This window comes from Halorubrum sp. AD140 (assembly GCF_034497445.1).
In the GTDB taxonomy this organism is placed as follows: domain Archaea; phylum Halobacteriota; class Halobacteria; order Halobacteriales; family Haloferacaceae; genus Halorubrum.
In genome coordinates, this window is sequence record NZ_JAXRUU010000021.1 from 1 (window position 1) to 45,646 (window position 45,646).

The following is a 45,646-nucleotide window of genomic DNA, read 5'->3' on the forward strand; positions in this document are numbered from 1 at the left end:
GCCTGCTGGGCGCGGCGGTTCGCGAAGAAGGCGTTGTCGCCGTACTCCCCGGGGAGGAGGTAGTTGGCGACGACCAGCGAGGTCTCGATCCCGACCTGGTCTTTCAGGTCGGCGGCGGCACGGTACGCCTCCATCATGGGCGTGTACTCGGGGTACATCACGAACGCGAAGGTGCTCCGTTCGGGGTCTTTCATCGTCTCGATGACCGCGTCGTACTGGTCGCCCTTCGAGGGCGCGGCGCCCTTCGTCAGCGAGCCGAGGTCCATGAACCCCTTCCAGTCGGAGGGGAGTTCGAGCAGGCGCAGCGTGTGTCCGGTGGGGGCCGTGTCGAAGACGACGACATCGTAGCCGTCCTCGTCGAAGTAGCTCACGAACTTCTCCAAGGCGGCCATCTCCTCGGCGCAGGGCGACTCCAGCTCCTCCTCGACGTTCGCGATCGCGGCGTCGACGTCGATCTGGGTGTCCTCCTTGTCCTCGTACATCGCCGTGACGTGATCGAGGACCTGCTCGCGGTACTCCGCGAGCGCCTTCTCCTGGTCGATCCGCGCCGCGTCGAGGTTCTCTTGGCCGACCGACGTGGGCTCGTGGCCCACGGGCTCGCCGAAGATGTCCTCCAGGTGCGCGGCCGGGTCGGTCGTGACGACGAGCGTCTCGTGGCCCGCCTCGGCGAGCTTCGTCGCCGCCGTCGAGGCGACCGTACTCTTGCCGACGCCGCCTTTCCCGGTGAAGAATAGGTACTGGGTCTCCTCGCCCGGCGTGAGCTGCTCGACTACCGCGTCGGGGTCGGCCATGGCGTCGAACTCGACCGCGCCGTCAGCATCAACGTCAGTCGCGGTCCCGACGTCGACGGTCGCCTCTCTGCCGTCGTAGAGGACACCACCCACGTCCGCGAGCAGGTCGAGGCCGGCGATCTCGCCGGGCTGGAGCGGGTACGTCGCCGTCGCGTCCGCGTCGAACTCCTCGCGGGCGCGCTCGATGACGGCCTGCTCGTCCGCTCGCTTCCCCTCGAAGAAGGGATCGTCACACACCGACTCGGGGAGGTAGCCGTTGAGGATCAACAGCTGGGACTCGATCCCGAGCTCGCCGAGGTCGCTCGCGCTGCGTTCGATCTCGTCGATCGAGGAGTCCTCCGGCTTACCGACAAAGGCGAACGAGGTGCGCTCGTCGTCCTGGAGCGTGTCGATGGCGCGCTCGTAGTCCTGTTTTTTGTCCTCCATCGATGCCGCCGGCCCGATACAGGTCGAGCCGCCCTTCTCCAGTTCGGCGTTCCAGTCCGAGGGGAGCTCCATCAGCCGGATCGTGTGGCCCGTCGGCGCCGTGTCGAAGACGACGGCGTCGTACTCCGGGCTGTCCATGAAGTCGACGAAGTTGTCGAAGGCGGCGATCTCCTCGACGCAGGGGCTGTTGAGCTGCTCTTCGACCGTCTGGATCTCCTCGTCGCCGAGGAGTTCGCGCATCGGCTCGATCGTCTCCTGTCGGTACTCCTCGGCGGCGGTGTCCGGATCGATCTCGATCGCCGAGAGGTTCTCGAACCCGTCGATCGCGGTGACCTCGTGACCGATGTCTTGGCCGAAGATGTCCGAGAGGTTCGGCGCGGGGTCGGTCGTCACCAGAAGGGTCTCGTAGCCGTTGTCGGCGAGCCACGTCGCAGTCGCACAGCTCACCGTGCTCTTGCCGACCCCGCCCTTCCCGCTGAAGAAGACGAACTCCGTGTCGTCGCCGCTCGGTTCGACTATCTCGCGCGCGCTCGTCGCCGGCGACTGCCGTGTCTGTGCCATCCCTCAGGCCTCCTCGGGCGTGACGGTCCCGTCGATGGCGGCCGCCAGTTCGTCGTACGAGAGGTACTCCCCCTCGGCGACGACCTCGTCGTCGACGACCGTGATCGGGAGGACCGACGGCCCGTTCGCCTGCACGCGGTCGTAGATGCGCTTCGTTTCGAGGAACTGGTCGACGTTGTGTTGCATGTTCGCCCGGTTCACGTCGAGGTCGTCGAACGTGTCCTCGAGCTGGTCGAGCGCCGCGCTGACCGCGACGAGTTCGTCGTCGGGGTCGGGGCCGCAGACGCCGGTGGAGCAACACATCGCTTCTTCGTACAGGGTGAGTTCGGTCATGGTGGAGTCGTATCGTCGTCGATCGTCTGAGCTATCGTTCGCAGCGTGGTGGTGTTAGTGACACACCATCTACGAGCGACTCAATTAAACAAACTCTCAAATAATTATAAGCCCTTCGATCGAATGCGTCTCTGGTGGTGCATCACTTATTGCCGTCAGAGGCGCCTTGAACAGCACCGGAGCATTTTACTGTATCTAGAGGGCGGAGAGGTATGAGAGCATGAATATAATACCTGAGTCAATACTGAACTGTCCTCGTCGATCCTGAACGCTATCTATTCGGTAGTCCACAACGCTTAATCTCGAATCAGTTCAATTGTGGGTATGTCATCGACCGATCGATTACAACGGTACGTCGCCGACGAGTGCGGCTCCTGTACGGACGAGGATCTCTCCGAGCGACTGGCAGAGCTGGAGGAGCTGAACGAAAGCATCGGCGGGTCTGACCTCGACACCGATGTCGAACTGCTGTCGGCGCTGGGGAACGAGACGCGGTACAAGATCGTCCGAATGTTACACGCGGCCGACGACGACGAGCTGTGCGTCTGCGAGCTCTCGCCGCTGTTGGACGTGAGCGACAGCGCGATCAGCCACGCGCTTTCGAAGCTCACCAACGCCGGTCTCGTCACGCGCCGGAAGGAAGGGAAGTGGCGGATGTACCGCGCCACGCCGCGCGCGAACGCCGTCCTGGTCGCGCTCGACGGCTCGCGGTCGCTATAAAAGGGGCGACGCGCTACGCGTCACCGAGTTCGACCGCCACGCAGGGCGACCATCACGTGCAGGCGCTCGTCACGCGCGGTTAAGCGACGGCACGTCGATGGCTGAGGCCGACGGGACGAGGGAGTGACACGCGTTCGGGACGCGCTGGTGCGACACGGCCGAACGGCGGTCCGGCGCGTCGCGTCCGGTCGATCCCTCGGAGGCGGTCCGTCGATCCCGATCAATTAAAGCCCGCTTGTGCTAACCAGCCGCTAGTGGGGATCATCGATGCGGCGGCCGACGGGCGGGCTCGATCGGCGCGGAGAGCGGGGTGTGTCGCGTGACCGACGCGACTCTCGCGGTCGTCGCGGGCGCGACCGTGACGGCGGCGATAGACGGGATCAGCGCCGCGGGCGCCGACCCCGAACTGCGGAGACACACGCCGAGCGCCGACCTGGAGATCGTCGCTGACGGACGACCCCGGGGCGGCTCGCCCGTCCCGGTCAGCCCCTCGGGCTGTCCCACGCCGGCGGTCGTCACCCGGGCGGTCCGGGAGCTCGTCGACGTCGGGTTCGTCGGCGTCGACGCCGGACTCGCCGTGTCGACGGCGCCGGCGGGCGCGGCCGTCTACGACGCGGGCGCCGCGCCCGGCGGCGATATCCGCGCCGCGGAGCCGGTGCCCGACGCGGCGGCCGTCTTCGAGCGGGGTCGCGGACTGGCGGGAACGATCGCGGGAACCGACGACGCGGGCGGCGACGGCAGCGACCCAGACGAGATCCTCGTCGCCGAGACGATCCCCGGCGGGACGACGACCGCGCTCGGCGTCCTGACCGCGCTCGGCGAGCGCCCGGCCGTCTCCTCGTCGCTGGCGACGAACCCGCTGGCGAGGAAGCGGGCGGTCGTCGAGGAGGGGCTGGCCGCGAGCGGGCTCGACCCCGGCGACGCCGCGGGCGACCCCCTCGACGCGGTCCGGCTGATGGGCGATCCGGTGCTGGCCGCGGCCGCCGGCCTCGCGGTCGGCGCCGTCGATCGCGGGATCGACGTGACGCTCGCCGGCGGCACCCAGCTCGCGACGGTCGCCGCGCTGGCGCGGCACGCGGGGGTCGAGGGGCGACTGCCGCTGGCGACGACCGCGTTCGTCGCGAACGACCCGAGCGCGGACGTGGCCGGGCTCGCGGACGACCTCGACCTCGCGCTGACCGCGACCGACCCCGGGTTCGGCGCGAGCGACCACCCGGCGATGCGCGCATACGCCCGTGGCGAGGCGAAGGAGGGCGTCGGGATGGGGGGCGCCCTGGCGCTCGCCGACCGGGGCGAGCCGACGACCGCGGCCGTCCGCGAGCGCGTCGCCGCGCTCACCGACCGACTGCTCGCCGAGCGCGACACCGAGCCGACCGCGGGTGGTGCGCCGTGAAGGGCGTCGTCCTCGGCGGGGTGAGCTCCGGCGTCGGCAAGACCGTCGCGACGCTCGCGGCGGTCCGGGCGCTCGAAGCGGCCGGGAAGACGGTCCAGCCAGCGAAGGCCGGTCCCGACTTCATCGATCCGAGCCACCACGAGCGCGTGGCGGGGCGCCCCTCGCGGACGCTCGACCTGTGGCTGCAGGGCGAGGACGGACTCCGTCGGAACTACGCCCGCGGCGAGGGCGACGTCTGCGTGATCGAGGGCGTGATGGGGCTGTACGACGGCGACGGGTCGAGCACGGCCGCGGTCGCGGAGGCGCTCGACCTCCCGGTCGTGCTCGTCGTCGACGCGAGCGCGGGGATGGAGAGCGTCGCCGCGACCGCGCTCGGCTTCCGCGCGTACGCAGAGCGCGCGGGCCGCGACGTCGACGTCGCCGGCGTGATCGCCCAGCGCGCGCACGGCGGCCGCCACGCCGACGGGATTCGAGAGGCGCTCCCGGAGGAGCTGACTTACGTCGGCCGGGTCCCGCCGGACGACGACCTGACCGTCCCCGAGCGTCACCTCGGGCTCCACATGGGCGACGAGTCGCCCGTGCCGGCGGACGCGCTGGACGCCGCCGCGGAACAGATCCGGACCGAGCGGCTACTGGACATCGCGCGGGAGCCGACGGGGGCGGCGGAGTCGGACCGCGCCGCGGGGCTCGCGTCGAGTGCCGACGCCGACCGCCCCCGCGTCGCGGTCGCGCGCGACGACGCCTTCCGGTTCGCGTATCCGGCGACGATCGAGCGCCTGCGCGAGCGGGCGACCGTCGAGCCGTTCGCGCCGACCGCGGGCGACTCCCTGCCGCCCTGCGACGGCGTCTACCTCCCCGGCGGCTACCCGGAGCTCCACGCCGGAGCGCTCGCGGAGGGCCCGGCGCTCGCCGACGTCGCCGACGCGGCCGCCGAGGGGGTCCCCGTGTTCGGCGAGTGCGGCGGGCTGATGGCGCTCGCGGAGTCGCTGACGACCGTCGAGGGCGAGACGCACGCGATGGCGGGCGTCCTCCCGGCCGACGTGCGCATGCGCGACCGGTACCAGGCGCTCGACCACGTCGAGCTACGGGCGCGGCGGGACGCGCCGACGGCCGCGGCGGGCGAGACCCTGCGGGGCCACGAGTTCCACTACTCGGACACCGAGGTCGCGAGCGACGCCCGGTTCGCCTTCGACGTGGAGCGCGGGACCGGGATCGACGGCGACCGCGACGGCCTAACCGAACACCGAACGCTCGGAACGTACTGTCACGTCCACCCCGAGAGCGGGGCGTTCGACGCGTTCTGCGACCGGCTGTAGCCGTGATCGCTCACCTCCCCGGGTCCGTGCTCGCCGCCGCGTTCCCCCCGCTCGCCGCCCCCGCACTCGACGCGCTCGCCGCGCTGGCGATCGCGGTCGCGCTCGACCTCGCGGTCGCTGAGCCCCCGAGGCGGGTCCACCCGGTCGCGCTGTTCGGCTCGGTCGTCGCGGGGGTCGACCGCGCGTGGTCGCGTCCGCGGCTCGTCGGCGTCGCGGCCGCGGTCCTCCTCCCCCTCGCCGCCGCGGCGGTCGCCGGCGGGACCGTGGCGACCGCGGGCGCCCTCTCCGTCCCCGTCGCCGGCGCGCTCCTCTTCTCGCTCGTCAGCCTCCGAATGTTACGCGAGGTCACCGCGGAGGTCGTCGCGCTGACCGAGACCGACCCCGACGCGGCCCGCGAGTCGATCCGGGCGCTCGTGGGGCGGGACGCCGCCGACCTCTCGCCGGCGGCTCTCCGGAGCGCGGCCGTCGAGAGCGCGGCCGAGAACCTCGCCGACGGCTTCGTCGCGCCGCTGGCCGGGTTCGCCGGCGGCGCGACGGTCGGGATGGCGCTCGGCGGGCCCGGGGCCGCCCTCCCGCTCGGCGTCGCCGGCGCGGCGTGGGTGAAGGCCGTGAACACGCTCGACTCGATGCTCGGCTACCGGTCGAAGCCGGCCGGCTGGGCGAGCGCCCGCCTCGACGACGCCGTCATGTACCTCCCGGCCCGCGCGACCGCGGGCTGTCTCGCGCTCGCGGCCGGGTCGGGCGGAGCGCTCTCGCGAGCGCGGTCGTGGGCGCGGGAGCCGGCGTCGCCCAACTCCGGGTGGCCGATGGCGACCGCGGCGGCCGCGCTCGACGTGCGGCTGGCGAAGCCGGGTCGCTACGCGCTCAACCCGGACGCCGAGGCGCCGAGCGTCGCCGACGCGGAGCGGGCGGTCCGGCTCGTGGGTGTCGCCGGCGGCGTCGCCGTCGCGGGGACGGCGGGGTGGCTGCTCGCGGTGGGAGCCCTGCTGTCGGGCGACTGGTCCCTCCCCTCGGCGGGGGTGGTCGGATGACCGCGGCCGCGCCCGCGCTCCGGGGCGCAGTCGGTTTCCTCACCCGAATCCCGGTCGGTCGGAGCGAGGCCGAGTGGGCGGCGTTCGCGCGGGCGCCGTGGGCGTTCCCGGTCGTCGGGTACCTCGTCGGCGGGCTCGTCGCCCTCCCGCTGCTCGTCCCCGCGCCCGCGCCGACCCTCGCGCTGGCGTTCCCGCTCGCCCTCTACGCCGTGACCGGGATCACCCACCTCGACGGCGTCGCCGACCTCGGCGACGCGGCGGTCGTCCACGGGGACCCCGAGGAGCGTCGAGCGGTCCTGAAGGACTCCGCGCTCGGCGTCGGCGGGACGGTCGCGCTCGTCGCCGTGGTCCTCGGGCTGGCGACCGCCGCGCTCGGACTCGTCGAGGCCGCGACCGCGCGGAACGGGCTCCTCACGGCGGCCGGGATCGTCGTCGCGAGCGAGGTCGGCGCGAAGGCCGCGACCGCGGCGCTCGTCTGCGTCGACGACGCGGCCCACGAGGGGCTCGGCTCGGCGCTGACGGAGGGGGCGGCGTCCCGCGACGCGCTCCCGGTCCTCGCGCTCGCGTCGCCCGCCGCGGTCTTCGCGTGGCCGCGGGTCCTTCCGGGAGTCGCCGCGCTCCTCGCCGCGCTGGCGACGGCGGGACTGCTCCGACGGTGGGCTTGCCGGCGGCTCGGCGGCGTCTCCGGCGACGTGCTCGGCGCGACGAACGAGCTCGCGCGCGTCGCCGCGCTGCACGCGGGGGTGATCGCGTGGACGCGTTTCTGATGTGCGGCGGCCGCGGGACCCGGCTCGGCGGAGCGGTCGAAAAGCCGCTGACCCCGGTCGCGGGGCGGCCGATGGTCGACCGCGTGTGCGACGCGCTCGCCGCGAGCCGGGTGGAGGCGACGCACGCGGTCGTCTCGCCGCACGCGCCGGAGACGCGCGAGCGCCTCGTCGGGATCTGCGAGGACCGCAGTCCCCCGAGCCTCCGGGTCGTCGACGCGCCGGGCGACGGCTACGTCGCCGACTTGCGGTACGCGATGGGGGCGGACGGTGGCGGGACGGCCGGGGCGGAACCCCTCCTGACCGTCGCCGCCGACCTTCCGCTCCTGGACGCCGAGGCCGTGAACGGCGTGATCGACGCCGCCCGGGCCGCCGGCGACGACGACGCCCCGACGTCGCTCACCGTCGTGATCCCCGCGGCGCGCAAGCGCAACCTCGGCGTCAGCGCCGACGCGGCGACCGAGGTCGACGGCCGCGAGGTCGTCCCCGCGGGGATCAACGTCGTCGGCGGGGGCAGTGGAACCGAGGGCGACGTCGGTGCCACCGACGAGAGCGAGACGGCCGACGACGAGGGCGACGCCGCCGTCCACCGCACCGAGGACGTCCGGCTCGCCGTCAACGTCAACTACCCGTCGGACGTGCGAGTAGCCGAGCGGCTCCTCGCCGGGTCGGGGGCCGACGAATGAGACCACACGCATGAACGTCGACGACGCCGCCGACCTCGACCGCGCGCCCCACGGGAGCAGCGACGACCCCGACCTGCTGGACTTCTCGGCGAACACCAATCCCGAGGTCCCCGAGGGCGTCGAAGCGGTCTACCGCGGGGCGTTCGCCGACGCGCGGTCGTACCCCCCGGAGCCGCCGGCGGCGTTCCGCGAGGCCGCGGCCGACTACGTCGGCTGCGACCCGGACGCGGTCGTGCCGGCGCCGGGGGGACTCGCCGCGATCCGGGCGGCGGTCGCGCTCGCGGTCGACCCGGGCGACACCGCCCTCGTCCCGGCGCCGAGCTTCGGCGAGTACGCGCGGGAGGTGCGGCTGCAGGGGGGCGAGCCCGCGTTCGTCCCGGCGAGCGAGGTCCTCGACGCCGACCCGAGCGACCACGCGCTCGCGGTCGTGTGCGACCCGAACAACCCGACCGGGACCGCCTACGACCGCGGGGCGCTGGAGCGGTTCGCCGCGCGGTGTCGAGAGGGCGACACGCGCCTGCTCGTCGACGAGGCGTTCCTGGGCTTCACCGACCGCCCGTCGCTCGCGGGGACCGAGGGTCTCGTCGTCGCCCGGTCGCTCACGAAGCTGTTCGGCCTGCCCGGGATCCGGACCGGCTTCGCGGTCGCGACCGGCGAGTTCGGCGCGGCGCTGGCGAGCGCCCGACGCCCGTGGAACCTGAGCGGACCGGCGCTCGCGACCGGCGCGTACTGCATGCGGCAGGACGGGTTCATCGAGGAAACCCACGAGCGCGTCCGATCGGAGCGCGCCCGGATGCGGGATGCCCTCGGCGAGCGCTACGCCGTCGCCCCCTCGGACGCCCCGTTTCTCCTGTTAGACGTCGGGGGAGCCGGCCGGTCGGTCGAGCGAGTCGTCCGGGAGGCCCGCGAGCGCGGCGTGGCGGTCCGGGACGCGACCACCTTCCGCGGGCTCGACTCGCACGTCCGTGTCGCGGTGCGGCGGCCCGCCGAGAACGACCGGCTGCTCTCGGCGCTCGGCGTGCGAGAGGAGAGGACGGGCGACGGCGAGACGACCGCCACGGAGGGGGACGATGTTTGAGGCGACCGTGCGCGACGGCGTCCTCCGCCTGCGGCGGCCCGAGACGCGCTGGCTCTCGACCGGGTGGGACGGCGGTCGCTCGCGCGGGCCCGCCGCCTACAACGTCACCGTCCCCGAGGGGTTCGAGCGCACCGACCTCGGCGCGTACCGCGACGAACGGCTGGCGCGGGCGGAGTTTGGAAGTGAGGGCGACGCGGGACGCGCCGACGAGCGCGACGCCCCTCCGACCCTGTTCACCGGCGTCGCGATGGAGCACGCGCGGGGCGCGCGCTGCGGGCCCGCCGTCGCGTACGCGACCGTCGGCCTGTCGAACCCGGCGATGCTCCCGGTGGACCCGGCGGCGGACGGCGCGGTGGCGGACGCCGCCCCCGAGACGGGGCGCAGGGAGACGACGGCCGAAGCGCCGCCTCGGCGACCCGGTACGGTCAACCTGATCGTCGGGACGACCCGACGGCTGGAGGACGGCGCCGCCGAGAACCTCGTCGCCGTGGCGGCCGAGGCGAAGGCGGCGACGCTGCTCGCGACGGCCGGCGTGCCGGGGACGACGAGCGACGCGGTCGCGGTCGCCGACGACCCGGACGGGGAGCCGGCGGCGTTCTCGGGCAGCGCCACCCCGGTCGGCGCGGCGGCCCGCGTCTGCGTCCGGGACGCGGTGCGCGCGAGCCTGCGGTCGCGGTACCCGGACGGCGACCTGCCCGGTCCGGCCGGCGACGCCGAGCACGGCGTCGTCGCCGACGAGCGGGCGGAGGTCTTCGAACCATGACACACGACGACACAACCACCGACGGCGACGAAGCGACGGGCGGAGAACCGACCGACGAGGAACCGACCGACGAGGACCTCGCGGCCCGAACGCCGGGCGGCGGCGCGGCACCCGAGCCGAAGCCCATCGAGCCGGCCGCGCCCGAGGAGTTCGGGCTCGTGCAGGCCTGGTGGGGCGACGGGAAGGGGAAGACCACGGCCGCGATGGGGATGGGCTTCCGGGCCGCCGGGCACGGCTACCGCGTCCACATGCTCCAGTTCATGAAGGGGGGCGCAGACAGCGTCGAGGGCGTTCGCGGCGAGTACAACGCGATCGCCGCCATGCCGGGGTTCACCTACGAGAACGCCGGACACTACGGCTGGCACGGCCTCCTCGACGGCTCCGCGGACGACGAGCACGGGGCGAAGGCGGCGGCCGCCTTCGAGCGCGCCGAGACGCTCGTCGCGGGCGCCGCCGAGGCGGACCTCTCCTCCCCGCTCCCGCTCGACGGCGACCCCGACGACGGGGTTCACATGCTAATCTTCGACGAGCTGCTGTACGCGGCCGACCGCGGGCTCGTCGACCCGGACGACGTCGTCGCGCTCGCGGAGTCGAAGCCGGACGGCCTCGAACTCGTCCTCACCGGGAGCCACGCCGAGCCGGCGTACCTGGAGGGCGTCGCCGACCTGATCTCGAACGTCCGGAAGGTGGCCCACCCCTTCGACGCCGGCCACCGCGCCCGTCGGGGGGCGGAGTACTGAGACCGATGGCCCGGCCGCGACGCGCGCCCCGCCGGAGGCGTCGGTGACGGACCCCGGACTCGACGCCGAGACGCTCCTGATCGCCGGCACCGCGAGCCACGCCGGCAAGAGCACGCTGGCGGCCGGACTCTGCAGACACCTCTCCCGGAACGGGGTCGCAGTCGTCCCGTTCAAGGCCCAGAACATGAGCAACAACGCCCGGGTCGCGCTCGCGCCGGACGGCGAGTGGGGCGAGATCGGCGTCTCCCAGTACGTGCAGGCCCGGGCGGCCGGGGTCCCGGCGACGACGGACATGAACCCGGTCCTGCTCAAGCCGCGCGGCGACGGCGAGAGCCAGCTGGTGATCGACGGCGAGGCCGTGGGTCACTACGCGGCCGGCGAGTACTACGAGTCGCACTGGGAGGCGGCGCGGAACGCGGCGGTCGCGGCCCACCGCCGCCTCGCGGCCGACCACGACGTGATCGTCGCCGAGGGCGCGGGCAGCATCGCCGAGATCAACCTCCACGACCGCGACCTCGCGAACGTCGAGTGCGTCCGCTTCGCCGACGCGCGGATCCTGATCGCGGTCGACATCGAGCGCGGCGGCGCGTTCGCGAGCCTCTACGGCACCCTCGAACTCCTCCCCGACGACCTCCGCGAGCGCGTCGCCGGCGCGGTCGTCACGAAGTTCCGGGGCGACCCCGCCCTCCTAGAGCCCGGCATCGCCGAGATCGAGGAGCGCACGGGCGTCCCGATCGTCGGCGTCGTCCCCCACGACGACCCGGGCCTCCCCGCGGAGGACAGCCTCTCGCTGCCGGAGGCGGGCGAGGGAGGCGAGACCGGAGGCGGTCGGGAGGCGGGCGCCGGCGTCCTGGGCGCGGGCGACGGCGTCGCGGACGCCGACGCGGTCCGGATCGCCGTCCCCCGGCTCCCGCGGATCTCGAACTTCACCGACCTGGAGCCGCTGGCGCGCGAGCCGGGCGTTCGGGTGGTCTACGTCCCGATCGACGCGTCCCGCGGCGAGGCCGACGACGCCGCCGACGCCCTCCTCGACGACGCCGACGCGGTCGTGCTCCCCGGCTCGAAGAACACCGTCGACGACCTGCTCGCGCTCCGCGACGCCGGCTTCGACGAGGCGCTCCGCGGCTTTTCGGGCCCGATCGTCGGCCTCTGCGGCGGCTACCAGATCCTCGGCGAGCGGCTGACGAACGCCGACGTCGAGGGGACCGGGTCGGCGACCGAGGTCGAGGGCGTCGGCGCGCTCCCGGTCGAGACGCGCTTCGAGACGGAGAAGCGCGTGGAGCGCGTGACGCGGTCGGTCGAGGGAGTCGGCCCGCTCGCCGGGGCGTCGGGGACCGCGTCCGGCTACGAGATCCACATGGGCCGGTCGTCGCCGACCGCGGCCGTCGCCCGGCCGCTGGGCCCGGAGAGCGCGGCGACCGACCGGGCGCTCGGGACGTACCTCCACGGCCTCTTCGAGAACGAGAACGTCCGGGAGGCGTTCGTCGAGCGCGTCTTCGCGGCGGCGGGGAGGCCGCGACCGGCGGTCGGGTCGGACGACGGCAACGGGAACGGCGAGAGCGGGGGCGGCGCGACCGCGAGGGCGGGCGACCGATCCCCGTACGACCGCGCCGCCGACCTCGTCTCCGAGAACGTCGATCTCGTCGCGGTCGGGCCCGGGGCGCTCGGACTCGACTGACGCCGCCGAACCCCGGCGAGGACGGCCGGTCGCGCAACCCCTAAGACGCGAGCGACCCGACTGACCGCATGAAGATCGCGATACTCGGCGGCACCGGGGACATCGGCGAGGGGCTCGCGCTCCGGCTGGCGGCCGACACGCCACACCGCGTCTCGATCGGCTCGCGGGAGGCGGAGAAGGCGGAGAACAAGGCCGAGGAGTACACCACGGAGCTCGAGAGCCGCGGGCTCGACGCGACCGTCGAGGGCGCCGAGAACGCGGTCGTCGCGGCCGAGGCGAAGGTCGTCGTCCTCGCCGTCCCGCCGTACCACGTCGGCGACACCGTCGAGGCCGTCGCGGGAGCGCTCGACGACGGCGACGTCCTCGTCTCGCCGGCGACGGGGATGAAACGCGACGACGACGGCTTTCACTACCATCGGCCCGGCGCGGGCTCGGTGACGCGGATCGTCGCGGACGCCGCGCCCGACGGCGTCGACGTCGTCGGCGCGTTCCACAACCTCGCGGCCGCTCGGCTCGCGAACCTCGACGCCGACCTCGGGATCGACACGCTCGTGATCGGCGACGACGAGGACGCCAAGCGGACGGTGACGGACGTCGCCGAGGGCATCGAGGGGCTGCGCGCGCTCGACGCCGGCGGGATCGCCAACGCGCCCGAGATCGAAGGCCTCACCCCCCTCCTGATCAACGTCGCCGGCAACAACGACGGCCTCCACGACCTCGGCGTCCGGTTCACGTAGCGGGACCGGACCGCCGTTCCGTTAGGCCTTTGCGCGGGCGGTCCCTCCGTGCGATAGATGGAGTACCTGGAGCGCCGGGTCGCGCTGGTCGAAGAGCGGCTGGAGGCCGTCATCGACGAGCTCGAGCCCGACGAGCTGTCCGACGAGGTCGCTCACGTCGTCCTCGCCGGCGGCAAGCGGGTCCGCCCCGCGGTGACGATCCTCGCCTGCGAGGCGTTCGACGGGGACCCCGATGACGCCGTCGACTTCGCGGCCGGAATCGAGTTCGTCCATAACGCGTCGCTCGTGATCGACGACATCATCGACCGCTCGGAGGTCCGGCGCGGCACCCCCTCCGCGTGGGCGGAGTTCGGGTACGGCCCCGCGATCGTCGCCAGCGACGGGCTGTTGGGCGAGGCGTTCGGGCTGTTCTCCGGGGAGCCCCGCGCGATGCGGACCGTCGCCGAGGCGATGGTCGAGCTCGGGGAGGGCGAGGCGACCGAGCTCGCCGACCGCCCGACGACGGAGGCGGAGTACATGGAGCTCGCCCGCCGGAAGACCGGCGCGCTGTTCCGGGCGGCCGCCGAGCTGGGCGCGGTCGCCGGCGGCGCCGACCCCGACGCGATCGACTCGTTCGGCGAGTACGCCGAGCGCGTCGGCGTCGCCTTCCAGATGCGCGACGACGTGCTCGACGCGACCGCCGACGCCGACGACCTCGGCAAGCCCACGGGCCAGGACGCGGAGATGGACCGTCCCTCGGTGCTGCAGGTCACCTCGCTCACCCCCGCGGAGATAGACGAGCGGGCGCGCGAGCAGTCCGAGCTCGCGCTGGCCGCGCTCGACGACGCCGACCCACCGGAGACGGAGGCGATCGAGTACCTCCGCGACCTGGCGGAGTTCGTCGTCGTGCGGGAGCGGTGAGCGGACGGCTCCGAGACCGGCGAGACCGCCCGACTCACTCGTTCTGGACGAGTTCGCCCGAGCAGTCGTACTCGATCAGCTCGATATCTCCTTCGGCCTCGACCGTCCCGTTGTAGGGGTCGGTTCGCTCGTACATCTGATAGACGGTGACGTTCTCGACGCCCGTTTCGTGGGTGCGGTTCCAGTCGTCACAGAGGTGGTTCGCGAGGTACGAACGGTGGTTTTCGTTGTCGGTCCAGGAGACGCTCGCGAGGTACTTTTTCCAGCGCGAGGTCGGATAGGTCGCGTCCACGTTCGAGGGCCGTCGCAAGTCGACCGCGGTGTCGTGTAGCACGTCCCGTTCGCTCCCGTTTTCGAGGGTGCCTGGGGCGACGAACCACCGGGTCGTGTGGGCGGGATCGGGCGCGAACATCGCCCAGTGCTGGTCCATCTCGACGGCCTCTAAGGCCTCGTCGCCTGGGTCGGGGACCTCGGCGTACCCGACCCCCTGCGCGCTCGAGAGGACGATCAACACGAGGAAGACGTACGGGAGGACCGTCGAGAAGACGACGCGTCCGGCGTCGCGGCTCACGGAGAGATTCCGGGTGTCGAGGCGGTCGCGGAGGCGGGTACGGCGTTCCGACCCCGCCGGTCCGGGGAGCGACGCACCGAGCGAGAGAGCGGCCCCCGCCCAGGACTCGAGACGGGCACGGTGACGCGAGAGCCGGCCGGTCGTAGACCACCCCAGGCGAGCGACGACGCGCTCGACGGCGTCCCAGACGGGCGTCTGGAAGAACGGGATGAAGCCGACGACGACCGCGATCGGGAAGATGTCGAGCCGCATCGTGGCCGCCATGCCGAGATGCATTCCGACGAACAGCGAGGCGAGCGCGGCGCGCGGAATCCCGGTGAGCAGGAGCAACAGCGGCGACGCGAACAGCAGTATCATCCACAACACGGTAGCGGCGCGCAACAGCCCGTGGAACTCGGTGAGGTGGTTCCCGAGCAGGAACGTGTACTGGTCGGCCTGCATGATGTACACGACCGCCTCGCCGCTCATCCAGAGGTCGCTCTCGTGTTTGTGAACGCCGTTCGTCACGTACATCGTCAACATCTGTAACAGGACCGCCATCGTGGCGACGGTCGCCACGGCGGGCCCGCTCGGACCAGGCGTCGCGCGGTCGGTGTCGCTCTCCCTCGCGGAAGCGGCGTCGGACGTCGTGCCAGTCCCTGTGTCTTGCCGTCTGACGGCGTCGACCGACCAGCGCGCGCCGATCGGCAGGAAGAGGCTCCAGAAGAGGAGCATGCGCAGCAGGTCATCGCCCGCGTTCAACACGAGCGGGTTTCGGGCGTGCAGCGAGAGCAGCAGCAGCCACGAGACGAGCGCCACGAGTCGCGTTCGATACCCGACGAGCAGCGCGAGGGCGAACGCGCCCGCGACGGCGAACAGCAGCGCCACCGCCCACGGCTCGCCGGCGAGCGCGTGCAGCGAGTGGCTCGTCGAATAGTCCGAGAAGAACGCCTGACGCGGGAGCACGCCGTCGTCGGTGTAGAAGGCGGTCAGCGAGCGCGAGCGCCGCGCGAGGTCGGCGAGCAACAGCGCCCCGAGCCCGATGCGGAAGGCCGCCAGCGCCCGCAGGTCGACCGCGACCCGCGCGGCGAACGCGGCAGAAAGGCGGTCGAGAGCGTCCGAAACGTGCGTCCGTGCGTGATTGGTGGAGGAGCCTTGAGCCATGATGTCGTGAGGTGCCGTTCGGCGGCATTCAATTCTCAGTCGGCATAAACTTCGTGTACACTGAGACGTTCGTTTGACCGTCGTCGGGTGACCGTCGACCGGGGCGGCCGAGGCCCGAGATCGCTTCGACCGGAACCGTGAACTGAGGCGGGTCCGTACGCCCGACAAGCGATGTCCACGGAGATCTCGGACGACGGCCCGGTTATCCTCTTCGACGGCGTCTGCAATCTCTGTAGCGGGTTCGTGCAGTTCGTCCTCCCCCGCGACACCGAGGAGAAGTACCGCTTCGCCTCCCTCCAGTCCGACGTCGGGAAAGAGCTGCTGGCCGAACACGACCTGCCGAGCGACGAGCTCGAGTCGGTCGTCCTGATCGAGGACGGCGAGAGCTACGTGAAGTCGTCAGCGATCATCCAGATCGCGACGGGGCTGGGCGGCTTCTACCGGCTCCTCTCGCCGTTCCGGTACGTTCCCCGGTCGATCCGCGACCGGATCTACGACTTCGTCGCCGACCACCGATACCGGTGGTTCGGCAAGAAAGATCAGTGCATGATGCCCTCCGGAGACGTCCAGTCGCGGTTCTTGGAGTGAACGGGATGGCCTAGTTGGCCGACCGTCGGTCGACTGTGGGCGATTTCCATCGTCTACGGTCCGCGACAGCGTGGGGAGTTCAGCGGTGACGGCCCTAGTCGTCGGCGCCGTCCGCCGCCGTGCGAGCGTTCTCTGCGATCGGCTCGCTCTCCCAGTACCGGTGGTCCTCGTCGGCGCGGAAACACGCCGCGGACCGGCCGTCGCCGACGTCGTACGCCGGCGGCGCCGACTCGCGGCAGGCCGTCCGCGCCTCCGGACACCGCGTGTGGAACCGACAGCCCGCGGGGGGGTTCCGGGGCGACGGCACGTCCCCGCGGAGCGTCGCGAACTCCCCCTCCCGGCCTTCGGTCGTCACGCGCGGGACGCTCGACAGCAGCGCCCGCGTGTACGGGTGCGCCGGGTTCGCGAAGATCTCCTCGACGGGGCCGACCTCGACGATCTCGCCGAGGTACATGACGGCGACGCGGTCGCAGATGTGCCGCACGACGCCGAGGTTGTGCGCGATGAAGAGGTAGGTGAGCCCGAACTCCTCCTGGAGGTCGTCGAGCAGGTTGAGGATCTGCGCCTGGACGCTCACGTCGAGCGCCGACACCGGCTCGTCGAGCACGATGAACTCGGGGTCGACCGCGAGCGCCCGAGCTATCCCGATGCGCTGGCGCTGTCCGCCGGAGAACTCGTGGGGGTACCGGTCGATCTGGTCGGCCGACAGCCCCACGCGTTCGAGCAGGTCGCGGGCGGTCTCGCGCCGCTCGGCCCGGTCCGCGACGTCGTGGATCCGGAGCCCCTCGGTGATGATGTCGCCGGCGGTCATGCGCGGGTCGAGACTGGAGAACGGGTCCTGAAACACGATCTGCGCGCGCCGCCGGAACGCCGTCAGCTCGGCGTCGTCCATCGCGAGGACGTCCGCTCCGTCGAAGGTGATCCACCCCTCGGTGGCCTCGCGCAGCCGGAGCACCGTCTCGCCGGTGGTCGACTTCCCGCAGCCGGACTCGCCGACGATCCCGAGTGTCTCGCCCTCGGCGACCTCGAAGGAGACGCCGTCGACCGCCTTCACGCTCTCCGACTCCTCGCCCAGCAGTCGGTCGAGGACCGACTGGTCGTCGGCGTAGTACTTCTTGAGCCCCTCGACGGAGAGGAGGGGGTCGGCGCCCGCGTCGACGCCGTCGTCGCCGTTCATTCGGCGTCACCCCCGAAGTAGTCGTCCGGAAGCGCCTCGGCCGGATCGTAGGGGCGCTCCGCCAGGACGCACTTCGCCCCGTGTTCGGGGTCTGCGTCCACGGCGACCTCGGGCGGCTTCTCCAGACACGATTCCATCGCCTTCGGACACCGGTCCGCGAAGTAACACCGGTCGTCCATCTCGGCGTCGACCAGTCCGGGGACGTTCCCCGCGATCGGCTGGAGCCTCGGGCGCGGGTTCTCCAGGTCCGGGACCGAGCCCAACAGCCCCTCGGTGTACGGGTGGACGGGATCGTCGAACACCGCGTCGAGCGTCCCGCGCTCGACGACCTCGCCGGCGTACATCACGCACACGCGGTCGCACATCTCCGCGATGACGCCGAGGTCGTGCGTGATGAGGACGATGCTCATCCCGCGTTCCGCCTGGATCTCCCGCAGGAGGTTGAGGATCTGCGCCTGGATGGTGACGTCGAGCGCGGTCGTCGGCTCGTCGGCGATCAGCACGTCGGGCTCGCCGGCCAGCGCCTGCGCGATCATCGCGCGCTGGAGCATGCCGCCGGAGAACTGTCCGGGGTACTCGTCGACCCGCTCTTCGGGGTCCGGGATCCCGACCTGTTCGAGCAGCTCGATCGCCCGCTCGGTGCTCGCCTCGCTCGTGTACCCGCGACCGGGGAGGATCCCGTCGAGGAGGAACTGACCGAGCCCGTACCCCTGCGTCCGCGAGCGCGTCGAGCGCGGGTTCGCCCGCGCGCGCCGCTGGACCTCGACCGCCTCGGCGATCTGCTCGCCCACGGTGATCGAGGGGTTGAAGCTGCTCATCGGGTCCTGGAAGATGGTGCTGAACGACGGGCCCCGCAGCGAACGGCGGACCCGCGGCGGGACGGTCCGGAGGTCGACGTGGTCGCCGTCGACGGCCACCAAGTCGTTCGACCGGAACTCCTCGGCGAGGTCGGGGTTCCGGTACCAGACCTCGCCGTCGGTGACCCGACCGGGCGACTCGACGAGGTCGATGAGCGACAGCGCGGTCACCGACTTGCCGGAGCCCGACTCGCCGACGATCCCTAGGATCTCGTTGTCCCGGAGGTCGAAGGAGACGGACTCGACCGCGTTGATCTGTCCCTCCTCGGTGAAGAACCGGGTCGAGAGGTTCGAGACGGAGAGCACGTCGTCTGCCGTGAGCGCGGTGTCGGCGCGGAGGCGCTGGCTCATGCCGCACCCCCTTCACCCTCGATGCCCGGATCGAGCGAGTCGCGCAGCCAGTCGCCGAGCAGGTTGATGCCGATCACCGAGAGCATGATCGCGAACCCGGGGAGCGACGAGATCCACCACTGCCCCGAGGAGACGTAGTCGCGTCCCTGCGCGATGTCGAAGCCCCACGAGAGCGTCGTCCCGGAGAAGCCGAGGAACGACAGCGAGCTCTCCAGCAGGATGATCGCCGCCACCTGCACCGTCGCGAGGACGATGATGGGCGTGATCGCGTTCGGGAGGACGTGGTGCCAGATGATCGAGGTGTCGCCGGCGCCGAGCGCCCGCGACGCCTTCACGTACTCCTGACCGCGCAGGGAGAGCGCCTCCCCGCGGGCGACGCGCGCGAACCACACCCAGTTCACCAGCCCGACGACGATCACCACGGTTATCGGTAACACGAAGCTCTCCGGCATCCCCGGCGCGAGGCCGAGGGCGACGAAGGGGTCGGGAACGTCGATCGCGGCGCGCCCCCACAGCCCGATCAGCGCGACCGCCAACACGAGCGACGGGAACGCGAGGCTGACGTCCGCGACGCGCATGAGAGCGTCGTCGACCCGGCCGCCGTGGTACCCGGCGAACAGCCCGACCGGAACCCCGACGACGCCGGCCAGGAGCGTCCCGAGCACGCCGACGACGAGCGACGTCCGGGCGCCGTAGACGATCCGCGAGAACATGTCTCGCCCGAGGCTGTCGGTGCCGAGCGGATGCGCCGCGTCGGCGGAGATCTCGACCGTCTCCGTCACGGTCTCGATCTCGCCGTCGACCATCTCCGAGGTGGTCCGCTCGCTGGTTTCCGTGAACCCGAGGGGGGGAAGCTCGCTCTCGTCGAGCCCCTGCTCGGTCGGGTCGTGTGGCGCGATGAAGGGCGCGAACGTCGCGGTCAGCAGCACGCCGACCACGAGCACCAGCCCGATCTTCGCGAGCGCGCTGTTCCTGAACTCCGACTTGAGATTGCGAATGACACGTGTAGAAACCATCACTCGTTCACCACTTGGGGGTCGAGGTACGCGTACACCGCGTCGACGAGGACGTTCACGACCACGAAGCTGGTACCGATGACGATGAGACTGCCCTGGAGCACGGCCCAGTCACGGCGGTTGATGCTGTCGATGACGAGCGTGCCGAGTCCCGGCCACGAGAACACCGCCTCGGTGATCACCGCTCCGCCGATCAGCGTCCCGAGCTGGAGGCCGAGCACCGTGATCACCGGGATGAGCGTGTTCCTGAGCGCGTGTTTGTACCGGACGAGCGTCTGCGGGAGCCCCTTGGCGCGGGCGGCCTGCACGTACCCCTTACCGAGCTCGTCGAGCATCCCCGAGCGAGTCAGCCGCGTGATGAGCGCCATGAAGTACGTCCCCAGGGCGATGGCGGGGAGCGTGATGTACGCGAGCCACGCGAGCAGCGTCCCGAGGAAGGGCTCGGAGCCGACGAGCGACAGCGCCACGTCGCCGGCGTCGACGCCGCGGCCGCTGGTGTTGAACACGTCGAACTCCACCGCGAACACCAGGATGAGCATGATTCCGAGCCAGAAGTTCGGCGTGCTGATCCCGCCGAGCGAGAACAGGGTCGCGCCGTAGTCGACGGGCTGGTTGCGGCGGGTCGCGCTCAACACGCCGAGCGGGATCGACAGCGCGATCGCCACGACGCTCGCCGCGAGCGCCAGCTCCACGGTCGCCGGGAGCCGGGCGAACACGAGGCCGGCCACCTCCTGCCCGCGGATGTACGAGTACCCCATGTCGCCGCGCAACAGCTCGAAGAGGTACTGGACGTACTGGACGTACAGCGGCTGGTCGAGCCCGAGCTCGGCCGCGATCGCCGCTCTGGTCTCCGGGCTCGCGTCGAGGGGTGCGACCGCGTTGATCGCGCTCCCGGGGGTGACGAACCGGAGCGCGAACACGACGGTGACGACACCCCAGACGACGCCGACTCCCTGGAGGCTCCGCTTGAGTACGAATCTACCGAATGACATTTATTGGTGTGTGGCGGTCGTCTCGGCTTACTCTCTCGTGGCCGTGTCGGGGTCGATGAACTCGTCGCTCCGCGGCTCCCACGAGATGTCGCTCGAGACGCCGTACACGCTGAACTGCTGGTGGAGGAACACCCACGGGGCGAGGTCGTGGGCCAGCTGGTTCGCCTCCTGGAGGATCTCGACGCGCTCGTCGGGGTCCTCGGCGGCCTCCGCGTCGGCGAGGAGCTCGTCGAGTTCCTCGTTTTCGAGGACGGTGAGCGCGCCGTCCGAGGAGAGCAGCGGGGTGAGCGTCTGGCTCCCGTCGAACTCGCCGTTCCCCCACCCGAGCAGGTTGAAGTGCGGCTTGTCCTCGATGTCCCCGGTCGTGATGTCCTGGACGAGCGAGGAGAACTCACGCTGTTCCAGCTCACAGGAGACGTTCGACAGGGAGTCGATCTGGTCCGCCGCCGCCTGCGCGATCTCGACGTCGCCGAGGTAGCGCCCGATCGGCGTCTCCAGGGTGATCTCGACGTCGGCGTGGCCGGACTCCTCGACCAGCCGCTCGGCCTCCTCGGGGTCGTACTCGTACGGCTCGATGTCGGAGTTGTACCCGACGTGCTCTTCGAGGGTCGGCTGGGCGGTGATCGTGCCGAACCCGTTGAGGACGTTCTCGATGATGCTCTCGACGTCGACGGCGTGGTTCATCGCCTGTCGGAACTCCCGGCTGGAGAACGGCTCGACGTCGTAGCGCATCTGCAGGAAGATGATCCGGGCGCTCGGGACGGAGTTGATCCCGGCGACGTCGGAGTCCTCGACGCGGGAGACCTCCTGTGGCGGCACGTTCGTCACGATGTCCGTCTCCTCCGCGAGCAGGCGGTTGACCCGCGTGCTCGACTCGCTCGAAGCCTCCATCGTGAGCTCGTCGACGGGGTTGTCGTCGCCCCAGTAGTCGTCGTAGGGCTCGTAGACGACCCGGTTACCCGAGTCGTACTCCGTGACGACGAACGGACCGGTGCCGTTGGTGTTCCGGTTGATGTAGTCGCTGTCGTTCTCCTCGACCCACGACTGCTGCATGATCGGCCCGTTCGTCGCGAACAGCTGGAACGCGATCGGGTTGAACGAGGTGAAGTCGACGACGACCTCGCCGTCTTCGGGCGTGACCTCGTCGATGTTGCCGAGGTCGTTCGACTGCGGGCTGGCGATCCCGACGTCCTCGTCGACGATCCGCCGGATGCTGTACGCCACGTCATCGGCCGTCAGGTCGTCGCCGTTGTGGAAGGTGACGTCCTCTCTGAGCACGAACCGGACGTTGCCGTCCTCGGTGCGCTCCCAGTCGGTGGCGAGCCCCTCGATGATGCCGCCCTCCTTGTCGCGGTCGAGGAGTCCCTCGTACACCTGCCCGACGATGATCTCCGTGTTCGTCTCCGCGTGGTCCTGCGGGTCGAGCCCGGAGTCCATCTGCCCCATGGTGACGCCGATCTCGAAGGCGTCGTCGCCGCCGTCGGAACCGTCGGAGCCGTCGTCACCGTCAGAGCCGTCGTCGCCGTCTCCGCCGTCGTCGCCGTCTCCGCCGTCCCCGCCGTTTCCGGAACAGCCAGCGAGACCGATCGCGGCCGCGGTTCCGGCGTACGTGAGCACGCTCCGCCTGTCGATCTGATCACCGTTATCAGGACACATAGACTACGACAGAGGGGGGAAGGTTATGAACTTACCGACAGGGGCACCGTTGTTGACCGTCGAGTCTCACGATCTCCTGTCACGGCGTCTGGACAAGTATTTACGAGGCGACCGGGTTCACCCGGACATGCGACGGATCGATCCGGGCGAGCGCTGGGGCGACGTGGTCGCCGACAGCGACGCGACGGCGGCGGAGTACCGCGAGCGGGGCTGGACCGCGATCGCCGTCCACCCCGGCGACGTGAACCCGGTCGCCGACGCGGCGCGGATCGACGCGCTGCTGCCGGGGTCCGAGTTCGACGAGGCGAACGAGACCGTCGACGGCGCCGCGGTCGACGCCGTCAGGGTGTACGCCGCCGCGGCGGACGGAGTCGAGTATCGGCTCGTCGTCGCGGAGGACGGGGACGCGTCGGTCGCCGTCTGCGTGCCGACGTACCTCGGCGCCGCCGAGTTCGACGCGCTCCGGACCGCGGCAGGCGAGCGCGGGACGCTCACGCTTCGGCTCCGACCGCTCGACGACCGGGACGTCGTCGAGTTCGAGGTGACCGATCCCGACGTCTTCTTCGACGGGGCGTGAGACGGACGCGAGCGCCGCCGGCTCGATCCGGATCGCCGCCGACTCGACCCGACTCGTCGCTCGCGACCGTGTGACGCACACTCATGTGTATCCGATCAGAGAAACACTTCGACATGTTCATAATTGTGCGATCACGATCATCGTCATGAACCGAGCAGAGAAGGCGGCCCTCCAGCTGCAGGCGGTCGCCGTGTTGCGAATGTTGAAGCAGACGCGAACGTACGAGGAGCTGTCGGACGTGACGGGGCTTCCCGCGGGCGACCTGAACCGGTACGTGAACGGGCACGTCCTCCCCGGGGTCGACCGCGCGAGCGAGGTCGTCGAGGCGGTCGGGCGCGACGCGCTCGCCGACGAGCTGGTCGCCCGCGTCGAGTTCGACGACGAGGGGTACGTCGACAACTCCGGCGTCGTCTTCGACCAGTCGTTCCTCGACCTGGTGGCGCCCGTCGCCGCCGAGACGTTCGGGTTCGAGTCGCCGGACGTCGTCCTCACCGCCGCCACCGACGGGATCACCCTCGGCGCGGCGATGGCGTCCTTCTTCGACGCCCGGGTCGCGTACGCCAAGAAGTCGAAGGAGACGGCCGTCGAGGAGTTCATCGAGTCGCGCCAGCGGCTCGCCTCCGGGATCGAGCTCACCTACTACCTCCCCGCCAGCGCGATCGACGCCGGCGACACGGTCCTCGTCGTCGACGACCTGATCCGGTCCGGCGAGACCCAGGAGCTCCTCTTGGACATCGCCCTGCAGGCCGACGCCGACATCACCGGCGTGTTCACGCTCATCGCCGTCGGCGACGAGGGGATGGAGCGCGCGCGAGCGATCACGGACGCGCCGGTCGGCGCGCTGACGACGTTCGAGTAGGCGCGTCCGTACCGAGTGTAGACACGTTCGCGCATTTTCCTCGGCGGATTGACCGCTGGGCCGGTGTAAATACACACGTTCCTGTATATCGCGCGCATTCGTTCAGCAATGCTTATCACCCGATCCTGAGGTATCCACACCTGTTCAATGGGGCTTACAGACACGCTGGCCGCCCGGTTCGACGTGGAGGCGCACGACTCCGACGTCCGTACGGAACTGATCGCGGGGCTCACCACCTTCCTCGCGATGTCGTACATCATCGTCGTGAACCCCGCGATCCTCGCGGAGGCGATCCAGATAGAGGGGTACGGACAGGGCGAGGTGTTCCAGATGATCGCCATCGCGACGATCCTCTCGGCGGCGCTCGCGACGCTGGTGATGGCCCTCTACGCGAACCGACCGTTCGGGCTGGCACCGGGGCTCGGGCTCAACGCCTTCTTCGCGTACACGGTCGTGTTGGGGCTCGGGGTCCCGTGGCAGACGGCGCTCGCGGCGGTGTTCGTCGAAGGGGTCCTGTTCATGCTGCTCACCGCCGTCGGCGCCCGCGAGTACGTCATCCAGCTGTTCCCCGAGCCGGTGAAGCGCTCAGTCGGGGCCGGTATCGGGCTGTTCCTGCTGTTCATCGGCTTCCAGGAGCTCCAGCTCGTCGTCCCCGACGACGCGACGCTGGTCACGCTCGGCGGGATCTTCGGGAACCCCTGGGCGATCCTGGGACTGCTCGGGCTCGCGTTCACCTTCGGGCTCTGGGCGCGCGGGATCACGGGCTCGATCGTGATCGGGATCGTGGCGACCTCCCTCGTCGGCTGGGGGCTCACGCTCGCCGGCGTCTTCGAGCGCGGCGCGATCACCCCGGAGACGCTCCCGAGCGCACAGTACGACATCTCGCCGCTCGCGGGCGCGTTCGTCGACGGGATCGGACAGATCGACCCGCTCACGTTCGTCCTGGTCGTGTTCACGTTCTTCTTCGTCGACTTCTTCGACACGGCCGGGACGCTCATCGGCGTCTCGCAGTTCGGCGACTTCCTCGACGAGGACGGCGACCTCCCCGACATGGACAGGCCGCTGATGGCCGACGCGGTGGGGACGACCGCCGGCGCGGTGCTGGGCACCTCCACCGTGACCACGTACATCGAGTCGGCCACGGGGGTCGAGGAGGGCGGTCGCACGGGGCTGACGGCGCTGGTCGTCGCGCTGCTCTTCGTCGCCTCGCTCGTGGTGATCCCGGTCGTCGCCGCGATCCCGGAGTACGCCTCCTTCATCGCGCTCATCGTCGTCGGCGTGATGATGCTGCAGGGGCTCGTCGAGGTCGACTGGAACGACCCCGCGTGGGCGGTCTCCGCGGGGCTCACCGTCACCGTGATGCCGTTCGCCTACTCCATCGCCGACGGGCTTGCCGCCGGTATCATCGCCTACCCGCTCATCAAGGTCGCGGTCGGCGAGTACGACGAGGTCTCGGTCGGTCAGTACGTCATCGCGGCGCTGCTCGCGGCCTACTACGTGCTGCAGACGCGCGGCGTCATTCTGTAGCTGTACTGTAGACCGAGGCGCCGCCCGTGCGCGGGGCGCGCACCGTCCACCGTACTTCTTTACGCGTCTACGCCCTAGTCGGGGTGATGACAGACCTGACGCTCTACGAACTGGAGGGCTGCCCGTACTGCGCGAAGGTGAAGACGAAGCTGGAGGAGCTCGATATCGAGTACGACTCGGTGATGGTGCCGCGCTCGCACGGCGAGCGCACCGAGGTCGAGGAGGTCAGCGGGCAGACCGGCGTGCCCGTCCTCGTCGACGAGGCCAACGGAGTCGAGGGGATGTCCGAGAGCGACGACATCGTCGCGTACCTCGAGGAGACGTACGGGAAGGCGAGCTGACCCGACGGCGACTCCCGACCGCGGCCCCGATCGCGAGCCTATTTATCCGACGGACCCCACGTGGCCAGCGTGCGACTCGTCCACCGCCCGGCCTCGTCCGGCGATCGAGAGCGACGGCTCCTCGCCGGCGACGTCGACGTCGCCCGGTCGACGCTCGAGCAGGGACGGGGCCTGATGTTCCGGCGCTCGGTGCCCGACGGCTACGCGCTCGTGTTCCCGTTCGACGAGACGGACACGCAGTGGCTCCACATGCTGTTCGTCCCGTTCGCGATCGACGCGCTGTGGCTCGTCGACGGCGAGGTGACGGAGCGGAAGCGGCTCGCCCCGTTCGTCGGACTGGGACGGGCCGAGGCCGACACCGTCGTCGAACTGCCCGCGGGCGCCGCCGACGGTGTCGCCGTCGGCGACGAGGTCCGGCTCGTCGAGTGACCGGATCGAGGGTCCGAGACGGCCCGGCCGTCACTCCCCGTCCGCCGTGCGGAGCTCGATCTCGATCCGCGTGCCGCCGGCCTTGCTCTCGCCGATGTCGAAGCCGCCGCCGGCGGCGGTGACGATCCAGTTGACGTACCAGAGCCCGAGCCCGCTGGCGTGCTCCAGCGGCGTCTCCTCGCCGGTGAGCACGGCGCGCTCTGCCGGCGGAATCCCCTGGCCGTCGTCGGCGATCACCAGCGAGGTCCACGACTCGCTCGGGAGCTCGGCGGCCGTGACGCTCACGGCGGGGCGATCCGCGTCGTTGTGGCGGATCGCGTTGTCGACGAGCTCCGCGATCGCCTCGGCGAGGTAGCCGATCGCCGACACCGTGATCCCGTCGGGGACGTCGACCTCGACGTCGGCGCGCTCGCGGAGCTCCGGCGGAAGCGACGCGAGGGCCTCCCCGACCGCGCCCGCGAGGTCCGTGGGTCGGGGCGTCGGCCGATCGGCGAGCAGCCGCTCGACCCGGCGCGAGGTCTCGCCGACGCGCAGCAGCCGCTCGGCGGTGTCGACGACGCGCTCCAGCTCGGCGACGACCGCCGGGTCCTCGACCTCGGCGGCCGCCCGTTCCGTGAACCCGGTGACGACGTTGAGGTCGTTCCGGAAGTTGTGGCGGAGCACCCGAGTCAACACGGCGAGCCGCTCCTCGCGGAGCGACGCGTCGGTGACGTCCTCGCCGACCCCGACCGCGCCGACGACCTCGTCGCCGTCGGTGACCGGGCCGAGCGAGAGCCGGTACGGGACGCGCTCGCCCGAGCGGGTGAGCAGCGTCGCCTCGCACTCGGCGCCCGTTCCGCGCCGGTAGACGGAGCGGAGCGTCTCGGCGACGGCGTCGCGGCTCTCCTCGTCGAACAGCGACGTCAGGGCGGTCTCGGACAGCTCCTCGTCGCCGTATCCGGTGTCCGCGGTCAGTCGGTCGTTCCAGCGGGAGAGCGTCCCGCCGGCGGTGCACTGAAACAGCGCGGCGGGGATCGTCGCGGCGATAGCGTCGACGACGCGCAGCTGCGACCGCAACCCCTCCTCGGCGGTGACCCGATCGGTGACGTCGGTCAGTCCGGCGATCAGCCACGTTCGCTCGGCGATCGTCGTCTCGTGACACGCGAGCTCGAGCCGGCGCCTCGGGGCGGCCCCGACGCTCCACTCGACGCGGGCGACGCCGTCGGCGTCGCTCGCGGCGTCGACGGCCGCGTCGATCGGGTCGCCGCCGCCGGCCGCGTCGATCGGATCGCCGTCGACCGTCGCCACTCCCTCGCCGAGGTCGGAGAGCCCCATCAGGGTCAGCGTACCGCGGTCGCGGCCGAGGAGGTCGGCCGCCGGAGCGTTGGCCGCGCGGATCGCGTGCGTCTCCGGGTCGCACGCGAGCGTCGGCGTCGGAATCGCGTCGACGAACGAGTGGAGGACGCGCGGGACCGCGTCGCCCGCCGCCGCGCTCTGCGGCGTCTCCTCGACCGAGCCGTCCTCGGTTCCGGTCGCGGGACCACCGTTACCGTCCCGGCCCTCGCCGCGGTCGCGATCCATACGTGAACAGAGTGATTCGTCCCACGGTAATGTGTCTGTGGGTCGGCAGATCGGGAGACGTCGGGAATGCCCTCAGTCCGCCTTCGCCTGCCAGTCTCGGACGGTGTCGGCCCCGACGCCGTCGACGTCGGCGGCGAGGGCGTCCGGGTCCGCGGACTTGAGGTCGTCGACGCCGTCGACGCCGGCGTCCTGTAGCTTCGCGGCGGTCTTCTCGCCGATCCCCTCGACCGTCTGGAGCTCGGAGCCCTCCTGCCGGGCGGTGAACTCCCGGTAGTTGCAGATCGGACAGCCGAGCTCCCACGGCTCGTCGCCGGAGTGGACCCGGAGGTGCGGGAGGCCGTGCTCCTCGCAGGTCTCGTCGGTGACCTCGATCTCGCCGCGACGGGGGAGCGGCAGCGAGTAGTCGCAGTCGGGGTAGCGCGTACAGCCGACGAGCCGGGAGCCGGAGCGGAGCCGTTTGATGGCCAGCTCGCCCCCGTCGTCGGCGGTTTCACCGCCTCCGTCGCGCGGCGAAGCCGCGCCCTCCCCGCACTCGGGACAGCTACCGATCACCTCGTCCTCCTGGTCGTCGGCCTCGTCGGCCTTGCACTGCGGGCAGCCGTGGACGAACGTCTTCCGGCCCGCGAGCATCTTCACGTGCCGGAGGTCGTGCTCCTCGCAGGTCTCGTCGAGGATGAGCGGCTTCCCCGTGGAGGGGAGCGGGAGGGTGTGCTCGCAGTCGGGGTAGCCGTCGCAGCCGACGAAGTACGAGCCCTGTCGGGACTTCCGGACGAGGAGGTCCGCGCCGCACTCGGGGCAGGGGCCGAGCGTCTTGTCCGCCTTCAGCGACTTCTGGAGGTGGTCGCCGACCGCCTCGCGCGATTCGGTGAGGTCCTCGAACACGCGGTCGAGCAGCTCGCGTGACGCCTCGGTCACCTCGTCGTACCCCTTCTCGCCGGCCGCGATCGCCTGCATGTCCCGCTCCAGCTGGGCGGTCATCTCCTCGCTGACGATGTGTTCCGCGAACTCTTCGGCGGCCTCGACGACCGCCTCCGCGAGCCGGGTCGGCCGCGGCGGGTCGCTCTCGATGTAGTTGCGGTCGTACAGCTTCTCGAGGGTGCGGTGGCGGGTCGCCTTCGTGCCGACGCCGCGCTTCTCCATCTCCTCGATGAGCCGGGACTGGCCGTAGCGGCGGGGCGGCTGCGTCTCCTTCGCCTCGGTCCGCCGGTCGTCGAGCGCGAGCGTCTCGCCCACCTCGACGTCCGGGACGATCCGCTCGTCGCTGGAGCGGTACGGGTAGACGTCGTGGTAGCCGGCCTCCAGCAGGCGCTTCCCGTTCGCCTTCAGCCGGAGCCCGCCGTCGGCGGCGAGGTCTCCGGGACCGTCGGCCTCCTCCGGGTCGCGCAGGGCCGCGAGGCCGTCCGCGCGCTCGGCGACCGCGGTCGCCTCCCCGTTCGCGAGCGCGACGACGCGGAGCCGCTCCCACGTCGCGGGCTCGGCGCAGGTGGCGAGGAAGCGCCGGACGATCAGCTCGTACACCTCCCACTCGTCGTCCGAGAGGTCCGAGGCCGCGGGAAGCTCGCCGGTCGGGTGGATCGGCGGGTGGTCGGTCGTCTCCTCGTCGCCCTCGGTCGGCTCGATGTCGCGGTCCGTGTCCAGCAGGCGCTTCGCGTCGCTCCCGAACGTCGAGGCGGCCGACAGCTCCTCGATCAGCTCGCGCGGGTCGAGGTCGGCGGGGTACACCGTGTTGTCCGTCCGGGGGTAGGTGACGTAGCCGGCGGTGTACAGGTCCTCCGCGAGCGACATGGCGCGCTGTGCGGAGTAGCCGAGCGAGCCCGCCGCGCGGATGAACGCCGTGGTGTTGAACGGGGTCGGCGGCTCGTCGGTGCGGGTGCGGCGGCGCACGTCGTCGACGACGGCCTCGTCGGCCGCCGCAAGTGCCTCCGTGAGCACCTCGGCGACGTCGCCGTCCCAGACGCGTTCGGCCTCGTTGCCCTCGTCGTTCAGGTAGAAGTAGCGCGCCTCGAAGGGGTCGCCGCCCGACTTCGTCAGGCTCCCGTACAGCTCCCAGTACGCCTCGGGGTCGAACGCCTGGATCTCGCGCTCGCGGTCGACGATCAGCTTGAGGGTCGGCCCCTGCACCCGGCCGACGGAGATGAAGTCGTCGCCGAGCTGGCGGGCCGACAGGGAGAGGAAGCGGGTGAGCGCCGCACCCCACGTGAGGTCGATCACCTGGCGGGCCTCGCCGGCGGCCGCCAGATCGAAGTCGAGCTCGTCGGGGTTCGCGAACGCCTCCCGCACCTCGTTGTCGGTGATCGAGGAGAACCGGACGCGGTCGATCGGGGCGTCCTCGTTCACCTCGCGGACCAGCTCGTACGCCTCCTTGCCGATCAGCTCGCCCTCGCGGTCGTAGTCGGTCGCGATGACGACCCGGGAGGCGTTGCGCGCGAGCGTCCGCAGGGCCGCGACGATCCCCTCCTGGGTGGGCTGTTTGGTGACCGGGGCGTCGATGAGCTCCACCGGCTCGACGTCGCGCCAGTCGTTGTACTCCGCCGGGAAGTCGACGCCGACGACGTGGCCCGAGAGGCCGATACAGCGCTTGCCGCCCCACTTGTACACGTTGACGTCGTTCCGCCGCTCCGTCGTCGCGGACTCGCCGCTCAGGATGTCGGCGATGCGGCGCGCCGCGTTGTCCTTCTCCGTGATTATCAGTTCGGGGCCGCGACTCATTGCCCCGAGATAGGCCGCTCCCCCGTCTAAAGGTTTCGCGATGATGTTGAGATCGCCCGCACGCGCTGGAATGCGCGGGGATGCGCGGATGCGCGGGGATGACGCGTACGCTCGCGGCATCCGCGTCGATAGCGGTTGAACGGCGAGCGAGACAGCACTTTTTGCCTGTATTCACGTAGCTGTGGTATGAGAGGCCTGAGTCGCGCCGTCGAATTCGCGTTGACTGTGGGTCAGACGGCCGGGGAACACGACATCAAGTATCCGGCGGCCGCACTCGCGTATTACGCCTTCGTCTCCCAAATTCCGGTTCTGATATTGGCGGTAGCCGTCCTCAGCGACCGACTCGTCAGACAGATACGAACGACCACGCCCGATTTCCTCACGCCCGGTGCCCAGCAGCTGCTCTCCGACGCACTGGTTACCGCCTCGGGACGGGTTTGGGCGGCGTTGCTCGCGGTCGGGATACTCGTTTGGAGCGGGGCAAACATCGTGATCGGATTTCAGACCGTCGTTAATCGGGTCGAGAATATCCCCCGAGAGTCACTTCGGACCCGACTTCACGATACGAGTAGCATTATCGGTTCCTTCGCCCTGGTCATCGTCGCGGTTATCCTCACCAACGTGCTCTTTGCTCTCCTACCGGTCGGTCGAGTGCTCTCCTACAGCAAGCCTTTCGTTCAATTTTGCACGCTGACGGTCGCGTTCCTTCCGCTCTATTACTTTCCGTCGCGAGTGGTGACTTCACTTTCAGACGCGCTCCCGGGTGCGCTGACGGCCGCAGTCGGGTGGACGATATTACTGACGATCGTCAGCTTCTACGCCGCGAATGCCACTCGATATGCGCTCTATGGCGTTCTCAGTGGAATCATCATCATCCTTACGAGCTTCTATATTGGTGCTATCATACTCATGATCGGAGCAATCGTGAATGTGGTCATCGCTGACACGGACGACAGTGAGGAGTTGTCGCGGAGGTACCGAAGAGAGGGATCGATCTGAACAGGCCACGTCGGTGTCGGTTCTCATCGCAAACCCCCACCGCGCGCCCTACTCCTCGTCGCCCGACTCGGTTGGCACGCCCGCGAGGTTCCCCTCCTCGTCGAACAGCTTGGCTCGGAGGAACCGCGCGCGGTAGCGGTTCGCGCCCTCCTTCGTGTCGGCCTCGCGGATCTCGTCGATCCGGCCGTCGGCGACCGCGTCGATGATCGCCTCCACCTGCTCCTTCTCGCTCGGGGTCAGGTCGAACTCGTAGGTCCGGGGGCGCTCGCTCTCCAAGCGGGTCCACTTGCGGGCGGCCGAGACGACGACTGAGCAGGGCTCGCGACAGGGGAAGACCCCGTCGCCGCCGTCGACGTCGAGGTCGGTGTCGCCGTCGTACTCCCACTCGCGGCGCTTCAGGCACTGCGAGTCGTCGCAGCACGCCTCCGCCACCCAGTTGACGTGCTCGTGACCCTCGCCGCGGTCCCACGTCTTGATCACGCCGTAGATGCCGGACTGCCGCTCCATCGTCTCGCGCCAGTGGGTCACGTCGAGCGCGCCCTCCCGCTCGCGATGCCAGTTGGCGACCGTCGCGGGGTAGACCGTCTCGACCGCCTCGTAGGCGTCCCGCGGACCGAGGTCGGGGAAGACCCAGCCGCTCGCGAGCGACGGCGCGGTCTTGAGGGGGCGGTAGCGCCCCCTCTCGTCGAGTTTCACGAGGTCGCGGGCGTCAAGGGGGTCCTCGTAGGCGTCGAGCGCCTCGACCGGGACGCCGGCGTCGTCGGCGTGGCGCACGTCGTACCGGCGCTCGCCGCGGTCGGTGACCGTGGCCGTGATCTTCAGCTCGCCCCACGCGCGCTCTATCCCCTCCGCGAGCGCGGCGTATCGAGTTGCCACCGTCGCGCCGTCGGCGTCCTCCAGCCAGCGCAGGAACGCCCGGCGGGGCCCGAACTCGCCGACGACGCGCTCGAAGACGTACCAGTCCGTTACCGCGGCGGCGCGCTCGGCGAGCGCCCCGTGGAGCTCGCCCTCCGTCAGCCCGGTTCGGCGGTCGCCGTCGGCGGGATCGAGGCGGTACTCGTCCGCCTCGTCGTCGCGCGCGACGACGAACCCCTCGAACCGAAGCGGCTCGCCGGGCTCGCGGCCGTCGAGCGCGTCGAGCACCGCGTCGAAGGCGTCGCTCGGAAGGTCGATCTCGGGGACGTCGGGATCGGCTGCAGGGCCCGTCGAATCGGCGGCGGGTTCGGCCACGGTCAGTCCCCCGTGGCGACGCGGGTGGTCTCGCGCACGTCGTCGAGGGCGGCGCCGAGGTCGGCGCCCGCGTCGGCGGCGCGTTCGAGGATGACGTCGGCCATCAGGGGCTCGGTGCCCACGGCGCCGGCGTACCAGATCCGAGTGCCGCCCACCTCGGTCGGCACGTCGTACCCCTCGGTGTGGTCCTCGCAGAGCCCGACGTCCTCCGGGATGTCCTCCTGGGTGTGGTAACCGTCGGCGATGAACAGCGGCACCAGCACCACGTCGTCGCTCTCGAAGAACTCCGGGAGGTCGTCGACCTCGGGGTCCTCGTCCATGTACAGCGCGCGCACCTCGTCGAAGCGGTCGCGCTCGCGGATCCGGTCGGCGTGGTACTCGATCGCCTTCGCGGAGTTCTCGTTGCGCTCGGTGCCGTGACCGACGACGGCCAGCCCGAACCCCTCGCCCACGTCGGGGTCGCCGGTGACGGACTCCGCGCGCCGGACGATCACGTCGGTCATCGCGCGGTGGGTTCCCACGGGCCCGCAGTAGTGGACCTCCCGGCCGATGTCCTCGGCGACGAGCGTGGCCTGATCGGCCGAGAGGCCGTCTGAGTCCCACGCGGAGACGTCCCAGCCGGCGAGCCGGAGCTCGCGGGGGATCACCTGCTCGGTGAAGTACCCCTCCGAGACGAACAGCGGGACGACGTATATCTCGTCGCCCTCGACGGTGCGGAGCACCTCTCGGAAGTGCGGCTCCTCCTTCCAGAAGCCGGTCTTCACCTCGTCGAACGCGCCGGTCGCGCGGATCGTGTCCGCGTGGTCGTACGTCGGGGCGCTCGAACCCGGATTGAGGTGCGAGCCGTGTGCGACGATGACGAGCGACTGCATACCCGCGTTCGGGGCGCGCCGCTCATAGGGGCTTCGGCACGTGCGAGTTCGCGGGAAGCCGCTCGGTGCCCCTCGACCCTCCGGCCGCCGACCGAAACCGGCATGCCGACCCGCGCCGCAGGCTCAATCATGTCGCTGGCAGCAGACACCCGCGAGGCGGCACGGGCCCGCCCGTTCGTCCTCGACGCGCTCCGCGCGGGCGTGTTGAACCACAGCGCCGCCGCGGCGTGGCTCGCCGACGAGGTCGGCCTCGGCGGCGACGGCGACGCCGACACCGACGCGATCGCGACCGCGCTCCGCCGGTTCCGCGAGGAGCTCCCCGCGTACGCGACCGCCGAGCGCGCGGCGAGCGTGTCGATGCGGAGCGGGGTGGGTGTGGTCGAGGGAGAGGGCGACGCCGACCCCCTCCTCCGCGTCGGCGGCGCGGCGGTCGTCTCCGGGGGAGGCGACACGGCGGTCCTCGCGACCGGCGAGGTCGACGCCGGGGCGCTCGCGGTCGTTCTCCGTCGACTCGCCGCCGTCGACGTCGACGTCGCGGCCGCTGGCGTCGCCGGGGACGCCCTCGTCGTCCTCGTGGGGCGGCGCGACGGCGCGACCGCGGTTCGGGTCGTCGAGGCGGCGCTCGACGCGACGCCGATCGACGGCCCCGCCGAGGCGGACGGGTGAGACCCCGCACGCTTTTCTAACGCCGTCTGATAGGTAGGGGCGATGAACGCCGTCACGCTCGGTCCCGCCGGCACGTACTCGCACCGTGCGGCGCGGGCCGTCGCCGCCGAGGTGTCGTTCCGCGAGTCCGTCACCGCCATCGTCGACGCGGTCGCGTCCGGCGAGTTCGAGCGGGGGGTCGTCCCCATCGAGAACAGCATCGAGGGCTCCGTCACGGAGAGCCTCGACGCGCTGGCCGACTACGACGTGGCGGTCACCCGCGAGATAGTCACCCCGATCCGGCACGCCCTCCTCGCGCAGGGGTCCGAGTTCGAGCTCGTCGCCAGCCACTCGCAGGCGCTCGCGCAGTGTCGGAACTGGCTCGAGGAGCACTACCCGGACGCCGGCCTCGAGGCGGTCGCCTCCACCGCCCGCGGGGTCGAGCGCGCCCGCGAGGACGCCCGGGTCGCCGGGATCGGCCACCCGGACAACGCCGGCGACGACCTCACCATCCTCGCGGAGGACATCCAGGACCGCACCTCCAACGCGACCCGGTTCCTCGTCGTCGCGCCCGCGTCCGCGCGGTCCGACGCCGGCGGCAAGACCACGCTGATCGTCTACCCCAACGCGAACTACCCCGGGCTCCTGCTGGAACTCCTGGAGGCGTTCGCCGACCGCAACCTCAACCTCTCGCGGATCGAGTCGCGCCCGAGCGGCGAGCGCCTCGGCGACTACCTGTTCCACTTCGACGTCGACGCCGGCCTCTACGAGGACCACATGGCGAAGGCGGTCGCGGACGTCGAGGCCATCGCAAACAACGGGTGGGTTCGCGTGCTCGGGTCGTACGACACCGAGCACGTGTTAGAGTAGGATTCTCCGAGACGAACGGCAGATCTATATGGGGACAAATTTTATCAATTTTCTTTTGTAAACTGTCGACATGGGCGGTGCATCCTTCGTCGTCAGTGGCCTGATGGGGCTGTTGATCGGTGCCCTGTTCGGACCGCCCGGAGCGCTTTTCGGGCTCATCGCCGGGCTGTTCGTCGGGGCGTTCTTCTGGGACGACGGATCAGACGACAGCCGGCGGGTGGCCGAGCTCGAACAGCGGGTGAACGAGCTGGAAGCGGAGTTGGAAAACGAGCGGAACGAGTGATCCGCGCTCTCTGCCTGCCGCGCTACTCGAACCGATACGTCGCCCCGTCCGGGCCGTCCTCGATCTCGACGCCCACGTCGCGAAGCGCGTCCCGGAGCTCGTCGGCGCGCTCGTAGTTGCCGGCCTCCCGTTCGACCTCCCGCACGTCCAGCACGAGCTCGACCAGCTCGTCGGCCAGCTCCACGTCGCCGTCGGTCGGCGACCCGAACTGGAGCCCGAGCACGTCGCCGCCCAGGTCCTCGAACGCCTCGACTGCTTCACGGAGCCCGCGGTAGTCGCTCGGTGGCTCGGAATCCACGTGCCGGTTCACCACGTCCGTGAGTTCGAGCAGGGCGGCGGTCGCCTCCCGGAGGTTCAGGTCGTCGTTCATCGCGGCCGCGAACTCCTCGCGCGCGGTCTCGACCGCCTCGCGGAGGTCGTCGTCGGTCGCCTTCGCGCGGGCGTCCACGGAGTCGAGCGCCGCGACGGCGCGGTCGTAGGTCCGGGAGAGGCGCTCCCAGCGCTCCTCGGCTTCCGCGATCGTCTCTTCGGTGAGCGCCTGCTCGGAGCGGTAGGCGGCCCCGGCGTAGAATGTCCGGATCACGTTGACGCCGAGCTCCTCCAAGGCGTCGGGGACGGTCCAGAAGTTGCCGATCGACGAGGACATCTTCTCGCCCTCCATCGCGAGCAGGCCGACGTGGAGCCAGTGGCGCGCGAACGTCTCGCCGGTCGCCGCCTCCGACTGCGCGATCTCGTTCTCGTGGTGGGGAAAGACCAGGTCGCGACCCCCCATGTGGATATCGAGGGTGTCACCGAGGTGCGTCGTCGACATCGCCGAGCACTCCACGTGCCACCCCGGGCGCCCCTGGCTCCACGGGGACTCCCACGTCTCGCCCGCGGGAATCGCGTCGCCGTGGTCGTGTTTCGCGTGCTCGCGGGCCGCGGTCTCGCTCACGCCGCCGGCCTTCCACAGCGCGAAGTCGGCGGGGTTGCGCTTCTCCGAGCGCTCGTCCGGCTCGCCCTGCGCCTCCAGCTCCGCGACGTCCTGGTTCGAGAGCTTCCCGTACTCCTCGAAGGTCGTGACGTCGAAGTAGACGGAGCCGTTCGACTCGTAGGCGTACCCCCTCTCGATCAGGGTCGCGACGAGGTCGCGGATCTCCGGGATGTGCTCGGTGACGCGGGGGTACACCTCCGCTCGCAGGAGGTTCAGCCCGCGCATCGCGTCGAAGGTGGTCGCGGTGAACGCCTCCGCCACGTCGCGCTCGGCGGTCCACTCGTCGCGCTCGCCGACGCGGGCCGCGATCTTCTCGTTGACGTCGGTGACGTTCTCGACGTGGCGCACGCCGTAACCGAGGTGCTCGAGCCAGCGGTGGAGGACGTCAGCGTGGAACCACAGGCGGGCGTGCCCGAGGTGGGGGTCGTCCGACACCGTCAGGCCGCAGACGTACAGGGTGACGTCGCCGTCGGCCGTGAACTCGACGCGCTCGTCTGCCAGGGTGTCGGTAACGACGAGACTCATTACCGGCTCGTACCCGCGGAGATCCTTTTAAATCGTCGGATCGGGCGGCCCGAAACCGCCTGCGACCGCACGCCGCCCGAGATCCACCCGTGCCCTTAAGCCGACGAGCCCGAAGCGAGGGTATGGACCCCATCGTCGTCGTCATCCTCGTCGGTGTCCCGCTCGCGTGGCTCGTCGGTTTCGCGGCGTACGCCTACGTCGACGCGCCGAAACACGGGATGGAACGGAAGAAGTGGGCGCTCATCTCCTTCGCGGTTCCGCTGTTCGGCTTCTTCGCGTACCTCTTCGAGCGCAGCGAGCAGTCGTACGACCCCAGCGAGGACCCCTACGCCGGCGGGAGCGAGGCGCGCGAAGCCGGGTTCGCGGTCCACGAGTCGCGCCGGGGCGAGGAGCCGCTCGGACCGGCGGGAACCGAAGCCGACAACGGCGGCGAGACGGACGACGACGACCGATGGGACGATCCGCCGGGCGTCGACCTCGACGACCGATCCTGACGCGAGCCGCCCGAGCGTCGAGAGCCATCCGAACGTCGAGGGCCGCCCGAGCGCCGGCTCACAGCGCGTCGAGCAGCGCCGCCCGCCGCCGATCGAGGTCAAACGCGGCGTCCGCGGCGTCGAGCCGCTCCAAGAACGCGAAGACGTCGGCCCCCTCCCGCTCCGCGTGCTCGACGAGCGCCTCGATCGACGCCCGGTTCAGCGCGAACGACTCCAGGTGACCGCAGACGAGCGCGAGCGCCACGCCCGCCTCGCCGTCGGGAAACGCGGGGTCGACCGCAGAGAGGCCGGGGGTGTCGGATGAACCGTCGGCGACGTCGACGTCCACATCGCTCCCGGCGGCGGCGAACGTCCGCAGACAGCGGGTGCAGATGGCCGTCGTCGCGGCCGGCGCGTGCTCGCGGAGCACGGGCGGAACGGCGAACGCGACGAGGTCGGCGTCACAGCGGGGACAGGTCATGAGAATACGGACGGTCGGGAAGTGCAGGACGGCGCCGACTGTCGGTCAGTCCGCGGGCTCCGGTTCCTCGGTCGCGGCCGCCGCGGCCGCGGCCTCCTCCTCCGCCTTCTCCTCTTCCTCCTTCTTGGCCTTGATCTTCTTCATCCGGAAGATCTCCTCGCGCTCCTGCTCTTCGAGCTTCTGCTCGATGTACTCCTGGTTCTCGTAGAGGCTCGGGAGGAGCGTGAACTCCAGGGCGTTCACGCGGCGCTTGGTCGTCTCGATCTCCGTGAGCATCTTCTTCATGGCCGTCTCGACCTCGGCGGCGAGGATCACCTTCTCTAACAGCGCCTCGTAGGCGTCGGCGGCCTCGTCGATCCGCGCGGAGGAGCCGAGCAGCCCGTATCCCCGCTCGTCGAGGCTCTTTCGCACCTTCGAGGACTCGATCTGCGGGACGACCACGCCCATGATGTTCTTCGACTGGGTGGTGATCTCGGGGTGTTCCTTCAGCGCCGCGGCCGCGCCGCGGACGGCGACGTCGCCCTCCATCGCGCGGGCCATGTCGATCTTGCGTTGGGCCGTCTCGTAGGTCTCGGACACGTCCGAGCGAACGTCCTGCGCCTGGTCGAGGATGTCCATGAACTCCATGATGAGGCCGTCACGCTTCTGTTCGAGCGTGTCGTGACCGCGCTCGGAGAGGTCGATGCGGTCCTCGATCGCCATCAGGTTCTTCCGCGTCGGTTTGACGTCCTTGGCCATCTTATTGGGGGAACGTTCCGCTCCGATGCGGATAATTCTTTTCAGTCGTAGCGTGTCGCGCGCGGCCGACACCGATGTCGACGGCGGCGTCACCGCTGTCCGGGGCGAAAGAACGAAAGAAAACGCCGCGTCAGTCGGCCGCTTCGACGACTTCGCGCTCGGAGTCCTCCTCTCGGTAGTACTCCTCGATGAACTCCTCGTCGATCCGGTTGAGGGCGTCCTTCGGGAGCATCGAGAGGAGGTCCCAGCCGATCTCCAGCGTCTCCTCGATGTCGCGGCTCGTGTCGAAGCCCTGGTCGACGAACTCCGACTCGAAGGCGTCGGCGAAGTCGAGGTACTTGTTGTCGAGCTCCGAGAGCGCCTCGCGGCCGACGATGTTCACGAGGTCGCGGAGGTCCTCTCCCTCCGCGTACGCCGCGAACATCTGGTCTTTCACGTCGGCGTGGTCGGCGCGGGTGAGGCCCTCGCCGATCCCGTCGTCCATCAGCCGCGACAGGCTGGGGAGCACGTTGATCGGCGGCTGCAGGCCCTGGCTGTTCAGGTCGGGGTCGACGTAGATCTGCCCCTCCGTGATGTACCCGGTCAGGTCCGGGATCGGGTGGGTGTCGTCGTCGCCCGGCATCGTGAGGATCGGGATCTGCGTCACCGAGCCCTCACGGCCCTGAATCCGTCCGGCCCGCTCGTACAGCTGCGCCAGGTCGGTGTACATGTACCCGGGGTATCCCCGACGGCCGGGGACTTCCTCGCGAGCCGCGCCGATCTCGCGGAGCGCCTCGCAGTAGTTAGTCATGTCCGTCAGGATGACGAGCACGTGGTACCCCTTCTCGAAGGCGAGGTACTCGGCTGTCGTCAGGACCATCCGCGGCGTGACCGTCCGCTCGACGGCGGGGTCGTCCGCGAGGTTCATGAAGACGACGGAGCGCTCCAGCGCGCCGGTGCGCTCGAAGTCCTCCATGAACTCGTTGGCCTCCTCGGCCGTGATCCCCATCGCGCCGAAGATGACGGCGAACTCCGAGCCCTCCTCCTCATCGTCTCCCTCGTCCTCCTCGGGCACGCTGGCCTGCCGGGCGATCTGCATCGCCAGTTCGCTGTGCGGCTGGCCGGAGCTCGAGAAGATCGGGAGCTTCTGGCCGCGGACGAGCGTGTTCATCCCGTCGATGGCGGAGACGCCCGTCTCGATGAACTCCTCGGGGTACTCCCGGGAGTAGGGGTTGATCGCCGCGCCGACGATGTCCTGACGCTCCTCGGGGACGATCTCCGGGCCGTCGTCGATCGGACGGCCGGAGCCGTCGAGGACCCGACCGAGCAGGTCCTCGGTGACGGGCATCTTCATCGTCTCGCCCAGGAAGCGGACGGACGCGTTCTGGTCGATACCGGAGGTGCCCTCGAACACCTGGATGGCGACGACGCCCTCCGAGGACTCGAGCACCTGTCCGCGCAGCGTCTCCCCCTGTGCCGTCTCGATCTCGACGATCTCGTCGTAGCCGATCGCCTCGTCGACCTCGGCGTACACGAGGGGGCCGCTGATCTCGGTGATGGTTTGATACTCTTTCATGTTAGTAGAGGCTCCGGAGTTCCTCGGCGATGTCCGCCTTGAGCTCCTCGACGTACTCTTCGTAGTCCTCCTGGACGCCGATCCGGTTGATCCGGGGGGCGGCCTCGGTGTCGACGATTTCCTCGACGGGAACGCCCGCTTCGAGGGCGTCGAACGCCTCGTCGTGGAACGCCTCGATCGTCGTCAGCATGAGGTACGTCTTCTCCGGCGGGCAGTACGTGTCCACCGGGTGGAACGCGTTCTGCTGGAGGTACGCCTCGCGCAGGTAGCGGGCGACCTCCAGCGTGAGCTGCTGGTCGTCGGGCAGGGCGTCCTTCCCGACGAGCTGGACGATCTCCTGCAGCTCGGTCTCCTCGTCGAGCACGTCGACCGCCCACTGGCGCTTCTCCGCCCAGTCGTCGGCGACCTCGTCTTCGAACCACGGGTCGAGCTGGTCCTTGTACAGCGAGTACGATTCGTTCCAGTTGATCGACGGGAAGTGGCGGCGCTCCGCCAGGTCCGCGTCGAGCGCCCAGAACGTCTTCACGATGCGCAGCGTGTTCTGGGTGACCGGCTCGGAGAAGTCGCCGCCGGGCGGCGACACCGCGCCGATCGCCGAGACGGACCCCTCCGTCCCGTTGACGTTCTCGAAGTAGCCGGCGCGCTCGTAGAACTGCGCCAGGCGGGCGGCGAGGTACGCGGGGTACCCCTCCTCGCCGGGCATCTCCTCCAGCCGGGAGGAGATCTCGCGCATCGCCTCCGCCCACCGCGAGGTGGAGTCGGCCATCAGCGCGACGTCGTACCCCATGTCGCGGTAGTACTCGGCGATCGTGATCCCCGTGTAGATACAGGACTCGCGCGCCGCGACCGGCATGTTCGAGGTGTTCGCGATGAGCGAGGTCCGGGCCATCAGCGGGTTGCCGTTGGCCGGGTCCTCCAGCTCGGGGAAGTCCTCGATGACCTCGGTCATCTCGTTGCCGCGCTCGCCGCAGCCGACGTAGACGATGATGTCGGCGTCGGCGTACTTCGCGAGCTGGTGCTGGGTGACCGTCTTCCCGGAGCCGAACGGCCCCGGAATGGCGGCCGTCCCGCCCTTCGCGATGGGGAACAGCCCGTCGAGGATGCGCTGGCCGGACACCAGCGGCGTCCGGGGCGTCTTCTTGTTCGCGGAGGGACGCGCCTCGCGGACGGGCCACTCCTGGTGCATCGAGACGTCCGTCCCGTTGGCGAGCTCGGCCACCGTCTCGGTGACGTCGAACGAGCCCGACTCGATCGCGGTGACCTCGGTGGTCTCGTCCGCCTCGAGGGCGTCGGGCGGCACCATCACCTTGTGGTCGATGGTGACCGTCTCCTCGACGATCCCGACGACGTCGCCGGGACCGACCTCGTCGCCGACCTCGACGGTCGGCTCGAACTCCCACTGCTTCTCCAAGTCGATGCCGGGCGCGTCGACCCCGCGGTCGAGGTACGGACTGCCCATCTTGCCCTCCAGCACGTCCAGGGGACGCTGGACGCCGTCGTAGATGGCGTCCAGCATGCCCGGACCAAGGTCGACCGACAGCGGCTCGCCCGTGTTCTCGACGGGCTCGCCGGGGGCGACCCCGGAGGTCTCCTCGTACACCTGAACGGTCGTGATGTCGCCTTCGATCTCGATCACTTCCCCCATGAGGCCTTCGTCGCCGACGTAGACGACGTCGTTCATGCGGGCGTCGAGGTCGCGGGCGCTCACGACCGGACCGCTCACGCTTTGGATAACACCGGTTTCGGTTGTGGTGGTCTCCGTGGATTCTGCTTTACTCATGTTAGTCGTCCTCCTCCATCAGGTCGATCCCGATGGCTCGCTTGATCTGGTCGCGCAGCCCGCCGCTGCCGGCGCCGGACCCGCCGAGCGTAACGAGCACGGGCTCGATGCTCCCCTCCACCGCCTCGCGGGTCCCCCGCGAGAGGTGGTCGAGGTCGTCGTCGTGCATCACGATGATGCCGGTCCCCTCGTCGTCGAGGGTCCGCTCGACGGCGTCGTCGAGCCGCTCGTCCTTCTCGTCGTCCGGTACGTTCTCGAACTTCCGCACGCCGGCGAGCCGGAACCCGGTCGTGAACTCGGGGCTGCCGACGACGGCGATCTCCTGGCTCATGTTATCACCAGCTCCGATTCGATCTCCTCGGCCGACAGACCGGCCTCCTTTCCGCGGGCGATCGCCCGGATGTTCTCCACCTCGCGCTCCTTCGCGAGGATGTAGGAGATCACCGGGGTGACGGACACCGGGTGGATCGTGCCGAGCCGGTCGCCGTACGCCAACAGCGCGGCGTCGGTCGCGTGTTCGAACGCGATGAGGCTGTCCGCCTCCTCGAGTTCGCGAAGCGCCGGGCCGAGCTCGTCGGCGTACTGGCTGTCCGCGATGTACTCCACGAGCTCGTCGAGGTTCCGCGCGAGCCGCGCCAGCGACCCGCGGGTGAACAGCTCGCCGCCCTCGATGAAGTACGCGGCGGGGTCGATGTCCGCGCCCGACCGGGCGAGCCGGAGGGCGTTGGCCGCGTTTCGGAAGTCGACTTCCGCCTTGAGGAACGCCTCGTACTGTCGGGTCGGCTCGTCGTTGCCGAGCCCCGACAGGAGCCGCTCGTAGAACGCGCGGTCGACGGCGTTCTCCAGCGGAACCAGGACGCCCGTCTCCTCGTACTCGGCGTACGCCTCGCGGAGCGGCGGCCCGTAGATCGTGTCCTCCAGCACCTCAACGACGGCGTCGATCGAGTCGGCTTCGAGCAGGCGGCGGATCCGCCGGTCGTCGAACTCGCCGGCGCGGATCAGGTCGACCTCGACGGCCGACTGGTCCGCGTCCGTGTAGACGCCGCGGATGACCGTCTTCACGTTCCACGCGTCGAACTTGCGGAGGTACCGGGCGATCAGGTCGTACAGCGACCCCTCGCTCCAGTCGAGGATGTCGTCGAACTGCCCGGCGAGGTTGCGGTTCAGCGCGTACTCGATCAGGTCCACGCCGCCGTGGCGGCTCCCGAGCGCGTTGATCTCCTGCCCGTAGCTCGACTCCTCCATGAACCGGGCGATCTCGGCCGGTCCCATCCGGGTCAGCTTGCGGTACTCCTCGTCGCCGTACAGGCTGCCGCGGCGGGCACGAACCCGCGCGACAACGTACTCTGGGTTCGAGCTCCCGACGGCGCTCATTGGTCGAACAGTCGCTCCGAGATGTTCTTCAACTCGTCGTCCCAGACGGACTCCAGGATCGAGTCGAACGTGTTGTTCACGCGAACGCGAGAGGCGTCGCTCTCCGCGACCACGCCGCCGAGACAGTCGACCTCGCCGTCGACCTCGGCGTCGCGGTCGGCGAGGAGCTCCTCGACCAGCTCGACGTCCTCGGCGCGGGTGTAGACGGCGACGTCCGCGGCGTCGTCGAACTCCGCGAGCGTCGCGTCGAGCAGCGTCTCGGTCAGCTCGCGGCGACGGTCGCCGTCGAGTCCCTCGATCGCCGCCTCGACGTCGTCGCGGACGTCTTGGAGGACGTCCCGACGGGCCCCGAGCCGCTCCTGTTTGGCCTCGAGCTTGGCCGACGAGAGCGTCTGCTCGCGCTCCTGGTCGATCTGCCGGTCGACCGCCGCGAGCCGCTCCTCGCGGATGCGCTCGGCGTCGGCCTCCGCCTCGGCCACGATCTCGTCGGCCTCCGCCTCGGCCGCTTCGCGGATTTCCTCCGCACGCGTGCGGGCTTCGTCTCGAACGTCCTCAACGACAGTGTCCAAACTCATTGGTGTGAAAGGGAGGTACCGCTTAGACGATGAAGACGACGACGAGCGCGAGGATGACGATCGTCTCGGGGAGAACCGTCAGAATGAGCCCGTTGACGAACAGGTCGTCGTCCTCGGCCATCGCGCCGACGGCGGCCGAACCGATACCGCGCTCCGCGTACCCCGCTCCGAGCGCCGCGAGACCGACCGCGAGCGCTGCAGCGGCGCTTGGATCAGTCAGTGTTCCACCGGTCGACAGTGCGACGTTCCCGAGTTCGTTGGTAGCTTCAAGCATTGGTAGTAGTTGCGGTTGCTCGTCTCCGAACACTTGCTAGTTGCCGCCACAGTAGTCATAAAGCTTCCCAAAACGACCGACCGGAACCGCGGTAACGAGGCGCAAGCCGGGGGCTCGTGGGGGTTCGATGGTCTCGGGGACCCCCGGTCAGCGCTCGGAACGGACGGGGAACGTGTCAGCTCGGTTTCGAAACGACGGGCGTCGCCGCAGCGCGCGTTCCGCCCGTCAGTCGTCGGTGGTGTACTCCCGGTCGTAGCCGAACGGGAGGTACGCCTTCCCGCCGCCCTCGTAGAACTTCCCGAAGAACTCGACGTACTCGAGACGCACGGCCTGAATGCCGGCCGACGTGACCCCGAGCAGGAGGACGACGACGTGGCCGACGAAGGCCACGGCGATGCCGGCGAGGAGCGCGACGACGCCGACGAGCCCGGGCTCGAACGCCGTCGTCAGCCCCGCGAAGACGAGCTCGTACTCGCCGCCGTTCGCGACGGAGTGCTCCTGGACGTACGAGAGGTACTCCGGCGTGAAGATGAAGTGGAAGCTCCCCTCGCCCTCCCCGTCGATGTACGCGCCGAACGCGAGCAGATTCACCGCGAGCGCCATGCCGCCCTTCGCGAGCAGCACCGCCATGATCCGGGCGTACGAGATGACGTTGACGATCGGTGCGAGAACCTCGGCGAGTTCGGCCGGTTCGCCGACGGCGAGGAGCCCCACGCCGACCGCGGCGGCCACGAGTCCCCCGATCCCGACCGCGACCGGGAATCCGGCGAACGACACGGTCCCGAAGGTGAGTATCGAGACCGACTCGAAGAGGAAGTCGGGCTTCGGACCCGGCAGGTGCTGACTGAAGATCCAGATCCACGCGCCGTTGAGGATGAGGAGCCACGAGCCGCCCTCGTACAGCGCGTGCTTGAGGTCGTGCTGCTGGTAGTGGCTCACGAACGAGAGGGCGTGTCCCACGTTCAGGTGGATCATCCCGAACAGCACGCTGACCACGAGGAACGCCAGCCCCCAGTCGAGGTCGGCCGGCGAGAGCCCCTTCCCGTCGACGGGCCAGTCGAGGCCGAAGAGCGGGTAGGCGTGGTAGCCGAACACGTCGATCCCGAAGTAGATCCCGAACAGGATCGTGAAGGCGCCGGCCCACATCGCGACGGCGCCGAGCTCGCGGAACGTTCCCTCGTATCGGTTGTACAGGAAGTACCCGATCGCGGCGTAGAGGACGCCGTATCCCACGTCGCCGATCATGAATCCGAACATGAGCGGGAACGTGAGGAAGACGAGGAGGGTCGGGTCGAACTCCGAGTACTTCGGGCGACCGAACCCCTGCACGAGCAGCTCGAAGGGCCCCGCGGCGCCCCCGTTGTCCTGGACGACCGGCGGCTCGTCGTCTCCGTGTCCCGCGTGGCCGCCGTCGGTGGCCGCCTCCGGGGTCGCGTCGGTCGCCGCTCCGTCACCGCCCTCGCCGCCCGCGACCGGCTCCGTGTGGTGGTTGCCGTCGGGCGTGAACGAGGCGCGCTCCAGCTCCTCGACCTCGACGTGGTCGCCGACGGCGTCGGTGATGGTCGCCTCGAAGTCGGAGTACGCCTCCGTGGGGATCCACCCCTCGGCGACGAACGCGTTCTCGGTGGTGGCGAAGGAGATGGGCGCCTCCTTCTTCTCTGCCTCGATGGTGAGCTGCTCTTCGGCGCGGAGCAGGAAGCCCGCCGCCTCCTCTTTCACGGCGGCGAGA

The 45,646-nt window shown here is 70.3% G+C and carries 45 protein-coding genes; 23 read left to right on the forward strand and 22 right to left on the reverse strand.

Annotation, left to right across the window (positions count from 1 at the left end; all coding sequences use genetic code 11):
- Positions 1–1,778: arsenical pump-driving ATPase (arsA, locus tag U4E84_RS07295; protein WP_322531439.1), on the reverse strand; the 1,778-nt coding region annotated here is incomplete at its 3' end.
- 3 nt (positions 1,779–1,781) lie between these two features.
- A complete protein-coding gene (arsD, locus tag U4E84_RS07300; protein WP_322531440.1) occupies positions 1,782–2,111 on the reverse strand; it encodes an arsenite efflux transporter metallochaperone ArsD in 330 nt (109 codons plus the stop codon).
- Positions 2,112–2,435: 324 nt separating this feature from the next.
- Between arsD and U4E84_RS07305 the strand changes: the two genes are divergently transcribed.
- The 12 genes from U4E84_RS07305 (at position 2,436) to U4E84_RS07360 (ending at position 13,917) form a co-directional block, all read left to right on the forward strand.
- Positions 2,436–2,831, forward strand: a complete 396-nt coding sequence (locus tag U4E84_RS07305) for a metalloregulator ArsR/SmtB family transcription factor (RefSeq protein WP_322531441.1) — start codon at positions 2,436–2,438, stop codon at positions 2,829–2,831.
- A 319-nt stretch (positions 2,832–3,150) separates the two neighbouring features.
- Positions 3,151–4,224: a nicotinate-nucleotide--dimethylbenzimidazole phosphoribosyltransferase gene (locus U4E84_RS07310; protein WP_322531442.1), complete on the forward strand. Its 1,074-nt coding sequence runs from the start codon at positions 3,151–3,153 to the stop codon at positions 4,222–4,224.
- Positions 4,221–5,540 carry a cobyrinic acid a,c-diamide synthase gene (locus U4E84_RS07315; protein ID WP_322531443.1) on the forward strand — a complete coding sequence of 440 codons (1,320 nt, stop codon included), beginning with the start codon at positions 4,221–4,223 and terminating at the stop codon, positions 5,538–5,540. The genes U4E84_RS07310 and U4E84_RS07315 overlap by 4 nt, the downstream gene beginning before the upstream one ends.
- Before the next feature lie 2 nt (positions 5,541–5,542).
- Positions 5,543–6,571, forward strand: coding sequence for a CobD/CbiB family cobalamin biosynthesis protein (locus U4E84_RS07320; protein WP_322531444.1), 1,029 nt, complete (start codon positions 5,543–5,545; stop codon positions 6,569–6,571).
- Positions 6,568–7,338: an adenosylcobinamide-GDP ribazoletransferase gene (cobS, locus tag U4E84_RS07325; RefSeq protein ID WP_322531445.1), complete on the forward strand. Its 771-nt coding sequence runs from the start codon at positions 6,568–6,570 to the stop codon at positions 7,336–7,338. The genes U4E84_RS07320 and cobS overlap by 4 nt, the downstream gene beginning before the upstream one ends.
- Positions 7,338–8,021: an NTP transferase domain-containing protein gene (locus U4E84_RS07330; RefSeq protein WP_322531482.1), complete on the forward strand. Its 684-nt coding sequence runs from the start codon at positions 7,338–7,340 to the stop codon at positions 8,019–8,021. The genes cobS and U4E84_RS07330 overlap by 1 nt, the downstream gene beginning before the upstream one ends.
- A 10-nt stretch (positions 8,022–8,031) precedes the next feature.
- Positions 8,032–9,099: a threonine-phosphate decarboxylase gene (locus tag U4E84_RS07335; protein ID WP_322531446.1), complete on the forward strand. Its 1,068-nt coding sequence runs from the start codon at positions 8,032–8,034 to the stop codon at positions 9,097–9,099.
- On the forward strand, positions 9,092–9,862 hold the full coding sequence (locus U4E84_RS07340; RefSeq protein WP_322531447.1) for an adenosylcobinamide amidohydrolase: 771 nt from the start codon (positions 9,092–9,094) through the stop codon (positions 9,860–9,862). Before U4E84_RS07335 ends, U4E84_RS07340 begins: the two co-directional genes overlap by 8 nt.
- Positions 9,859–10,602 carry a cob(I)yrinic acid a,c-diamide adenosyltransferase gene (locus tag U4E84_RS07345; RefSeq protein ID WP_322531448.1) on the forward strand — a complete coding sequence of 248 codons (744 nt, stop codon included), beginning with the start codon at positions 9,859–9,861 and terminating at the stop codon, positions 10,600–10,602. The genes U4E84_RS07340 and U4E84_RS07345 overlap by 4 nt, the downstream gene beginning before the upstream one ends.
- Before the next feature lie 43 nt (positions 10,603–10,645).
- On the forward strand, positions 10,646–12,280 hold the full coding sequence (locus tag U4E84_RS07350) for a cobyric acid synthase (protein ID WP_322531449.1): 1,635 nt from the start codon (positions 10,646–10,648) through the stop codon (positions 12,278–12,280).
- 68 nt (positions 12,281–12,348) lie between these two features.
- Positions 12,349–13,017 carry an NADPH-dependent F420 reductase gene (gene npdG, locus U4E84_RS07355; protein ID WP_322531450.1) on the forward strand — a complete coding sequence of 223 codons (669 nt, stop codon included), beginning with the start codon at positions 12,349–12,351 and terminating at the stop codon, positions 13,015–13,017.
- A gap of 57 nt (positions 13,018–13,074) precedes the next feature.
- On the forward strand, positions 13,075–13,917 hold the full coding sequence (locus U4E84_RS07360) for a polyprenyl synthetase family protein (protein ID WP_322531451.1): 843 nt from the start codon (positions 13,075–13,077) through the stop codon (positions 13,915–13,917).
- 34 nt (positions 13,918–13,951) lie between these two features.
- Here the strand turns inward: U4E84_RS07360 and U4E84_RS07365 are convergent, their stop codons facing one another.
- Entirely contained in the window at positions 13,952–15,631 is a 1,680-nt protein-coding gene (locus U4E84_RS07365) for an HTTM domain-containing protein (protein WP_322531452.1), read from the reverse strand.
- Between the two features lie 171 nt (positions 15,632–15,802).
- Here U4E84_RS07365 and U4E84_RS07370 point away from each other — a divergent pair, with 171 nt between their 5' ends.
- Complete coding sequence (locus U4E84_RS07370; RefSeq protein ID WP_322531453.1) at positions 15,803–16,219, forward strand: thiol-disulfide oxidoreductase DCC family protein; 417 nt, start codon at positions 15,803–15,805, stop codon at positions 16,217–16,219.
- A gap of 94 nt (positions 16,220–16,313) precedes the next feature.
- On the opposite strand, the gene U4E84_RS07375 is transcribed toward U4E84_RS07370, so the two are convergent.
- Genes U4E84_RS07375 through U4E84_RS07395 form a run of 5 tightly spaced genes read right to left on the reverse strand, consistent with a single transcriptional unit; the run spans position 16,314 to position 22,268 of the window.
- Complete coding sequence (locus tag U4E84_RS07375) at positions 16,314–17,396, reverse strand: oligopeptide/dipeptide ABC transporter ATP-binding protein (protein WP_322531454.1); 1,083 nt, start codon at positions 17,394–17,396, stop codon at positions 16,314–16,316.
- Positions 17,393–18,604: an ABC transporter ATP-binding protein gene (locus U4E84_RS07380; RefSeq protein WP_322531455.1), complete on the reverse strand. Its 1,212-nt coding sequence runs from the start codon at positions 18,602–18,604 to the stop codon at positions 17,393–17,395. Before U4E84_RS07380 ends, U4E84_RS07375 begins: the two co-directional genes overlap by 4 nt.
- Positions 18,601–19,620, reverse strand: coding sequence for an ABC transporter permease (locus U4E84_RS07385; protein ID WP_322531456.1), 1,020 nt, complete (start codon positions 19,618–19,620; stop codon positions 18,601–18,603). Before U4E84_RS07385 ends, U4E84_RS07380 begins: the two co-directional genes overlap by 4 nt.
- Positions 19,620–20,612, reverse strand: coding sequence for an ABC transporter permease (locus U4E84_RS07390; RefSeq protein ID WP_322531457.1), 993 nt, complete (start codon positions 20,610–20,612; stop codon positions 19,620–19,622). The genes U4E84_RS07385 and U4E84_RS07390 overlap by 1 nt, the downstream gene beginning before the upstream one ends.
- A gap of 27 nt (positions 20,613–20,639) precedes the next feature.
- Positions 20,640–22,268, reverse strand: coding sequence for an ABC transporter substrate-binding protein (locus U4E84_RS07395; protein WP_322531458.1), 1,629 nt, complete (start codon positions 22,266–22,268; stop codon positions 20,640–20,642).
- Between the two features lie 127 nt (positions 22,269–22,395).
- On the opposite strand from U4E84_RS07395, the gene U4E84_RS07400 reads away from it, so the two are divergent.
- The 5 genes from U4E84_RS07400 to U4E84_RS07420 all read left to right on the forward strand — a co-directional run bounded on the left by U4E84_RS07400 (position 22,396) and on the right by U4E84_RS07420 (position 26,001).
- The gene (locus tag U4E84_RS07400; RefSeq protein ID WP_322531459.1) at positions 22,396–22,845 is read left to right on the forward strand and encodes a hypothetical protein; all 450 of its coding nucleotides are present in this window, start codon (positions 22,396–22,398) and stop codon (positions 22,843–22,845) included.
- A 145-nt stretch (positions 22,846–22,990) separates the two neighbouring features.
- Positions 22,991–23,704: a phosphoribosyltransferase family protein gene (locus U4E84_RS07405; protein WP_322531460.1), complete on the forward strand. Its 714-nt coding sequence runs from the start codon at positions 22,991–22,993 to the stop codon at positions 23,702–23,704.
- A gap of 147 nt (positions 23,705–23,851) precedes the next feature.
- Positions 23,852–25,231 carry an NCS2 family permease gene (locus U4E84_RS07410; protein WP_322531461.1) on the forward strand — a complete coding sequence of 460 codons (1,380 nt, stop codon included), beginning with the start codon at positions 23,852–23,854 and terminating at the stop codon, positions 25,229–25,231.
- 86 nt (positions 25,232–25,317) lie between these two features.
- Positions 25,318–25,572 (forward strand): glutathione S-transferase N-terminal domain-containing protein, encoded by a 255-nt coding sequence (locus U4E84_RS07415; protein WP_322531462.1) that lies wholly within the window; start codon positions 25,318–25,320, stop codon positions 25,570–25,572.
- Between the two features lie 60 nt (positions 25,573–25,632).
- Positions 25,633–26,001, forward strand: a complete 369-nt coding sequence (locus U4E84_RS07420) for a DUF192 domain-containing protein (RefSeq protein WP_322531463.1) — start codon at positions 25,633–25,635, stop codon at positions 25,999–26,001.
- A gap of 30 nt (positions 26,002–26,031) precedes the next feature.
- Here U4E84_RS07420 and U4E84_RS07425 read toward each other — a convergent pair whose 3' ends face one another.
- Positions 26,032–27,561: a PAS domain-containing sensor histidine kinase gene (locus U4E84_RS07425; protein WP_322531464.1), complete on the reverse strand. Its 1,530-nt coding sequence runs from the start codon at positions 27,559–27,561 to the stop codon at positions 26,032–26,034.
- A 72-nt stretch (positions 27,562–27,633) separates the two neighbouring features.
- On the reverse strand, positions 27,634–30,270 hold the full coding sequence (locus tag U4E84_RS07430) for a DNA topoisomerase (protein WP_322531465.1): 2,637 nt from the start codon (positions 30,268–30,270) through the stop codon (positions 27,634–27,636).
- Between the two features lie 186 nt (positions 30,271–30,456).
- On the opposite strand from U4E84_RS07430, the gene U4E84_RS07435 reads away from it, so the two are divergent.
- On the forward strand, positions 30,457–31,269 hold the full coding sequence (locus U4E84_RS07435; RefSeq protein ID WP_322531466.1) for a YihY/virulence factor BrkB family protein: 813 nt from the start codon (positions 30,457–30,459) through the stop codon (positions 31,267–31,269).
- A 48-nt stretch (positions 31,270–31,317) separates the two neighbouring features.
- Here U4E84_RS07435 and U4E84_RS07440 read toward each other — a convergent pair whose 3' ends face one another.
- A complete protein-coding gene (locus U4E84_RS07440) occupies positions 31,318–32,499 on the reverse strand; it encodes a DR2241 family protein (protein WP_322531467.1) in 1,182 nt (393 codons plus the stop codon).
- A gap of 2 nt (positions 32,500–32,501) precedes the next feature.
- Complete coding sequence (locus U4E84_RS07445) at positions 32,502–33,371, reverse strand: CbiX/SirB N-terminal domain-containing protein (protein ID WP_322531468.1); 870 nt, start codon at positions 33,369–33,371, stop codon at positions 32,502–32,504.
- A 129-nt stretch (positions 33,372–33,500) separates the two neighbouring features.
- On the opposite strand from U4E84_RS07445, the gene U4E84_RS07450 reads away from it, so the two are divergent.
- From U4E84_RS07450 to U4E84_RS07460, 3 genes are all read left to right on the forward strand, one after another.
- Entirely contained in the window at positions 33,501–34,037 is a 537-nt protein-coding gene (locus U4E84_RS07450; protein WP_322531469.1) for a hypothetical protein, read from the forward strand.
- Between the two features lie 42 nt (positions 34,038–34,079).
- Positions 34,080–34,886 carry a prephenate dehydratase gene (pheA, locus tag U4E84_RS07455; RefSeq protein WP_322531470.1) on the forward strand — a complete coding sequence of 269 codons (807 nt, stop codon included), beginning with the start codon at positions 34,080–34,082 and terminating at the stop codon, positions 34,884–34,886.
- A 70-nt stretch (positions 34,887–34,956) separates the two neighbouring features.
- Positions 34,957–35,169 carry a hypothetical protein gene (locus U4E84_RS07460; protein WP_322531471.1) on the forward strand — a complete coding sequence of 71 codons (213 nt, stop codon included), beginning with the start codon at positions 34,957–34,959 and terminating at the stop codon, positions 35,167–35,169.
- A gap of 22 nt (positions 35,170–35,191) precedes the next feature.
- Here the strand turns inward: U4E84_RS07460 and cysS are convergent, their stop codons facing one another.
- Entirely contained in the window at positions 35,192–36,667 is a 1,476-nt protein-coding gene (gene cysS / locus U4E84_RS07465; RefSeq protein ID WP_322531472.1) for a cysteine--tRNA ligase, read from the reverse strand.
- 122 nt (positions 36,668–36,789) lie between these two features.
- Between cysS and U4E84_RS07470 the strand changes: the two genes are divergently transcribed.
- Positions 36,790–37,161, forward strand: coding sequence for a hypothetical protein (locus U4E84_RS07470; protein ID WP_322531473.1), 372 nt, complete (start codon positions 36,790–36,792; stop codon positions 37,159–37,161).
- 58 nt (positions 37,162–37,219) lie between these two features.
- On the opposite strand, the gene U4E84_RS07475 is transcribed toward U4E84_RS07470, so the two are convergent.
- The 9 genes from U4E84_RS07475 to U4E84_RS07515 form a co-directional block, all read right to left on the reverse strand.
- Positions 37,220–37,621, reverse strand: coding sequence for a DUF6276 family protein (locus U4E84_RS07475; RefSeq protein WP_322531474.1), 402 nt, complete (start codon positions 37,619–37,621; stop codon positions 37,220–37,222).
- 45 nt (positions 37,622–37,666) lie between these two features.
- The gene (locus tag U4E84_RS07480; protein WP_322531475.1) at positions 37,667–38,359 is read right to left on the reverse strand and encodes a V-type ATP synthase subunit D; all 693 of its coding nucleotides are present in this window, start codon (positions 38,357–38,359) and stop codon (positions 37,667–37,669) included.
- A 130-nt stretch (positions 38,360–38,489) separates the two neighbouring features.
- The gene (locus tag U4E84_RS07485; RefSeq protein ID WP_322531476.1) at positions 38,490–39,914 is read right to left on the reverse strand and encodes a V-type ATP synthase subunit B; all 1,425 of its coding nucleotides are present in this window, start codon (positions 39,912–39,914) and stop codon (positions 38,490–38,492) included.
- Between the two features lies 1 nt (position 39,915).
- A complete protein-coding gene (locus U4E84_RS07490) occupies positions 39,916–41,694 on the reverse strand; it encodes an ATP synthase subunit A (protein WP_322531477.1) in 1,779 nt (592 codons plus the stop codon).
- A 1-nt stretch (position 41,695) separates the two neighbouring features.
- Positions 41,696–42,025, reverse strand: a complete 330-nt coding sequence (locus U4E84_RS07495; protein ID WP_322531478.1) for a V-type ATP synthase subunit F — start codon at positions 42,023–42,025, stop codon at positions 41,696–41,698.
- Positions 42,022–43,068, reverse strand: coding sequence for a V-type ATP synthase subunit C (locus U4E84_RS07500; protein ID WP_322531479.1), 1,047 nt, complete (start codon positions 43,066–43,068; stop codon positions 42,022–42,024). Before U4E84_RS07500 ends, U4E84_RS07495 begins: the two co-directional genes overlap by 4 nt.
- Positions 43,065–43,643 carry a V-type ATP synthase subunit E gene (locus U4E84_RS07505; RefSeq protein ID WP_322531480.1) on the reverse strand — a complete coding sequence of 193 codons (579 nt, stop codon included), beginning with the start codon at positions 43,641–43,643 and terminating at the stop codon, positions 43,065–43,067. The genes U4E84_RS07500 and U4E84_RS07505 overlap by 4 nt, the downstream gene beginning before the upstream one ends.
- Before the next feature lie 22 nt (positions 43,644–43,665).
- Positions 43,666–43,917 carry a hypothetical protein gene (locus tag U4E84_RS07510; protein ID WP_149799710.1) on the reverse strand — a complete coding sequence of 84 codons (252 nt, stop codon included), beginning with the start codon at positions 43,915–43,917 and terminating at the stop codon, positions 43,666–43,668.
- Between the two features lie 225 nt (positions 43,918–44,142).
- Positions 44,143–45,646, reverse strand: a 1,504-nt coding sequence (locus U4E84_RS07515; RefSeq protein ID WP_322531481.1) for a V-type ATPase 116kDa subunit family protein, incomplete at its 5' end; no start/stop codon positions are given.

Coding starts and splice junctions, on each gene's coding strand:
- arsD (WP_322531440.1), bottom strand. CDS start 2,111: ATGACCGAACTCACCCTGTACGAAGAAGCGATGTGTTGCTCCACCGGC.
- U4E84_RS07305 (WP_322531441.1), top strand. CDS start 2,436: ATGTCATCGACCGATCGATTACAACGGTACGTCGCCGACGAGTGCGGC.
- cobS (WP_322531445.1), top strand. CDS start 6,568: ATGACCGCGGCCGCGCCCGCGCTCCGGGGCGCAGTCGGTTTCCTCACC.
- U4E84_RS07330 (WP_322531482.1), top strand. CDS start 7,338: ATGTGCGGCGGCCGCGGGACCCGGCTCGGCGGAGCGGTCGAAAAGCCG.
- U4E84_RS07335 (WP_322531446.1), top strand. CDS start 8,032: ATGAACGTCGACGACGCCGCCGACCTCGACCGCGCGCCCCACGGGAGC.
- U4E84_RS07340 (WP_322531447.1), top strand. CDS start 9,092: ATGTTTGAGGCGACCGTGCGCGACGGCGTCCTCCGCCTGCGGCGGCCC.
- U4E84_RS07345 (WP_322531448.1), top strand. CDS start 9,859: ATGACACACGACGACACAACCACCGACGGCGACGAAGCGACGGGCGGA.
- npdG (WP_322531450.1), top strand. CDS start 12,349: ATGAAGATCGCGATACTCGGCGGCACCGGGGACATCGGCGAGGGGCTC.
- U4E84_RS07360 (WP_322531451.1), top strand. CDS start 13,075: ATGGAGTACCTGGAGCGCCGGGTCGCGCTGGTCGAAGAGCGGCTGGAG.
- U4E84_RS07365 (WP_322531452.1), bottom strand. CDS start 15,631: ATGGCTCAAGGCTCCTCCACCAATCACGCACGGACGCACGTTTCGGAC.
- U4E84_RS07370 (WP_322531453.1), top strand. CDS start 15,803: ATGTCCACGGAGATCTCGGACGACGGCCCGGTTATCCTCTTCGACGGC.
- U4E84_RS07375 (WP_322531454.1), bottom strand. CDS start 17,396: ATGAACGGCGACGACGGCGTCGACGCGGGCGCCGACCCCCTCCTCTCC.
- U4E84_RS07380 (WP_322531455.1), bottom strand. CDS start 18,604: ATGAGCCAGCGCCTCCGCGCCGACACCGCGCTCACGGCAGACGACGTG.
- U4E84_RS07385 (WP_322531456.1), bottom strand. CDS start 19,620: ATGGTTTCTACACGTGTCATTCGCAATCTCAAGTCGGAGTTCAGGAAC.
- U4E84_RS07390 (WP_322531457.1), bottom strand. CDS start 20,612: ATGTCATTCGGTAGATTCGTACTCAAGCGGAGCCTCCAGGGAGTCGGC.
- U4E84_RS07395 (WP_322531458.1), bottom strand. CDS start 22,268: ATGTGTCCTGATAACGGTGATCAGATCGACAGGCGGAGCGTGCTCACG.
- U4E84_RS07400 (WP_322531459.1), top strand. CDS start 22,396: ATGCGACGGATCGATCCGGGCGAGCGCTGGGGCGACGTGGTCGCCGAC.
- U4E84_RS07405 (WP_322531460.1), top strand. CDS start 22,991: ATGAACCGAGCAGAGAAGGCGGCCCTCCAGCTGCAGGCGGTCGCCGTG.
- U4E84_RS07410 (WP_322531461.1), top strand. CDS start 23,852: ATGGGGCTTACAGACACGCTGGCCGCCCGGTTCGACGTGGAGGCGCAC.
- U4E84_RS07415 (WP_322531462.1), top strand. CDS start 25,318: ATGACAGACCTGACGCTCTACGAACTGGAGGGCTGCCCGTACTGCGCG.
- U4E84_RS07425 (WP_322531464.1), bottom strand. CDS start 27,561: ATGGATCGCGACCGCGGCGAGGGCCGGGACGGTAACGGTGGTCCCGCG.
- U4E84_RS07430 (WP_322531465.1), bottom strand. CDS start 30,270: ATGAGTCGCGGCCCCGAACTGATAATCACGGAGAAGGACAACGCGGCG.
- U4E84_RS07435 (WP_322531466.1), top strand. CDS start 30,457: ATGAGAGGCCTGAGTCGCGCCGTCGAATTCGCGTTGACTGTGGGTCAG.
- U4E84_RS07445 (WP_322531468.1), bottom strand. CDS start 33,371: ATGCAGTCGCTCGTCATCGTCGCACACGGCTCGCACCTCAATCCGGGT.
- U4E84_RS07450 (WP_322531469.1), top strand. CDS start 33,501: ATGTCGCTGGCAGCAGACACCCGCGAGGCGGCACGGGCCCGCCCGTTC.
- pheA (WP_322531470.1), top strand. CDS start 34,080: ATGAACGCCGTCACGCTCGGTCCCGCCGGCACGTACTCGCACCGTGCG.
- U4E84_RS07460 (WP_322531471.1), top strand. CDS start 34,957: ATGGGCGGTGCATCCTTCGTCGTCAGTGGCCTGATGGGGCTGTTGATC.
- cysS (WP_322531472.1), bottom strand. CDS start 36,667: ATGAGTCTCGTCGTTACCGACACCCTGGCAGACGAGCGCGTCGAGTTC.
- U4E84_RS07470 (WP_322531473.1), top strand. CDS start 36,790: ATGGACCCCATCGTCGTCGTCATCCTCGTCGGTGTCCCGCTCGCGTGG.
- U4E84_RS07475 (WP_322531474.1), bottom strand. CDS start 37,621: ATGACCTGTCCCCGCTGTGACGCCGACCTCGTCGCGTTCGCCGTTCCG.
- U4E84_RS07480 (WP_322531475.1), bottom strand. CDS start 38,359: ATGGCCAAGGACGTCAAACCGACGCGGAAGAACCTGATGGCGATCGAG.
- U4E84_RS07485 (WP_322531476.1), bottom strand. CDS start 39,914: ATGAAAGAGTATCAAACCATCACCGAGATCAGCGGCCCCCTCGTGTAC.
- U4E84_RS07490 (WP_322531477.1), bottom strand. CDS start 41,694: ATGAGTAAAGCAGAATCCACGGAGACCACCACAACCGAAACCGGTGTT.
- U4E84_RS07495 (WP_322531478.1), bottom strand. CDS start 42,025: ATGAGCCAGGAGATCGCCGTCGTCGGCAGCCCCGAGTTCACGACCGGG.
- U4E84_RS07500 (WP_322531479.1), bottom strand. CDS start 43,068: ATGAGCGCCGTCGGGAGCTCGAACCCAGAGTACGTTGTCGCGCGGGTT.
- U4E84_RS07505 (WP_322531480.1), bottom strand. CDS start 43,643: ATGAGTTTGGACACTGTCGTTGAGGACGTTCGAGACGAAGCCCGCACG.
- U4E84_RS07510 (WP_149799710.1), bottom strand. CDS start 43,917: ATGCTTGAAGCTACCAACGAACTCGGGAACGTCGCACTGTCGACCGGT.